55 protein-coding genes and 3 pseudogenes (1 of these 58 only partly in view) are annotated in these 55,860 nt (G+C 68.0%); 17 read left to right on the plus strand and 41 right to left on the minus strand.

The genetic code is table 11. From position 1 onward, the window contains the following. Nucleotides 1–184: 184 nt before the first annotated feature. The 8 genes from G3I77_RS38090 to G3I77_RS38125 form a co-directional block, all read right to left on the minus strand. Nucleotides 185–2,122: a hypothetical protein gene (locus tag G3I77_RS38090; RefSeq protein WP_248511453.1), complete on the minus strand. Its 1,938-nt coding sequence runs from the start codon at nucleotides 2,120–2,122 to the stop codon at nucleotides 185–187. Beyond that, nucleotides 2,119–2,700: a hypothetical protein gene (locus tag G3I77_RS38095; protein ID WP_248511455.1), complete on the minus strand. Its 582-nt coding sequence runs from the start codon at nucleotides 2,698–2,700 to the stop codon at nucleotides 2,119–2,121. The genes G3I77_RS38090 and G3I77_RS38095 overlap by 4 nt, the downstream gene beginning before the upstream one ends. After that, entirely contained in the window at nucleotides 2,690–3,775 is a 1,086-nt protein-coding gene (locus tag G3I77_RS38100; RefSeq protein WP_282574438.1) for a dsDNA nuclease domain-containing protein, read from the minus strand. Before G3I77_RS38100 ends, G3I77_RS38095 begins: the two co-directional genes overlap by 11 nt. A 755-nt stretch (nucleotides 3,776–4,530) precedes the next feature. Next, entirely contained in the window at nucleotides 4,531–5,610 is a 1,080-nt protein-coding gene (locus tag G3I77_RS38105; protein ID WP_248511463.1) for a MerR family transcriptional regulator, read from the minus strand. 179 nt (nucleotides 5,611–5,789) lie between these two features. Then, nucleotides 5,790–6,209, minus strand: a complete 420-nt coding sequence (locus G3I77_RS38110; RefSeq protein WP_248511464.1) for a hypothetical protein — start codon at nucleotides 6,207–6,209, stop codon at nucleotides 5,790–5,792. Beyond that, nucleotides 6,206–8,260, minus strand: a complete 2,055-nt coding sequence (locus tag G3I77_RS38115; protein ID WP_248511465.1) for a hypothetical protein — start codon at nucleotides 8,258–8,260, stop codon at nucleotides 6,206–6,208. Before G3I77_RS38115 ends, G3I77_RS38110 begins: the two co-directional genes overlap by 4 nt. 98 nt (nucleotides 8,261–8,358) lie before the next feature. Further along, nucleotides 8,359–10,161, minus strand: a complete 1,803-nt coding sequence (locus tag G3I77_RS38120) for a hypothetical protein (protein WP_248511467.1) — start codon at nucleotides 10,159–10,161, stop codon at nucleotides 8,359–8,361. Between the two features lie 80 nt (nucleotides 10,162–10,241). Further along, nucleotides 10,242–11,549, minus strand: coding sequence for a site-specific integrase (locus G3I77_RS38125; RefSeq protein ID WP_248511471.1), 1,308 nt, complete (start codon nucleotides 11,547–11,549; stop codon nucleotides 10,242–10,244). Between the two features lie 131 nt (nucleotides 11,550–11,680). On the opposite strand from G3I77_RS38125, the gene G3I77_RS38130 reads away from it, so the two are divergent. Continuing rightward, nucleotides 11,681–12,409: a hypothetical protein gene (locus G3I77_RS38130; RefSeq protein ID WP_282574440.1), complete on the plus strand. Its 729-nt coding sequence runs from the start codon at nucleotides 11,681–11,683 to the stop codon at nucleotides 12,407–12,409. Between the two features lie 235 nt (nucleotides 12,410–12,644). Here the strand turns inward: G3I77_RS38130 and G3I77_RS38135 are convergent, their stop codons facing one another. Further along, nucleotides 12,645–13,799, minus strand: a complete 1,155-nt coding sequence (locus tag G3I77_RS38135; protein WP_248511474.1) for a pentapeptide repeat-containing protein — start codon at nucleotides 13,797–13,799, stop codon at nucleotides 12,645–12,647. A gap of 218 nt (nucleotides 13,800–14,017) precedes the next feature. On the opposite strand from G3I77_RS38135, the gene G3I77_RS38140 reads away from it, so the two are divergent. Next, on the plus strand, nucleotides 14,018–14,149 hold the full coding sequence (locus tag G3I77_RS38140; RefSeq protein ID WP_248511476.1) for an ATP-dependent DNA ligase: 132 nt from the start codon (nucleotides 14,018–14,020) through the stop codon (nucleotides 14,147–14,149). Nucleotide 14,150: 1 nt separating this feature from the next. Here G3I77_RS38140 and G3I77_RS38145 read toward each other — a convergent pair whose 3' ends face one another. The 4 genes and pseudogenes from G3I77_RS38145 to G3I77_RS38160 all read right to left on the minus strand — a co-directional run. Beyond that, entirely contained in the window at nucleotides 14,151–14,414 is a 264-nt protein-coding gene (locus G3I77_RS38145) for a DUF6207 family protein (protein ID WP_374388404.1), read from the minus strand. A gap of 65 nt (nucleotides 14,415–14,479) precedes the next feature. Then, a complete protein-coding gene (locus tag G3I77_RS38150) occupies nucleotides 14,480–14,752 on the minus strand; it encodes a hypothetical protein (RefSeq protein WP_248511478.1) in 273 nt (90 codons plus the stop codon). A gap of 43 nt (nucleotides 14,753–14,795) precedes the next feature. Beyond that, nucleotides 14,796–15,686 carry a hypothetical protein gene (locus G3I77_RS38155; RefSeq protein WP_248511479.1) on the minus strand — a complete coding sequence of 297 codons (891 nt, stop codon included), beginning with the start codon at nucleotides 15,684–15,686 and terminating at the stop codon, nucleotides 14,796–14,798. 83 nt (nucleotides 15,687–15,769) lie between these two features. Beyond that, nucleotides 15,770–16,414, minus strand: a pseudogene (locus tag G3I77_RS38160) (replication-relaxation family protein); the annotation flags it as partial. Nucleotides 16,415–17,209: 795 nt separating this feature from the next. On the opposite strand from G3I77_RS38160, the gene G3I77_RS38165 reads away from it, so the two are divergent. After that, nucleotides 17,210–17,683, plus strand: a complete 474-nt coding sequence (locus G3I77_RS38165; protein ID WP_248511480.1) for a hypothetical protein — start codon at nucleotides 17,210–17,212, stop codon at nucleotides 17,681–17,683. Nucleotides 17,684–18,070: 387 nt separating this feature from the next. Continuing rightward, a complete protein-coding gene (locus G3I77_RS38170; RefSeq protein ID WP_248511481.1) occupies nucleotides 18,071–18,640 on the plus strand; it encodes a hypothetical protein in 570 nt (189 codons plus the stop codon). Between the two features lie 205 nt (nucleotides 18,641–18,845). Here the strand turns inward: G3I77_RS38170 and mobF are convergent, their stop codons facing one another. The 3 genes from mobF to G3I77_RS38185 form a co-directional block, all read right to left on the minus strand. Further along, complete coding sequence (gene mobF, locus G3I77_RS38175) at nucleotides 18,846–20,810, minus strand: MobF family relaxase (protein WP_248511489.1); 1,965 nt, start codon at nucleotides 20,808–20,810, stop codon at nucleotides 18,846–18,848. A gap of 333 nt (nucleotides 20,811–21,143) precedes the next feature. Beyond that, complete coding sequence (locus G3I77_RS38180) at nucleotides 21,144–21,647, minus strand: hypothetical protein (protein WP_248511491.1); 504 nt, start codon at nucleotides 21,645–21,647, stop codon at nucleotides 21,144–21,146. Nucleotides 21,648–21,681: 34 nt separating this feature from the next. Beyond that, nucleotides 21,682–23,052 (minus strand): NucA/NucB deoxyribonuclease domain-containing protein, encoded by a 1,371-nt coding sequence (locus G3I77_RS38185; protein WP_248511500.1) that lies wholly within the window; start codon nucleotides 23,050–23,052, stop codon nucleotides 21,682–21,684. A gap of 98 nt (nucleotides 23,053–23,150) precedes the next feature. Between G3I77_RS38185 and G3I77_RS38190 the strand changes: the two are divergent. From G3I77_RS38190 to G3I77_RS38205, 4 genes and pseudogenes are all read left to right on the plus strand, one after another. Next, nucleotides 23,151–23,363: pseudogene (locus tag G3I77_RS38190) on the plus strand (transposase); the annotation flags it as partial. Nucleotides 23,364–23,455: 92 nt separating this feature from the next. Further along, complete coding sequence (locus G3I77_RS38195; protein WP_248511501.1) at nucleotides 23,456–23,980, plus strand: hypothetical protein; 525 nt, start codon at nucleotides 23,456–23,458, stop codon at nucleotides 23,978–23,980. Between the two features lie 386 nt (nucleotides 23,981–24,366). After that, a complete protein-coding gene (locus G3I77_RS38200) occupies nucleotides 24,367–24,984 on the plus strand; it encodes a hypothetical protein (protein ID WP_248511502.1) in 618 nt (205 codons plus the stop codon). Between the two features lie 626 nt (nucleotides 24,985–25,610). Further along, nucleotides 25,611–26,117 carry a lamin tail domain-containing protein gene (locus G3I77_RS38205; protein WP_248511503.1) on the plus strand — a complete coding sequence of 169 codons (507 nt, stop codon included), beginning with the start codon at nucleotides 25,611–25,613 and terminating at the stop codon, nucleotides 26,115–26,117. Between the two features lie 140 nt (nucleotides 26,118–26,257). On the opposite strand, the gene G3I77_RS38210 is transcribed toward G3I77_RS38205, so the two are convergent. After that, the gene (locus G3I77_RS38210; protein WP_248511504.1) at nucleotides 26,258–26,917 is read right to left on the minus strand and encodes an HNH endonuclease family protein; all 660 of its coding nucleotides are present in this window, start codon (nucleotides 26,915–26,917) and stop codon (nucleotides 26,258–26,260) included. Nucleotides 26,918–27,140: 223 nt separating this feature from the next. Between G3I77_RS38210 and G3I77_RS38215 the strand changes: the two genes are divergently transcribed. Continuing rightward, the gene (locus G3I77_RS38215; protein WP_248511510.1) at nucleotides 27,141–28,061 is read left to right on the plus strand and encodes a Ku protein; all 921 of its coding nucleotides are present in this window, start codon (nucleotides 27,141–27,143) and stop codon (nucleotides 28,059–28,061) included. Here G3I77_RS38215 and G3I77_RS38220 read toward each other — a convergent pair. After that, nucleotides 28,058–28,393 (minus strand): DUF6233 domain-containing protein, encoded by a 336-nt coding sequence (locus G3I77_RS38220; RefSeq protein ID WP_248511512.1) that lies wholly within the window; start codon nucleotides 28,391–28,393, stop codon nucleotides 28,058–28,060. The genes G3I77_RS38215 and G3I77_RS38220 overlap by 4 nt on opposite strands. Before the next feature lie 63 nt (nucleotides 28,394–28,456). On the opposite strand from G3I77_RS38220, the gene G3I77_RS38225 reads away from it, so the two are divergent. Both G3I77_RS38225 and G3I77_RS38230 read left to right on the plus strand, forming a co-directional pair. Next, on the plus strand, nucleotides 28,457–28,789 hold the full coding sequence (locus tag G3I77_RS38225) for a hypothetical protein (protein ID WP_248511514.1): 333 nt from the start codon (nucleotides 28,457–28,459) through the stop codon (nucleotides 28,787–28,789). Between the two features lies 1 nt (nucleotide 28,790). Further along, complete coding sequence (locus tag G3I77_RS38230) at nucleotides 28,791–28,994, plus strand: hypothetical protein (RefSeq protein WP_248511516.1); 204 nt, start codon at nucleotides 28,791–28,793, stop codon at nucleotides 28,992–28,994. Between the two features lies 1 nt (nucleotide 28,995). On the opposite strand, the gene G3I77_RS38235 is transcribed toward G3I77_RS38230, so the two are convergent. The 3 genes from G3I77_RS38235 to G3I77_RS38245 all read right to left on the minus strand — a co-directional run bounded on the left by G3I77_RS38235 (nucleotide 28,996) and on the right by G3I77_RS38245 (nucleotide 32,235). Beyond that, nucleotides 28,996–29,277: a hypothetical protein gene (locus G3I77_RS38235; RefSeq protein WP_248511518.1), complete on the minus strand. Its 282-nt coding sequence runs from the start codon at nucleotides 29,275–29,277 to the stop codon at nucleotides 28,996–28,998. A gap of 616 nt (nucleotides 29,278–29,893) precedes the next feature. Then, complete coding sequence (locus G3I77_RS38240) at nucleotides 29,894–30,973, minus strand: ParB/RepB/Spo0J family partition protein (RefSeq protein WP_248511522.1); 1,080 nt, start codon at nucleotides 30,971–30,973, stop codon at nucleotides 29,894–29,896. Then, the gene (locus G3I77_RS38245; RefSeq protein WP_248511524.1) at nucleotides 30,970–32,235 is read right to left on the minus strand and encodes a ParA family protein; all 1,266 of its coding nucleotides are present in this window, start codon (nucleotides 32,233–32,235) and stop codon (nucleotides 30,970–30,972) included. The genes G3I77_RS38240 and G3I77_RS38245 overlap by 4 nt, the downstream gene beginning before the upstream one ends. A gap of 621 nt (nucleotides 32,236–32,856) precedes the next feature. Between G3I77_RS38245 and G3I77_RS38250 the strand changes: the two genes are divergently transcribed. The 3 genes from G3I77_RS38250 (at nucleotide 32,857) to G3I77_RS38260 (ending at nucleotide 35,588) form a co-directional block, all read left to right on the plus strand. Further along, complete coding sequence (locus G3I77_RS38250; protein WP_248511526.1) at nucleotides 32,857–33,435, plus strand: hypothetical protein; 579 nt, start codon at nucleotides 32,857–32,859, stop codon at nucleotides 33,433–33,435. A gap of 421 nt (nucleotides 33,436–33,856) precedes the next feature. Next, complete coding sequence (locus G3I77_RS38255) at nucleotides 33,857–35,008, plus strand: DegT/DnrJ/EryC1/StrS family aminotransferase (RefSeq protein ID WP_248511528.1); 1,152 nt, start codon at nucleotides 33,857–33,859, stop codon at nucleotides 35,006–35,008. Between the two features lie 13 nt (nucleotides 35,009–35,021). Further along, on the plus strand, nucleotides 35,022–35,588 hold the full coding sequence (locus tag G3I77_RS38260) for a hypothetical protein (RefSeq protein WP_248511530.1): 567 nt from the start codon (nucleotides 35,022–35,024) through the stop codon (nucleotides 35,586–35,588). A 981-nt stretch (nucleotides 35,589–36,569) separates the two neighbouring features. Here the strand turns inward: G3I77_RS38260 and G3I77_RS38265 are convergent. The 19 genes and pseudogenes from G3I77_RS38265 to G3I77_RS38355 all read right to left on the minus strand — a co-directional run bounded on the left by G3I77_RS38265 (nucleotide 36,570) and on the right by G3I77_RS38355 (nucleotide 52,517). Next, complete coding sequence (locus G3I77_RS38265) at nucleotides 36,570–36,980, minus strand: hypothetical protein (RefSeq protein WP_248511532.1); 411 nt, start codon at nucleotides 36,978–36,980, stop codon at nucleotides 36,570–36,572. A 57-nt stretch (nucleotides 36,981–37,037) separates the two neighbouring features. Beyond that, nucleotides 37,038–37,409 (minus strand): annotated as a pseudogene (locus G3I77_RS38270) (transposase); the annotation flags it as partial. A gap of 105 nt (nucleotides 37,410–37,514) precedes the next feature. Next, complete coding sequence (locus tag G3I77_RS38275; protein WP_248511540.1) at nucleotides 37,515–37,868, minus strand: ASCH domain-containing protein; 354 nt, start codon at nucleotides 37,866–37,868, stop codon at nucleotides 37,515–37,517. Continuing rightward, nucleotides 37,865–38,965 (minus strand): hypothetical protein, encoded by a 1,101-nt coding sequence (locus tag G3I77_RS38280; RefSeq protein WP_248511542.1) that lies wholly within the window; start codon nucleotides 38,963–38,965, stop codon nucleotides 37,865–37,867. The genes G3I77_RS38275 and G3I77_RS38280 overlap by 4 nt, the downstream gene beginning before the upstream one ends. 118 nt (nucleotides 38,966–39,083) lie before the next feature. Then, a complete protein-coding gene (locus G3I77_RS38285; protein WP_248511544.1) occupies nucleotides 39,084–39,581 on the minus strand; it encodes a Pycsar system effector family protein in 498 nt (165 codons plus the stop codon). A 21-nt stretch (nucleotides 39,582–39,602) separates the two neighbouring features. Continuing rightward, complete coding sequence (locus G3I77_RS38290) at nucleotides 39,603–39,989, minus strand: RRQRL motif-containing zinc-binding protein (RefSeq protein ID WP_248511601.1); 387 nt, start codon at nucleotides 39,987–39,989, stop codon at nucleotides 39,603–39,605. A gap of 356 nt (nucleotides 39,990–40,345) precedes the next feature. Next, entirely contained in the window at nucleotides 40,346–42,541 is a 2,196-nt protein-coding gene (locus G3I77_RS38295; RefSeq protein WP_248511546.1) for a hypothetical protein, read from the minus strand. Next, nucleotides 42,538–43,611, minus strand: a complete 1,074-nt coding sequence (locus G3I77_RS38300; RefSeq protein ID WP_248511548.1) for a hypothetical protein — start codon at nucleotides 43,609–43,611, stop codon at nucleotides 42,538–42,540. The genes G3I77_RS38295 and G3I77_RS38300 overlap by 4 nt, the downstream gene beginning before the upstream one ends. Nucleotides 43,612–43,729: 118 nt before the next feature. Further along, the gene (locus G3I77_RS38305; protein ID WP_248511550.1) at nucleotides 43,730–45,034 is read right to left on the minus strand and encodes a hypothetical protein; all 1,305 of its coding nucleotides are present in this window, start codon (nucleotides 45,032–45,034) and stop codon (nucleotides 43,730–43,732) included. A gap of 2 nt (nucleotides 45,035–45,036) precedes the next feature. Further along, complete coding sequence (locus G3I77_RS38310) at nucleotides 45,037–45,309, minus strand: hypothetical protein (RefSeq protein ID WP_248511552.1); 273 nt, start codon at nucleotides 45,307–45,309, stop codon at nucleotides 45,037–45,039. 1 nt (nucleotide 45,310) lies between these two features. After that, nucleotides 45,311–46,258, minus strand: a complete 948-nt coding sequence (locus G3I77_RS38315; protein ID WP_248511555.1) for a bifunctional lytic transglycosylase/C40 family peptidase — start codon at nucleotides 46,256–46,258, stop codon at nucleotides 45,311–45,313. Nucleotides 46,259–46,441: 183 nt separating this feature from the next. Continuing rightward, nucleotides 46,442–48,025 carry a hypothetical protein gene (locus tag G3I77_RS38320; protein WP_248511557.1) on the minus strand — a complete coding sequence of 528 codons (1,584 nt, stop codon included), beginning with the start codon at nucleotides 48,023–48,025 and terminating at the stop codon, nucleotides 46,442–46,444. 228 nt (nucleotides 48,026–48,253) lie between these two features. After that, on the minus strand, nucleotides 48,254–49,360 hold the full coding sequence (locus G3I77_RS38325; protein WP_248511559.1) for a hypothetical protein: 1,107 nt from the start codon (nucleotides 49,358–49,360) through the stop codon (nucleotides 48,254–48,256). Between the two features lie 37 nt (nucleotides 49,361–49,397). Further along, complete coding sequence (locus tag G3I77_RS38330; RefSeq protein WP_248511561.1) at nucleotides 49,398–49,976, minus strand: hypothetical protein; 579 nt, start codon at nucleotides 49,974–49,976, stop codon at nucleotides 49,398–49,400. A 150-nt stretch (nucleotides 49,977–50,126) separates the two neighbouring features. Then, the gene (locus G3I77_RS38335) at nucleotides 50,127–50,297 is read right to left on the minus strand and encodes a hypothetical protein (RefSeq protein ID WP_248511563.1); all 171 of its coding nucleotides are present in this window, start codon (nucleotides 50,295–50,297) and stop codon (nucleotides 50,127–50,129) included. Further along, nucleotides 50,290–50,490, minus strand: a complete 201-nt coding sequence (locus G3I77_RS38340) for a hypothetical protein (RefSeq protein WP_248511565.1) — start codon at nucleotides 50,488–50,490, stop codon at nucleotides 50,290–50,292. Before G3I77_RS38340 ends, G3I77_RS38335 begins: the two co-directional genes overlap by 8 nt. After that, on the minus strand, nucleotides 50,490–50,960 hold the full coding sequence (locus G3I77_RS38345) for a hypothetical protein (RefSeq protein WP_248511566.1): 471 nt from the start codon (nucleotides 50,958–50,960) through the stop codon (nucleotides 50,490–50,492). The genes G3I77_RS38340 and G3I77_RS38345 overlap by 1 nt, the downstream gene beginning before the upstream one ends. Before the next feature lie 146 nt (nucleotides 50,961–51,106). Then, nucleotides 51,107–51,403 carry a cytochrome P450 gene (locus G3I77_RS38350; RefSeq protein ID WP_248511567.1) on the minus strand — a complete coding sequence of 99 codons (297 nt, stop codon included), beginning with the start codon at nucleotides 51,401–51,403 and terminating at the stop codon, nucleotides 51,107–51,109. Nucleotides 51,404–51,728: 325 nt separating this feature from the next. Further along, nucleotides 51,729–52,517 carry a hypothetical protein gene (locus G3I77_RS38355; RefSeq protein WP_248511568.1) on the minus strand — a complete coding sequence of 263 codons (789 nt, stop codon included), beginning with the start codon at nucleotides 52,515–52,517 and terminating at the stop codon, nucleotides 51,729–51,731. A gap of 381 nt (nucleotides 52,518–52,898) precedes the next feature. Between G3I77_RS38355 and G3I77_RS38360 the strand changes: the two genes are divergently transcribed. From G3I77_RS38360 to G3I77_RS38370, 3 genes are all read left to right on the plus strand, one after another. Then, nucleotides 52,899–53,651 carry a GntR family transcriptional regulator gene (locus G3I77_RS38360; RefSeq protein WP_248511569.1) on the plus strand — a complete coding sequence of 251 codons (753 nt, stop codon included), beginning with the start codon at nucleotides 52,899–52,901 and terminating at the stop codon, nucleotides 53,649–53,651. A 182-nt stretch (nucleotides 53,652–53,833) separates the two neighbouring features. Then, entirely contained in the window at nucleotides 53,834–54,871 is a 1,038-nt protein-coding gene (locus tag G3I77_RS38365) for an AAA family ATPase (protein WP_248511570.1), read from the plus strand. Next, a complete protein-coding gene (locus tag G3I77_RS38370; protein WP_248511571.1) occupies nucleotides 54,868–55,437 on the plus strand; it encodes a chloramphenicol phosphotransferase CPT family protein in 570 nt (189 codons plus the stop codon). The genes G3I77_RS38365 and G3I77_RS38370 overlap by 4 nt, the downstream gene beginning before the upstream one ends. A 7-nt stretch (nucleotides 55,438–55,444) precedes the next feature. Here G3I77_RS38370 and G3I77_RS38375 read toward each other — a convergent pair whose 3' ends face one another. Further along, nucleotides 55,445–55,860: the final stretch of an NAD(P)-dependent oxidoreductase gene (locus tag G3I77_RS38375; protein ID WP_248511572.1), read on the minus strand. Its footprint extends 424 nt past the window's final position; the window shows 416 of its 840 coding nt (coding positions 425–840); its start codon lies off the right edge, out of view — the gene reads right to left on this strand; the stop codon is at nucleotides 55,445–55,447.

A 55,860-nucleotide genomic window follows, 5' to 3' on the forward strand; every position in this document is an offset into this window, starting at 1 on the left:
GTCGACGGCGAGGCGGAGCCGGTGACTGTGAAACTGGGTGTGTGGGTCTCGAACACCAAATCGAGGCGGGACAAGCTCGCCCAGGACCAGCTGACCGCCCTGCGGGAGCTGGGCGTGGAGTGGGCGTAAGACAGCCGGTTGTGGAGCGCCAGGCAGCCTTCCCCTCCTTGTCCAGATGTGGCCGTCAGCTCTCGGGTTCGCCGATGTAGGTGTTCGGCATAATGATCTGTTCGACGCCAGGGGTGAGAAGTGGAACCGGCACGGCCTGCGTAGAAATCACCTGTGCGCCGGTGACTTGGGCGGCATCGGCAATGTCGCGGAGAACTTCGTGAACGACGTCGCTTGCGATTCCCTGCTGGAAGGGGTTGTCGAGCATGAGGAGTCCCGGGTACGGGCAGTCGTCCCCCAGGTCCCTGGCCAGGAATAGTAGGGCCCTGCTGTAGGCAAGGAAGAACAACACTCGCGCTTCGGCTCCGAGGACTTGGTTCCAGGGGCGGGTCCCGACGTAGAAGGTCAGGTCGTCCGCGCTGATCGCCACATTCCCTGCCACCCAGACATCATCGCGGTGGCGGTTGAGGAATTCGTTCATCCGATCAGCGAACAGCGCGCAGCGGTCGATGGGCGTTCTCCCTGTGGTGGGAGTTTCATCGAGTTGCTGCTTCAGTCGGTTCAGTCTGTCTTGGGCCGCCTGGCTCGTCTGCGTGGCGGCAGTCTTGCGGGTGAGCATCTGCTCGATGGCGGGCAGCGCCATGAGTTTTTGTTCCAGGGCGGCGGTCTGGGCGGCCATCTCTTCGAGTCTGGCCATGAATGGTGCGAGGCGGGCGGCCCGGTCGACGTTCAGCTGCCTGGCGATGTCTTGATGGGTGCTCTGGGCGTGCCGGTGGTCGGTTTTTGCTTGGTCGAGATCGTGGCTGGTTCGGGCGATGACTTCCTGAAGGTCGTCGGCCTCTGCGGCCAGGGACCTCTTCTCCAGTTCTCCGCGTCGTCTGCGCTGGTCCTCGGTCACTGGCTGGGTGCAGACGTAGCAAGTGCCCTCTGGGTGTTCGCGATGGATGTCGATCTTCTGCTCGCAGGCAGGACACAGGCGCACCGGCAGGCTGTCGAAGATGTCGACGGAGGCTAGGAGGCGTTCCATGCGGGCGATCTCTGCCCGGACCGTGTTGTGAGACTGCTTGTGGGCAGTCAGGACCTGCTCGAGGCCGGCGACGGTCTCGGCGGTGCTCGTGAGGTGCTGGGTTGCCTGCTCGTACTGCTGCGACAGGGTGGCGTCGTAGCCATGGCTCACTGCCCCGGCATTGCCTTCCTGGCGTCGTCCGGCAACAAGCTGCTCCACTTCGCTGGTCAGCTGGGAACGTTGCCTGACAACCGCGTCGAGTTCGGCCCGCAAGTCGGTTCTGATGGAGTTGACCTGCTGTTCGCTCCTGGGGGTCGGCAGATGCAGGTTCTCACAGACGGCTGCGACGGCTCGGTCTGTGCTGTCATGCACCTCTCGTTCGGCCGCCTGTGCCTGTGCGAGTCGGCGTTGTGCCGCCGCAAGCTCGAAGTCGTGGTTGCTGTACCTGGTCGGGGCGAAACCCAAGAGGTAGCTGATGACGGCTCGCCTCAGGAACTCTTGTTCCTTGTCAGCGAACTGAGTCCACGAGTCCTCGTTGCGGTAGATGTGGCGCAGCACGCTGCGGAACGTCAGAGGTGTGAGCTCAGTGGCGGTCGTGGCCTGGATGCCTTTGGGAATGCTGAGGATCGGCCAGCCAAGCTTGTGCAGGATGCGGTCGGAGAACTCGCCGACAGGGAATTCGTCGCCGTCCAGTACGACCTTGTTCTGGCGCCCGTACTGGAGGCTGCGCCGGATTTCCGTTGGCGTGCCGTCCAGGGTCAGTTCGATGCTGACCTCTACGTACTCGTCGGCTACGGCTGCCTTCAGGGCCTCGGTCGGGCTGTCCCGGTTGCCGAGACAGTAGTCGATGGCCTTGAGCGTGGTGGTCTTCGAGCTGTTTCTGACGCCAGACAGAACGCTGAGTCCGACGGTGTTGAACGCGTACGTATCCATCTCGCCCGACGTGTGCACCAGCGTGACCGACTCGACTCGCAGCCCTTTGCGGAAGGGTGTCGGGGGCGTCGTCATGGCCTGATCTCCTGGTGGTAGGCGAGGTCCGCCACTTCCTCGGGGAAGAGTTGGTAGACAAGGTTCTTCAGATCGGTCCCGGACCACTCCGCCAGGTTGCCCCTCATGGCGCGGCATCGAGTGACGATGGGGTGGAACTCGTCCATGTCCGCCAGCGCTGCGGCCGCTCGCTTTCCGCCCGAGGTCAAGCGGACACGCTCTGGTCTGTGGCTGGTGGTGATGGTGATGAGACCGCGGGCCATGAGGAAGGCCAGAAACTGGCGGTAGCGGGGATCCCAGGGACCGAACCGGTACCGGATCATCGGGGCCTCTACTTCCTCGGGCATCGATGCGCGAAAAGCGGCCTGGCCGCTCAGGGTGTCGGCGAGCTCCGTGTGCGCGCGCTCGAGGAAAGCCGGGTAGCGCAGGAAGAAGTCGAGCTTCGCGAGCTTGGTGCGGCCGGCGATATGAGGGCCGGGGGCGCTGCCGCACTCGGCAACCAGGAGCAGTAACCGAGAGGCGTGAAAGTCTGGCGAGTCGTCGGGGTCCCATGGCCGGTGGGGCGGCGGGACGGCGCTCGCGCCGATGTTATGAAGCATCGGCGTACCGGTTCTGACAGCGAGCGGTGATGTCCGCAAGTACAGCGTGAGCTCGAGCGAGGGACACGGTGCCGCTACTCACCGCGGGGAGGCCTTCTACGCGGGTCAGGGTCTCGAAGTATGCCTCTGAACCAGCGGGGATGCGTCCGGCGCGTCGTTCAGCCATGACGCGTGAGCAGATGGCGTGGACTTCGTCGGCGAAGGCGTCCATCGCCTCGCGGGCTGGACCGAGGCTGGCACGCCAGGCACGACGGTACTTCAGCGCGTTGTCCAGATGCCCTGCCGCTTCGTCTGCCGGGACCCCGGCGACGGCGAGCTTGTCAGTGAGTTTCGTGAGAGGCGCAGTGCTTCCGTCCGGCCTTCGCCCGGTGGCCCGTGTGATCGCATCATGAAGCATGTCCTGGAAGTCACCGATGCCCACTTTGCGTGGCACTGGAGCAAGCGCGTCGCGTGCGATGCGAACTCCGAGCCAGACCAGGACGTCTTCGATGTCAGTCGTCAAGGGCGGCTGCCCCAAGATCTTGGTCACGATCGACCCGAGCCGACGTAGAGCCCTGTCCTCAACCTGCTCGACCGTGCGGCCCTCAACAAGGACCTCTAGACGGTCGACGCACCAGCCGATGTCCCGGCCTTCGGGAAGATCCACGCCTTTGAGCCGAACAATGATGTCATCACGAATCTTCAACGGGACAGGCCCACGCTGCTGTCCGCGATCGACGACGAACGCATGGAAGTCGACGTGCGGACTCTCGTTGACGATGAAGGTGAACCGAGTATCGGCTGGAAGAGGTTTCCCGAGGAACAGCTTTCCCAAGTAGCTCGTCTCTGGCTTCTTCGGAATGTCCGGTGCACACACGTTGGCGACACTGTGCCGCTTCCCGGCTTCTTCGATGGTCTTCACCTGGCGGTATGCGGGCGCGTGACCATTGCTACAGACGATGTCTTCCAGGTCCTCCCAAGAGACCTCAGTCCACATGCCCTCATGCATGTCGAGGCAGTCCAGAAGCGTCACCGCATCTTGGTAGGCGAAGCCGCGCCGACTTCGGCGTCCGCCGTCAGCCGGCGCTGCAGACATCGGCGCCCCGATATGTCAGGCGCCCGTAAGGCGACACAGAACTGACTAACGACCCTGTGGTTCGCACCCACACCCCCTAGATCATTCAAGGCGGCCAAGTACACCACCCAGTAACAGAGTGTGGCAATACGCATGACGGTCAGCGACAAGTCGTCCGGCGAGCGGGGTTACAACTCGGCTCGCCTGGCGATGCGCAGCCACTCGGGTGGCGGACGTGGCGGGTGGAAGGGATGGGAGGTGACCTGGACGCTGCCGGAGCCGATGCTGACCACCCCCGTGTCCGTGCCCGATCTGCGGCCCGGCTGTGCTGCGGAGCCGAAGTGGGACGGATTTCGGGCTCTCGTCTCCGTCGACCGGGGCCAGGTGATGCTGCGCTCGAGGCGCGGCACCGAGATGGGGCCGTTTCTTTCTCAACCTTGTTCTGTTGTTGCAGCTGTCACCCGCTGTGAAGACGTGCAGGTCATCAGGGAGGTGGACATGGTAGCTATGGCAACAGGCCTGAGAGGTGACCTGCGCTGCCTGAGATTGAGTGGGACAGGTGGTGGGCGGCATCCCGCTCAACCGCAGACAGCGTGACGTTCAGCCGCGGAGCCAAGACAGCAGGCGCCGGGGGGCAGGTCGCAATGTTCTGGTTGCTCTGGTCTGGGGAGCCAGCTTGACTCTCCTGGCTTGTCGGGCGAGTCGGTACTCGTCAGCTTCGCGGATGAGTTCCTGAGAGCGGTTCTGGTGCAAGTCGAAGTGCATGCCGCTCGCTCCTACTGGTGGAGCTCCATGACGTCGGCGACCACGCAGCTGACGTTATCGGGGCCGCCGGAGGCGTTGGCGAGGGTGATGAGTTCGCGGACGGCCTGCTCGGGCTCACTGATCTCGGAGAGTACTCGGCGGATCTCTTGGGTCGGCACGACAGTCGACAGGCCGTCGGAGCACAGCAGATACCGGTCTTCCCCCTGGGCGTCGTGGAGGCGCATGTCGGGATTGGTGTCGGCTCCTGGGCCCAAGGCCCGGACTAGGAGCGACCGTTGGGGGTGGGAGGCGGCTTCTTCCGGGCTGAGGCGTCCTTCGTCGACCATCGACTGGACCATGGTGTGGTCGTGGGTGATCTGGAACAGCTCTCCGCCGCGCAGTAGGTAGACGCGGGAGTCGCCGATGTGGACGAGGGCCAGCTGTGATCCGGTCCAGAGCATCGCGGTGAGTGTCGTGCCGGTGCCTTCGGATGCAGAGCCCGTCCCGGCGACGTCGTGCACGGCCTGCTTGGCCTGTTCGATGACGTCTTCGAGGACGTTGAGGAGGTTGCCGGCTGGGATGCTGTCGGTTTCGAGGTGCTTGAACGCGTCGATGGCGGCTGCGCTGGCAGGGGCTCCTTGGCTTCCGCAGCCGTCGGCGACAGCGAGGAGCCGGGATCCCGCGTACGCGGTGTCCTGGTTGCTCTCGCGGACGAGCCCCTTGTCGGAAAGAGCGGCGTAACGGATTCCGAGGGACTTGGCGGTCGGGGACATGGCGGGGTCCTTCCGTGACAGGTGGTCGATGAGGAAGGTGGCCAGGTCCCGCCGTGCGGCAGTGTCGGCCTCGACCTGGGCCCAGAACGCGCGGACCTCTTGGCCCGCCGGGCCCGCATCCAGCGCGCAGACATGCTGAATGCGGGCCAGCGGCATGCCCAAGCGCCGGAGCCAGGCGACCAGGCGGGCTTGGTCCAACTGGTCCGGTGCGTAGAGGCGGTAACCGGTCACCGGGTCGACGCGTGCAGGGACCAGCAGGCCGAGCTCGTCGTAAAGACGCAGCGCCTTCGGCGACAGCCGGGACGCCTTCGCGAACGCCCCGATGGTCAGCAGCCCCATGCTCGCTCCTCCTCATGCCGAGCGCATCACCCGGCCCCACTGATGCTGTGGCCTCCCCCAAGGTGAAGGTCAACCAAGGGTCGTGCTGAGGCCCGCCCGATCGTCTCCCATGGACGTTGACAACGCGATCGGCCACGAACTGGCCCGATGGAAAGGTTCGGTCTGCTCTGCCGGAGCGCCTATGGGAAAGCCTCTGGCCTGGGCAGGGGGACCACGGAGGCGCCGGTGCCGGAAGCAGCCAGGGCCGCGTTCTCAAGGGCCAGAAGATTGATGGCCGCCGCGTAGCCCTGGAGGCGCTCTTCCAGTTCAGCGCAGTACTCGATCAGCTTCTCGTGCTTGCGCTTGAGCTCATCGTGTTCGCTGAGACGCTTCGCGAAAGCCTGCGGAGTGGAACTTTGAGCCGCCACGCGCGCATCGAACAGTTCCTTGAGGTCCAGGTGCTGGTGGGTGAGACGCCACCGCTTGACGCCAGCCTCGATCGCCAGCTGGGAGACGCTGAGGCGCCCGCTCGCTCGCAGCGGGGTCCCGGCGAGAAGGCGGTCCATCGCGGCGAGGATCGCCTGGCGGACCGGGTCTGCGTCGTTGTGGATGGCTGTCATGGGTCGGCGTGCCGTTCATGCTGGTTGAGGATGTGGTCCAGGCGCTGTAATTCGTGCAGTTCGCGGGCATGCCGAATGGGTGGCGCGAGCGGATCGGCCATGACCTCAAGGAGGTCTTCACGCTGGACTTGGACGCGCTCGATGTCGCGGTCTGTGCGTGCGATGTTGCGGCACCGAGGGCGGCAGTCGTCGATGTCCGGCGTGACCAGCGGGTCGTCCGTGGCTCCATGGAGTTGACATGCCGCCTGGGCGGGGTCGAGGACACAGGTCATGCCATCGCCGTGAAAGATCTGCAGAAGGGGATTACCCAGGAGGTCACGCGCCTGGCGATCGCTGGTCAGGACCTTGCCTGCGAACTGGCGGCTGGCCACGGTCACACGCTGCCGGTATGCGTCGGCGGCCGGACCGCTCACATGCTCGCCGTTGCGGAGGGCTTCTTCGTCCTCGGCGAGGACTTCGATGCGATAGAGCCAGTCCTCGAACGCGTACTCATCTGGGAAGCCGGATTCATAGCTCCCTGCGTACCCTTGGAGCATTTTCGTATGGAGATGCCCATATTGAATCGCAGCCGCAACCAGCCCGCGCGGCCGGCGACGGATGAACCATGCAAGTGTGCGTCGTAACCGGGACGAGGTGGGCGAGCCGAGTCCTTCCGTGGGGATGCCGTCACAGCGGCCGCGAGTCTGACACTGCAGGTTGATCCAGTTGATGAACCTCTGAATGTCGTTGGTCAGCGTGTCATCGGTGCGGGCTTCACCGAGTCTCTTCGTGTCGCGGCAGTCCTGGCGATCTTGCTCCAGCCAGACCGGGAACAGCAGCCGGTGGGAGTGAAGGCGCTCCAGCACGGCGACGGCTTTCGCGACGACCTCGATGACCACCCAGGGATCGCGGCGAACGAGCCCTTCCGGGTTCTTGCTGCCGTTGGCATCGACCGCGTGTTTGAAGAACTTGCCCTGCAGCAGCCAGAGTCCCGTTTGTGCCTGCCGGGTCACGCATCCTCGCTCAAGGTTGAGCACCTCCCCGGGCCGGCCGCCTGACAAGTAGGCGATCACGACGAAGCAGGCTGTGCTCAGGTGCCGGGCCAGATCCCGCGCTTCTCTGAAACGGATGGGCCTGTCCCGCCAGTGCCTGCCATCGAGAAGTCCGGTGATCGGCGAGCGTAAGTAGGCGTCGTCATCGATGGGCAGGCCCTCTGCCATGGCCTCGTGCCGCTTGTGATCTGTCGTGTCGAAGGCGCCGTAGGCGTCGAGAATGCGGCCGATATGAAGCCAGTGGATGTGCCGCGCCCCGTCCGGGTCGGTCTTGCCTGGCAGGGCACCCCGGTTGGAGCGGATCTCATCGAGGTAGGCCGCCAGCTTGCGGTCCGCGGATCCCGGCCGGGGAGAGCGGCGTGGGAGCCCGTACCGGCGGCGGTAACGAGGATCGGTCATGTGCAGGTCCAGGCACTCGCCGTGGGCCGTGATGATGTCGTCGGCGAAGTCCTCGACGAACCGCAGCGACCACATCAGCAACTGCTGCATCGTGGCCTCGGGAATCCGCCTCCTGCGGTTCTCCCGTGTCGGCCGTACTTTTCCCAGCAGAACGGAGGAATCCTCCCCCTCCCATGGGGGCGCATCCGGCATACGCATGTCCGGCGGCATGGTGAGCCGATAGAACCACAATCGCCGCACTTCACTCACGAGGCGGTACTGACGGGCGACGTCGGTGCCCGCCTCCTCGTCCTGGAGTGCGTTGAGGTAGCGGTCGAGGACGGCGCCGGAGATATCCGGGAAAGCGGAGATGCCTTGCGTGTGAAGCCAGTCCATGAAGTGTCTGAAGGAGGGGAAGGCCAGGGCGACGCTCCGCACGGCGGGTCGTTCGGGGGTGGAGTGCTTCATGACCCTGGCACCGGAGAAGTTCAACAGCTGCCAGAAGTAGTGCCTAGCGGCCAGCCGCAGAGGCGCCGGGATGAGGACGAAGTTCAGGCCGCAGGTCTTGGCTGTGTCTTCGAAGACACCAGGGCTGAGGTCCCATCGGTCGTCAGCGAAGCGGGAGAGCCGCGCAAGATCCACATCCGGTCGCACTTCTCGGTTCGCCAACACGATCGTGTCGGGGCCGGGCTGGGCCTCAGTGTGGGTCCCAGCGGGTGTCGGCTCAAGGTGAGTCGCAGTCATCGCAGATCAAGCTCCCGGTTCAAGAAGCGGTCGACCAGGGATTTCTGCGCTTCGTTGGCGTTGGCCCGCGCGTCGTGGACGTCTTGCTCGTCGTGGTGACTCAGCAGATCCGAGAGCTGAGAGTGCGGCAGAGCGAAACGCTCGGCCCACCGCAGGGCGGTCATCTCCTGACGCCGGGCCGCAATCCGGTCGTGGACCAGCACCTGGACGGGCAGGTGCCGGGGCAGCGCCCGCGCGCACGGGCATCCGAGACAGAGCATGAACGAGGCCCGGCATGGCTCGCCCGGAGGCGCGTGCGGGCTGTTCGTGTGGCCCACGCAAGCATTCATCACGGTGTCGAGCTCACCGCCGATCATGCGCTTGAGAACGGTGGCATCCACCTCGTGCTTCGCAGCGAGCGCTTCGGGATCGTCCTGTGCCCGTTCGACGTCCTCGCGGGTGAGGACGGACATGATGCCGCGGACGCGGGCCTTGGCCACCTCGCTTTCGAGGGCTGCGGCGACCACCTTCTGGTACTCGACCAAGTTGCCTCGGTTGCGCAGTAGATAGGTCGTAGCCAGCGTCTTCTCGGTGTGCGCGACAGGCTTTTGGTGCAGCTCGAGGTAGGTCAGCCTGATCATGCCGAGCGTGACGCGCAGTGGCTCCGGCTTCTTGTCCGCATCCACCGGGTCGGCCATGATGCCGTGGCCAGCCGCCCAGGCTCGCACCCACCCGTCGGCGCCCTTGGGCCGCAGGCCCCGGCCGGCACCACGTCCGCCGGCCTCGCTCCAGCCCAGCAGCAGCCGGTCGGAGCCGGTAGTAGCCCGCGACTGGGCAGTCAGCTCGTGCAGCAGGGCATAGACCCCGAACGGGGTGTGGAGCTCGTCTCTGGCGGAGAGCGTCTCGGGATCCGCAGGAACGGTGATCCAGTCAGGGACGTCGCTGAGGACCAGATTCATGAAGGCGCGGCTGCGACGACGGGGCTTGCGACTGCCCAAGATCGCCGTTCGGATGGCTCCGGTGTAACCGTCGGCACGGTGGTGGCTCGCCCGGATCTCCTGGATCACCCCGGGGTTCTCGCCGGTGAGGGCAGCCAGCAAGACCGCGCCGGCCGTGGCCTCCCGCCCGGAGAGGTGAACCGAGGTGACGATCTCGTTAACCTTCCCGAAGGAGAACACCCAGGGCTCTGGGACCTGCAGACTCCCGTGGACCCGACTGTTATGCGTCGTGCGTGGGACGTCGCCGAAGCGATCCACCCAGTCCATCAACTCGATGCGACGGCCGAGCTCACCGAGCGCTTCACCGTCGCGAAAACGCTGCAGCAGTTCACGGTTCGCCCGGATTCGCTCGGCAGCCGACCGCAGGTCGCAACGGGCGGCGTCGACGATCCGCCGGAACTCCTCCCGGCTGTAGCTCGCCTTCCGGCTGGGCAGCCGCGTGCGCCGCGGCGGCGCCTCGTTGAGCTTGGCCACCATGTCCGCGGCAAGGCCCTCCGCATGCGCCAGGACGTGTCTGACCTCGCCCACTTCCTCGACAGCGCCGAGCACCTTGTCCTGTCGGCTCGCCAGCATTCCGTCGAGGTGCTCCGGGCGAAGGTCTGCGATCTGTTGCGGGGGCCAGGCCAGGGTTGCCAGGTGGCGGCAGAAGATGCCGACACAGCGGTAGATCCTCTCTACCGTATGCAGGGAGGTGACGCCTGCCCCAGGTGCCGTGCGCCGGGCGAATGCCTCGGCCAGAGCGCCCCGAAGGGCTTCAGTACCGGGGAATGCGCCGAAACGGCAGTCGTAGTAGCGTCCGCCGTCTTCCGCGTAGACCCTCACCACCAGGTCCGTGCCCGGCAAGAGACCGCGAGCGGTAGCAAGTCCGGCGCCGGGCAACGCCGCCCGCCGGCCGCGCGGACTCACCGGACTGCGGCCAGGGGATCGGTGCGGACACCGGCATGCGTAGCGAAGGAATCCGCCATGAACTGGGCGATCGGGAAGCCCTCGGCGTGCGCCAGCAGCAACTCGACGTCCAGGGACCGAAACGGCTCCAGGTAGACGTCCTTGGTCGTCTCGACCCGGCGATGACCAAGCAGAGTCTGCACCAGGTGCCAGACATCGCCGAACTGGTCACGGAAGTCGCGTGCCTCATCCTCGCTGAGGCTGGCCAGCCGGCCCGCGCTCACGAGCTTGCCGACCGAGAACCACTTCAGCGCGAACGAGTGCCGCAACATGTGCGCAGTGCAGGTGAACCCCTCCAGCCCCAGTTGCCCGATCCGCTCGTTGCCCTCCCGGAACACGTGCTGCCAAGCATGGCCGGCGCGCGGCAAGCCGTCCTCGTTCAACCACAGCGAAAGCGGCTCCATCCCCTGCTCAGTCTCCCAGTAGAGGCGACGTCGCAAGGCAGGCGAGAGCATCCGCCACGGACGGTCAACGCTCCCGCCGCCGACGCTTGCGAACCGCACCTTCTCCCGGTTGGCAGACGCCACGACACGAGTGCCGTGCTCCGCCGCGTAGCGACCGGCCCGCTGGGCCTGTCTCACTGCGCGCGCTCGCGGGCCTTCGACGTATGCACACACGCCAGCCAGGACTGCCCGAGGCATCCAGTACGGATAGCCGTAGCCACCCTTTGCGCACTCGTCAGCCAGCGTGCACGTGAAGTAGGCCCGGCCCGCGACGGACGAGGGAAGCTCCGGCAGCACCACGCTGCCCCAAGAAGCGACTCGCAGGCCCGTGCCGTACAGGCCATTGACGAAAGCCACGTTCCGCTGCTCGTTGCGCCCCCGCCAGGACCTGTCGCGCCGACCGCTCAGTGTCCTTCCTCCCAGTGCGAGGTCCCGCCAGCGAGCCACCGCCGCTGGATCCAGCCAGCGCACGTCGCTGCGCCGCTTCGCCTCTGGCGCCCCGAACTCCTCGAACGGGTCCGCCACCCGGTACTTCTTCCGGACCCACCGGTAGAACTTCTTGCAAGCAGCCACATCCTTCGAGAAGGCCGACCCCCCAACAGCCTCCTCGTTCTCCGGATCCGTCATCCGCCAGAACTGAAACTCCGCCACGTCATCCTCGGTCGCTTCCCACCACCGAACCCCGCGCCCCAACAAGAAGTTCAGCCACAGGCCCAGGGAGTAGGCGTAGTCGCGGTTCGTCGTCTCCGCGAGAACCCGCATCTTCGGCGAAGCCAGGAAGGCATTTACCCGCAGGTCGGGATAGCCACCGAGGCCGATCATGAACCGCTGCCCGTGACGCACACCAAGATCGGCAGCCCAAGCCGCCAGATCCGTCCGGCAGCCTCTCGGCAGTCCCGTCAAGGACCGGCCGGAGTTCTCCAAGTCGTACCGATGAACCTGCCAGCGCGCTGCTGGCTGTACGGGCGTCGTCACCCCCTACTCAACGGCTCAAGCAACAACAAGTCACCCGATACAGAAGGCCGTCGTTCCCCGAGATCCGGGAGGCGGCCCTGGCACAGCTGCCGGCGGACACCGGGCTCGACGGCGAGCTGGTGGTGTGGGAGCGGGACCGGCTGGCGTTCGAGCGGCTGCAGCAGCGGCTCGCCCGGCGCGGGGCAGCTGCCGCTCAGGCGGCACAGGAGTGGCCGGCGCACTTCGTGGCCTTCGACCTGGTCCACCGAGGCGACGATCTGACGGGCTGGCCGTACGCGCGGCGCCGTGCGGCGTGGGAGGCGTTGTTCGCGGAGCGCGGCTTGGCGGCGCCGTTCACGTTGTGCCCGTCGACGACCGACCCGGCCCTGGCGCGGGAGTGGCTGTCGTGGACGGCGGCCGGGGTGGAGGGGCTGTGCTTCAAGCGGCTGGAGGAGTCCTATCGCGGGGGCGTGCGGTCGTGGCGGAAGTACAAGGTGCGGGTCACCACCGAGGCCGTGATCGGCGCGGTCACCGGGTCACTTGCCACGCCCCGCACGCTGCTGCTGGGCCGCTACGACCCGGCGGGCCGCCTGCAGTACGTCGGCCGCAGCACCACTCTGTCCCGGGCCGCCGGCCGCGCTGTGGCCGACCAGCTGGCCCCGCCGCACGGCGCGCATCCGTGGACGGGCTGGACGTTCTTCGGCTTCCCTGTTGGGTCGACGTGTTGAAGCGGATGGAGCAGGAGTGGATGCCTGCCGGATTGGCGTACTTTCTCTGGGTCCCGAGGCACCGCGAGGCAACGGGGGATCGAGTACCTATCCCCTAGCCGGGTGGAAGGACCTGGCTGAGGACCCACCCAGCGGTCGGGGCGCCACTAACTAAATGATCCAGAGACGATGGTCGGTCGGTGTATGAGTCGCCTCACTAGGTAGACTCGAAGACAGCCTTGAAATCGTAGGCCGCCTACTTACCCGAGCCGGGTAGGTATTTGAAATCAGCGATCCTGGCCTTGACTAGCGGATCTTTTGCTAGGGATTCCGGAAGGCGTGTCGTTTTGTCTGGATGGGCCCCCACCACCTGTTTGACGGTCAGTTCTGCTGCCCCCTCTAGGTCCGCCCCATCCATGGAGGCGCCTTCCAGAATGGCGTCGCGCACATTAGCTCCCTGTAGATTGGCCCCACCTAGATCCGTTTTCTGTAGCTGAGCCCCTCGCAGAAAGGCATTTTCCAGATGGGCGCCGTTCAGGTCAGCCCCCTCCAAGTGGGTGCCCATCAAGTGAGCACCCACCAAGTAAGCTCCACCCAAGTAGGCCCCCATCAGGAAGGCATCTGTCAGATCAGCAGCGTACAAGCGGGCGTCTTCCAACTCTGCCCCCTCCAGGCGGGCGTCAGTCAGATCTGCATACTCCAGATGGGCCCCCCACAGGAGAGCCTTCTCCAGGTGAGCGCGGGCCAAGTTGGCCCCGCGCAAGTAGGTTTTAGACAAGTCAATGTGGAACGGTTCATCCCGGCCCCGAGGTCGTCGGCCAAGTACCGTCAGCGCTGCCTGCACCGGCTCGCTCGGCCGGTCGATATGGCTTCGTCTAACTTGTACTTTTGATCCCCCCGTCCCTAAATGGGCTAAAAGCATCCGCAAGCTACGGCGGACGAGTCGCTCTTCGCCCTCCGTGACGGAATCGGTTGGCGCTGGAGCGTGCTCACGGACGAATGCGGCCAATACCTCCACAATCGTAGCGTGATCTTTCTCCGAATCCCGCATGATCCGCTCTAGAGCGTAGATGCCACCGAGCTGTTCAACTGGCCTTTCAGATGCGATCTGACCAATGGCTTTGGTGTATCGATCAGTGACCTGACCCTCGCGTGTCTGATGCAGGGTGCGGTGAGTGTAGGTGATTCCGATCGCCGCCAGACCGCCGGCACCAACCGCCAGCAGGGCGGTACGGATCCCCGTGACGGTCGTTGCAACCGGTTGCGTCAATCCGGGGCCGTCGATGTAGTGCGCATCAATCCACCAAGGGACTCGCCACAGGGCTACACCCGCCACAACGATCCCGCCGAGGGCAGCCAAAGTAGTCCACACCAACATCCACGGCCTCTGGCGCCACCACTTCGTGTTCATGCCCTGGAGCAGAGCCCCTGGCTGCGCCACAGACGGCGCGACTCGGCGCGGCACACATCAAGAACACTCGAAGAGAGGGCACAGCCGCCGCGCCGGGGTCCGCGTTACCGCCCGTGATCAACGGCTGGGAGACTCGACATGCTGAACGTGCTAGAGAAAGCGCAGGGTGGGGAACGCAGCGCACTCTCGATGCCGTCCGGGTGCAGCCGGATGTCGTGATGGAAGTCGACGTGGACGTCGCCCGCGACAGCGCCGGTCGGTGGCGGCACCCGGCCTGCCCTCACCGCATCCGCGCGGACATCGACGTCCAGGAGGTGCCGCTGTTCGGAGAAGGCGGCACCTTGTCGTGAGTCAGGGCCGGACCGTGGTCGGCTCTGTGGTCGGGCCGACCACGGCGGCCGCGGTGAGCGGCTGGCGCAGGTCCAGGTAGCAGCGCAGCCGTACGCCGGGCTGACCGGCGTCCCGCGTCGTCTGCTCCGCTGTGGCCGTCGCCCACCGTTCGGCGAGCAGTTGCTGGAAGGCGAGGGCGGTGGCGTCGTCGGCGGCCGCGACGTCGACGACGAGCAGGCCCGGCTCGCTCACGTGCGTCTCGTTGATCGGGTCCATGTACGGCATTACGCCCGGGCTCCCGGGGAGGGTTCCGCTGCGGCGGTGTCTTCACCCGCCTGAGTGGTGGGCCGTCAGGGGCTGTCGCCGCCCCAGTCCCAGTGGGACGGGTCGCCGGGGCGCGGGTCGTACAGGGCGCGGCCGCCGGCGCCGAACTGCCCGAGCTCGGTCATCAGCGCGACGCCGGTCTGGATCTCATCCGCTGTCCAGCCGGTGATGTCGAGCAGCAGCCCATCGAGCGGGCCGCCGACCAGTTCGGCGTAGTCGCGGTGCGGCAGCGGGCCTGGATGGTCGTGGTCGGTGCCGTAGACCCGGCGGCGCAGCAGCTGCTCGTCATCACGGTCCATCCGTTCAGCCTTGCAGCCGCCACTGACAGCCGGGTCCGGCGCGTCACCTGCGGAAGCGGGAGAGCCAGGTTCCGCCAGCCTTCTGCTCGGGCACGGCCTGGCCCTGCTGCTCCTGGTGCCGACGCGCGCCCGGCCAGGCTTGCTGAACGTCGGTGTCGTACCGCCGGTCGCAGTCCCCGCACAGAGACGGGCGGGGCTCTTGGGGAACGCCCCAGCCGGCGCGCTCGATCGCCTTCCACCGTTCGTCGGTGAACTCGACACCGCATTCGGTGCAGACAGGGCGGCGGGCCTCACGCTGGAAAGTCGGCTGCTCTGCCCCACGGTGCACCGGCTCCTGGTGCTCTTGCTTGCCAGCCACTCGGCGTTCGGCGGCGACGGCCCTGTGCTTGCAGTCGTCGCACAGGTGCGGGTGGGTGTCCTTCGGGGCTCCCCAGTCCGTCACCTGGGCGACCTCCCACCGTTCGTCGGTGAACTTCGTCCCGCAGCCGGTGCAGACAGGACGACGGGCCTCACGCTCGGCTGCCTTCTTTGCCGCCTGCTCTTGGGCTGCCCGCCGCATCTGCGCCTGGTACTCGTCCTGGCGGGCCTTGGTCTCTTCCCGGGCACGGGCATCGGCCGCCTCGCGGCGGGGGTTGCCGATCGCTTCCCGCAGGGGCTCCATGTGGTCGCGGCCGAAGCGGAGGAACACCGGTCCGGCCGGGCCGTGCTCGCTCAGGTTCTTCAGCCCGGTCGCGATGATCGGGATTCTCCCGTCGTAGTGGTGGTGGCCGCCCTTCTGCCGCTGTCCCTGCCACAAGTGGGAGGTGAGCTCCATCAGCCGCGGGACGGTGCGGTTGGGGTTGCGCTCGCCGATGCGGTTGAACACCAGCAGGACGGGCGGGTACGCCGCGTCGCCGGACCAGGTGTCCGGAGCGCTCCAGCGGGTGCGCCACATCGGGCGCTCTTGCCGTCGGTGTCCTTCACCTTCCGCCGGAAGAACCGGGCGTACTTCTGAAGCTTGTCGGCGAGTTCCTCAGCACTCTCGTGGCAGTTGTCGACCTCGATGAACAACAGCGGCACACCGTCCTGCGGGGCGGTCAGGACGATGTCGGCCTGGGCGCCGCCCTTGCCGGGCGCGTTCCACGTGCCGGTGGCGGGCAGCGACACCTCGGTCCAGTACGAGGCGATCGTGCCGATGCCGTCCGGTGCGTCGACGGCGGCCTGGACGTGCGGCGGGTCGACGTTGAGCCTGGCCATGTTCGGCTTCGGGCGTAGCATCGCGATCACCGTCTCGTTGACGGCCATCGGGTGGGAGGCCCCGCTGGAGCCCGCGCCGCGCGCGGTGGAGCCCATCTCCGTCACCGGGCGCGGCAGCTCGTAGGAGGCGGATTGCAGGCCCTTGGGGGTCAGGTTCCGTAGGGAGTCCCCCGTCTCGGTGGAGCCGCCGTTCTCGGACAGGCCGTGCTTGCGCATGTCGGAGAGTGCGGCGGTGTGCGAGGCGGTGCGGGCCTGCTTCTGCTTCGACGGGGTCGGCTTGTCGGCGTGCCGGAAGGTCAGGTGCGGGGCGCCGATCCGCTGGATCTGATCAGCCGTGGCCACCTTCAGTGCCCCGAGCACGCGCAGCACGTCACCGCGGTAGTTGTTCGTCGACCCCGCCGGGTTGTTCTTCCGCTTCCCCGCCATCAGCTCTGCTCCCTTCCCCACGTTGCTCGCGCACGGCCACCGGCCGGGCGCCGGCCACGCCCGGCCGCAGAGGGCATCCGGCCCCCGGACCCGATGATCTCCTCCTCCACGGACATCACACAGAAGTTCAGGAGGAGAGAAGAGGGTTGTGACGGCGCAGTTTTCGCGCCGATTGCGGCCCTGACAAGGGGTTTTCCTCCGGCCTGGGGTGCCGGGCACCAAAGGGGGTTCCCAAGGGGCCTTCGAAGTGGGCACCCAGGGAGCCCCCTTGGGCTTGCCCGCCAGGGGCCGGCCTTCCGGTGTGATCGGCCCGAGCGGTGCCGCTGCCCGGCCCTCGGGTGGGTGGTCGTCATCGTCTCGTCTCCTTCGCTGCCCCGGCCGGGGCGGTCGTTGCGAAGGAGCAGCGTGCAGGGGACCCCCCTTGTCCGCGGTCTGACCGTGGCCGGTAGCAGGCGTGGTCAAGGAGAAACGCGGCGGTGGTCGGGCGGTAGCAGAGGTGGACAAGGGGTCATGGTCGGCCTCGTGGTCGAACCGACCACGCTGGACAAGGGGCCCGGTTTGGCCCTTGCGGCCCCAATTCTGTGAGGAGGACCGATAGATGGCCCGACGTCCGGTCGGTCCTCACAGGCAGCCGTACTTCGTGGATCCGTAGTTGGCCCACACGAGGATCGCTAGTTGGCCCCGTCGTGTCCCTGGAACGGATCCGTCCGGGCAGAAATACGCAGGTGTGGCTCCTCAGTTGGCAGCTGCGTCGTACGCCGTCCGGGTCAGGGTTGTGGGTGGCAGGCTCGCTTCATGGCAGATGACGTCGTAGGAAGTCAGGTAGCCGACCTACAGGCTGAGTGCGCTGAACAAGCACGGAAGAGCCGTTCCCGTCGGCAGTTCTGGCGATTGGCCCATGCCGCGCTCGGACTGCCTGCTGCTGTGCTGGCTGGGATCTCGGGGGCAGCGGGGCTATCTTCAGCAGATGCCCGCATCCCAGCGGCGGTGCTGGCGCTTGTCAGTGCAGGCCTCAGCGCCGCGATCGCATTTCTGAAGCCGGAAGTGCACCAGCAAGCGGCACACGCACGCCGAAGGGCCTACCTTGCGTTGGAAGTCGAAGCGCGCTTCGCGCTGACAGAGGCAGCGTCTAGTGGTGAGCCCGTCCCGTTGCCCATCTACAGGGACCTGCTGGAACGCCGAAGGATGATCATCGCAGGCCAGCTCGACGACCTCGTGCAGCGGGTCGCCGTGGGGGGGGCGCCTTTCGAGGCCGGAGGAGGCGGATGAGAAGTGCGCTGGGGCGCCGCACATCCCAATGTGACTGAGCGCCAACTCAAGCGCTCACTCGCCAACTGAATCGACCCCGACCACAGCAGGTCAGGGATCGCGTACCGATCCGGGGCCACGTATCGCTCTGAGGGGCCATCTATCGGTCCTCGTCACAGATTCGTCGGTTTCGGCTCGAGAGGGAGAGTCCTCTGTCCTCTGTCCACAGGCTGGCGGGCCGACCCTGCTGGGACGTCACCGTGATCGGCACAGCGACCGTACGTCAGGAGCTGTCCATGTCCCCGATCGTTCCCCCGCTGCCCCCGCACCTGATCCAGCTCGGCTTTGACTACGTCGTGGCGGTGGAGACCGGAGCGACGTCCAGGCCGCGCGCCCGAGGTGGAGCAATTGCCGGGACTGCTGCCGGGCATCGCGGAGCTGATCGTCTTCCCCGTGACCGCGCTGTCCGGCGACACCGAGCCCTGCGCCGACTCCTTCGTCCTGGACGAGGTCGGCGTCATCTACCTGATGACGATCCGCGAGTGGGCCACGCACGCCCCTGCGGCTGCCGCGCCTGGGATCGCCCGCACCATCGCGCACTTCGTCGGCCAGGTCCTCGCCGACGCATCGACCGACATCGCCCGGACTCTGCAGGGGCTGCGCGATGAACAGGTGACGCGGGCCCGTGCGGTGCTGGAGAGCGTGGTGTCTCTGCATCCCTTACCGCACCACCGCACGGGGTGGGAGCGCACCGGTGCGGTGGTGCGCACCCACTCGGTGCGCACTGGTGCGGTGGTGCGCCCATCCAGTAGCGCACCGCGTCCATCCATGGTGCGCGCCACCGTCCATCCGGTGCGCCTCCACTCGGTGGGAGGTGTGCGCACCGGTGCGGTCGGCGCGCGGGCGTGGTGCGCAACGGGTGGACGGTTGTGCGGTGGAGTGGGCCGGGTGGAGGCGGTGCGTTTCTCCTTGACCTGAGCTGTGGTCAAGGAGAAACGCACCGGGTGGATGCGCGGCCCCACCCCCGTTGATGTCGTCCGCTCCACCCGGTGGACCCCACTCGGTGGAGTGGAGCCGGGCACGGTGGCGTCCACTCCCGCCGGGTCGACTCCACCCGGTGGAGTGGATGCGGGACATCATTGGTGTGCACCACCGCACAGGGTGCGCGCGCCACCGGGTCCACTCAGTGGCCGGCTTCCCGGCCCCGGTGCGGTCCGGGCTCCTGTGGGCGGTGCGCCTGCTGGTCATCCTCGCGCACCGGGTGCGGCGTCTCGGCGTCGTCGCGGCGCGCGTAGCGGTTCATCGTGGTGTGGGCCCGGTCGGCCGCCTCGGTGAACGCGTCCTGGAGGTGGCGCAGGCGTTCGGCGGTGAGATCGAGGGCTTCCACGTCCGTGCGGGATTCCCGCAGGGCCCGCAGTGCCGTCAGGTCCATCGCCTCGCGGCGGCCGGGCTCCTGCTGGTCGTCGTGCTCGGGGTCAGCCGGCTCGGGCGGGAGTAGCTGCTCGGACATCGCTGCCTGCTGGTGGGCGACGACGTCGTACGCCCAGCCCCGCACGGCGGTGGCGGTGGTGGTGCGCAGCTTCTCGCGCACCACCGCGCCGGCGAGGACGGCGCGCTCGTACTGGGGCGGGAGGCGGGGTATCTCCCACTCCCCCGCGTCCTGGCCTGGGGGCCGGGGTTCGGCCGGCTCGCCGGGGTCGGCCGGTGGCTGCCGGTCCGGGTCGGGCGCGGGAGTGGGTGGGCGGCGGGCGGGGAGGTCGGACAGGGCCCACCGGGCGGTGTAGAGGCGGTAGCCGGACTCCAGGCCGCGTATGGTCTTCGGCTCGCTGATGTCCAGGCAGTGGGTGGAGATGGCGGCGGCCACGATCTGGTCGTCCAGGCCGGGGTCGCGGCGGCGGCCGCGCAGGACGAGGGCGAGGTGGCGGCGGGCTTCGGCGAGCAGGTGCCGGCGGTGGAAGCGGCCGCCGTCGTTCATCACGAACACGGTCGCGGTGACGTCGACGGCCGCCAGGGCGACGTCGACCACGGTGGCGACCCGGGCTCGGATCGCCGCGGCTGCGGCGCGGGCGTGCTCGAGGAGGGAGGTGATGATGTCGGCGGCGACCCCGGAGGTGAGGATCGCGCTCGCCTTCCACCACGCGCGCAGTTGCGCGCGCGGTCGGGCCGACTGCTTGGGCGGGCGGGTCTTGCGGGCGGCGATCTGGTTCAGCTTGGCGCGGGCCCGCTCGGAGACCACGGGCAGGAACCGCGGCTCGCCGTCGTCGTCGACGGCGGTGACGTACTCGTGCTCCAGCTCGGTCAGGCAGGCGGCGATCTGGTCGCTGCGCCGGGAGGTCCAGCGGATCAGCTCGTGCGGCACCCCAGCAATCTCCATCACCGGCCGGCGCCCCGGGGTGACGGTGCGCGGCTCGGTCGCCAGCCCCAGCTCCTCGCAGACCTCAGCGGCCACCAGCTCGTTGTAGAGCGCGGATGCGGCCACGGTGTTCTCGTGCAAGGCCAGGGTGTGGATCGAGCCCCACTTCCCGTCCAGGCGCTGCCCCTTCACGGAGAGAAGCAGATGGTCATGGAGCAAGGGCATCCCCGACCGTGCCTCGTAGTGGCGGAAGCGCGCGGCGACCAGACCGCCGGGCGGCCGCACCCGGTAGATGCCGTCCTTGCCGTACCGGATCACCGCCACCTCGTCCTCGATCCACTCCAGCACCCGCTCGATCGCCCGCTCGTGCGCGGCCTCGATCACCCGCCGGGTCTCCTCATCCCCCAGCGCCCACAGGAGGTAGATCGTCGGCTGCGGCCGGAAGACGAAGTCGACACCGGTCACCATCACTCGGCGTCCGAGGGCGCCGGCCTTAAACGCCTTCTTCGGGGAGTCGCCCTGGGCGAGCCGGTCGGCCTCGATCCGGTCCGAGTACGGGTGGCGTCCCCGCTCGCCGAACAGGTTCCGCAGCTGCGCCTCGGTGACCTCCTCACCCGGCGCCAATCCGAGCACGGCCAGGCCGCGCCCCATCCATCGCCCGGCCGGGACACCGGCTTGCTCCTGGGCCTCGCGCAGCGGCGTGTGGGCCGGGCGGCGGCCATCGCCGACAACGGTCTCGCGCAGGTAGTAGCGGTACATCTGACCGGCTCGGACGATCTTGATATCCACTGTCATGCAGACCACGCCACACGGCTGTGACCTGCAAGAAAAGACCGATCAGCGGCACGTCCCGCCAGGCGGGAGCAGCGGCCGAACTTTCTTCTCAGGTGCCCGCCGGGCGGGAAGCGGCCCCGGCCCGGAAGTAAATGTCATTGCTCTCCGGCAGCGAAGGACGAGGCCATGTTCAGCCAAGAACAAGGCCGTACCGTCTGGCTGCTGTGTGCCATTGCTGATGCCTAGTGCCTGCAGCGCGGAGCGGACGCGCCGGGCGCTGCCAGCGGTGCGGTGAAAGCGTGTCTGCTCGCCCACCGGAAGGCGATGGGCGAGCAGACAGTCATGGAGCTGTGGTCAGCGCGCGCGGTGTGACGCTCCGTATGAGTCGCGCTGGCGCAACACGGCCACGTCTTGCTGGGATGCAGGCCAGGCCTGAACGAGGTACCACTCGGTGACCTCTTCCGGCGTCAGGTCGACAGCAGTGTCGCGACCGCGGGCGTGGACGCGCAGCCGATAGTCGCCAGGGCCGTTGAAGGACAGGACGGGAAGTTCTTCGTCCAGGTCGTCCATCATGGCGCGGACCATGAGCTCGCCCGAAGCAGAGTGCGCGGAGATCTCGACGATCTCCTGCCAGTCTTCGTCATTGGGGACGGGCTCCGTCTCGTGGAGGGTGACCGTGACGTCGACATCGCCGTTACTGACACCGGTAAGCACCACGATTTCGCCGTCGGTGACCTCGATGAGGCCGTTGTGGACAGCGGGCAGGTCCGCGGCGGCCGGTCCGTCCTCGTCACTGATGAGGAATTGGTGATAGGCGACCGGCACGAGACCGCTGCCGTATGCGACCTGACGGCTCATCTGCTGGCTTCCTTTCAGCGGTACGGCCGGGACCCTACTTGATCCACACCAGGAACCGGTCCTTTTCAAGGATGCGGTTGAACAAGTAGAAGTTTTTCAGGGTCCCGCCGCCCAGCCGGTTCTGATCCTTGTCGATCATCCGCCGGCTGAAGTCCCCGCTTCCGGTCGCTGCGCCCTGCCAGGTCGATTGGAAAGGGTACTCGTCGCACTGCTTGCCCGGCGGGCGCTCCAGGCTCGGCGGGCACGCCTTCCGGTTGTTCGCCTTCTTCTTCTCCTTGTCCGTCAGCCGGGTCAGGTAGCGGGTGGTGCCGTGCTTGCCGGGAAGATTCTTGGTGTCCTGCGCGTACTCGATGTGCCGGGCGAGCTCCGGGTAGGGTCCGTTCTTCGCGTAGACCAACTCCGGAATGTACGGCATCACGCAGCCCGCCTTCGACGTTCCCGGGACCGCGTTGTCACATCGCACCGGAGGCGTCGGCAGCGAGAGCTCGTTGGTAGGGCCGGCCCATAGAGGGTTGGTGAACCGCCACACCGCCTTCGCCTGCCCCTCCCCCTTCTGCCCCTTCGGTGAGGTCTTGATCGTGGTCTCCTGGAAGAACTGTCCGACCGGCTCCTTACTCTGGCTGATCAGCTGGGAAGGAAAGGTGCTCTCGATCACCTTGCACTTGCCCGCACACTTCGCAGCGCCATTGGCACTGCTACCCCGGGCCGAACCGGAACTGGTGACCTCCATCAGCTCCACCTGGTACGCCCACTTCTTCTGATCCCGCACGCTGTAGGCGTAGGCACGGACGAGGTAGTGCATGCGGCCGGTCACCGCGCCGGTACGCGGGTTCGTGATCGTCAGATCACCGGGGAAGATCCCGCACGCCTTGAACCGGTTGACATACCACTTGCCTCTCGCGCCATCGTCACACCAGTTCGGTGTGGGCCAGGCATCCACAGCGGCACGCAGTTCGGACGCCGACATGTCGGTGCTCCACGACATGCATGCCACCGGGTCATCGCCCCCAGCTGCCTGCGCGGCCGCCAGCCGCGTACGGCACGCCGCCTGGTCATCCGCCGCCCCTGCCAACGGATCCGGTACCAGGACTCCCGGCTCGGACTCCCCAGCGTCCGAGGGCTCCGACGTTGGTCCAGGGTCCTCAGCTACGAGGCCCTCTGGGGCCGGCTGGGAGATCAGGTCGTCCAAGTCCTGCGAGTCGTCCTCCAAGTCCTCGGACATCGGGTCCTCGCTACCCGGAGCCGCATCCCCGGATACCTGCACGGCAACGCCCGAGCCGGGCACAGCAGCCTCCAAAGCCTGCGCACTGCTGAGGCAACTGCCGAGCAGTCCCAGCGTCACAGCGCTTGCAGCCAGCAGTAATCTCGCTCTCAAGTTGTACCCCCTGTTGTTGGTCAGCAGCACGGACACACCCGGGTCATTTGACGTGTCCGCGCCGGGTCAGTGAGATCAAAGCACAGAGGACTGACAATCGGTCCTCGGATATCGCTCGCGCGGGCAATCCGCCGAACAGGCTCACGCCCGCCCGGGTCCGCAGGGGGTTCAGGAACCTGTGCACGAAGACCGGATCCCCGGCCAGTGCACAGAAACCGTCTCGTCCGGGGCCTGGCCGGCCGCCGGGTTCGAAGAACCGCCGCCCAGCAACCCGTCATGACGTGGGCAGAGTCCTGGCCACCGGCGAGGCATACAGGCGCCCCCGCCCACCACAAGAAGGGCACCAAACGCCGGCGCACCGAGGAGCGGCAGACTTGACGGCCTGGGCCATGTGCAGCGGGCACGAGGCCGAAGAATTTCACGGGGTACGTCGGTGGATCTCAGCTCAGTGATCATCGCTGTCGCAGGCGTCGCGGGAACCCTGGGAGGGGCGCTACTCACCCAGCGCGGCTCCGAACGAGCGAAGCGCCTGGAGATAGAGCTCGTTCGAGACCACGAGGAGGTCCGCGAGGCCCGTTCGCTGCGACGCACCTGCTATGTGGAACTCAACCGGGATGCCCGGCAGTTCACCACCGCACTCAACCGCCACCTGCACGTCATGAGGGAACGCGGCGTGGAGGAGGCCGACAGCGACGCACTCGAGGAAGCGAAGAACACGCACCGCGATCGATACTCCGAAGCACAGATGATCGCCCCCGAAGAAGTACTCAGGCGAGCGAGTGTCGTCAACCAAGCCCTGAACAAGGTCTACGGCCAGGTCAAGCGCCTCGAACGCGGTGCCCCCGAACCAGGCGAAACGATGGAGACCGCGGCCCAGGCCCAGTACGAGGTCTGGGAGATGCTCCGCACTATGAGAACCGCTATGCGCCACGACCTCGGTGTGTCGCATGAAGATTGAGAGCTGGCACCGGCGGAACCGTCAGCTTTAGCGACGCGACTTCTCCGGCACCACGTTCTCGTGGGGCCCGCTCCCGTTCCCCCCGAGTGCCTAAGCCGAGCCGTCAGCCTCGGCGTCGGGCGCGCTTCTCCGCGCGGGCCCTGGCCGGGGCCGCCCGATACGTCGCCTCCTCCCTCGACTGGGTGAGGGGCATATCGAGACGGCACCGTTCTTCCATCCGCTCCTCATGCAGCTGCTCGGGATCGCGGGCCGCCCACCTGCAAGGCTGTCCCCTGTGCGGACCTGCCGGCACTCTCCCTGCAGGGCCGCCGGGAGGGGGCACGAGACTGGCGGCGCTCCTCGAGACGCCTCCAAGCCGGTGGCCAGCCGGTTCGTATGCTGACCGCATGGGCGTATGCATGGAGGTCCTGATCGTCGACTGGGCCCATCTGAAGTCGGTGCCGGCCAAGCAGCGGGAGGACCTGGTCCAGGAGGCCGCGTTCGACCCGGAAGATGCGTACGACTACAACCTCCCGCCGGGGTGGACATGGCCCGACCCCACGCAGGCACGGTGGTGGGCGCGCTACGAGTTCCTCGACACCATGACCTCGTACAAAGCGCACTTCTGGGCCGGCGAACGCTGGGACGATCTGCGCGCCTTCGTCGACGCGCCGCTGCGGGACGCTCTTGACCAGTTCAGTGCCCCGCTGTTCTGGGACGGCTCCACCTACGCCTCCGAGACGTCAGACTTCTCACCGACGGTGGAGCCGGGCACCTGTGACTGGACCTCCCGGCTCGACGTCATGCTCTGGCTGCTGCCGGAAGAGGTAGCGGCGCTGCATCACTTCTGGGGGCAGGTCGAGCCGCACCTCGGCTCACTGCGCGAGCCCTTCGACCGTCACCTCACCGAACCCATCGGCTGGATCAAGGACTTCCCCTCGTTCTCCCGGCTCGTCACCGAATGGGGTGACGTCGTCAGCCAGGCCGCCCGCCGCGACTGGGCCCTCATCGGCCTGCGGAGCTAAGCACTTACCGTCGGCAGCCGGCTCGACACCACTGCACCGAACCAAGCGCGCAACCGCGCAGCGGCCGGAGTGTCACCGTCGACCGGGCGCGGCAGACCGGCGTGCGTCGGCCCGCCGAGCCGACGACATCGGCCCGCTCTGGTCGCGAGGCGCGGTCGACGACGGGCCGGCGGCCGGCGTCGCGCCTCGCGTGCGCGTCCGAGCTCCGCTCGGCGACATCGACGGCACCGACGAGTTCCCCCGTCGTGAGCGGCGCTCGGCCCCCTCCAAGTAGGGGTGTGCCGACGGTGGCGGCGTTGAGCGGCTCTGTTACTCACTTTCGGGTGACGTCCCGAGCCGCTGGGGGGTGCAACCTGGCGAACAGACCACGCACCCCAATCCTGCAAGGGGTGTGGATCTGTCGGCGCGTCAACTTTGCACCCACGGCTTATAGATGGATGTTACATGTGAGAGTCATAGAAAGTTGGACAACAGGTAACAGGGGTCATGTTTTCCCCTCAATTTCTCCACGGCGTGGACAGAGTGCGTGTGCGGCCAGCCGGTCGCAACCGCACACCGCACCAACGTCCCCGGCTTTGGCCCCTAAGGGCTTGTCCGGGGAGGGTGTCCGCACGTGAGGGGACCTGATGTCCGCTTCCGCTTCTGTCACCGCCCGCCGTCTCGCCGCCGCCGCACTCACCGCCGGCGCCCTGGTATCGGTGGTCACGCTGCCGGCATCCGCCGCCGACCACGCCCGCCCCGAGCGGTCGAAGGTGCAGATCTCGGCTGTCCAGTACGACTCCCCCGGACGTGACGACCGCTCCAACCGCTCCCTGAACCGCGAGTGGGTGGAGGTCACCAACACCGCCCGCCGCGCGGTCAACCTCGACGGCTGGACCCTCGAAGACGAGGACGGCCGCACCTACACCTTCGACCACTACCGCCTGGAAGGCCGTTCCACGGTCCGCATCCACACCGGCCACGGCCGCGACACCGACACCGACCTCTACCAGGACCGCCGCCACTACGTCTGGGACAACCACTCCGACACCGCCACCCTCCGCAACGACCACGGACGCTTCATCGACGACGAATCCTGGGGCCACCACCGCCACGGCGGCGGCCACCACCACGGCGGTCGCCACCACCGCTGACCCACCCTGCGGGCGAGGGCTGCAGGCCTCACCCACGCCTCGAGAGAACATGGACGCGCCCGGCCTCCCCGGCCGGGCGCGTCTCGTCTACTCGAACCACCCTGGCGCTTGGCAGGTGAACCGTGCGGCGCGCGGCGCTCCTATACGGCCGGCTCGTACGTCACGGTCTGCTCTGGGCAGCCGGCCGCCACCTCGCGCAGGGCCGCCACCTCGGCTTCATCGGCCGCAAGACTCCAGCGGAGCTTGGTTGCGACCCACTCGGCGACGTACCGGCAGTGCACCTCGGCGGCAGGCGGCAGCCATTGGGCGGGATCCTGATCTGCCTTGGACCGGTTCGAGCGGGCGGTGACCGCGACCAGGCTGGTGGCCGCACCCTGGTCGTTGGCGTACGCCTCACGGCGTTGCGCCGTCCACGCCGACGCACCGCTGTCCCAGCTTTCTGCCAGGGGCACCATGTGGTCGATGTCCAGGCCGGAGGCTGACGTCACCCACACCTGGTCGTAGTACGACCACCAGCTCCCACCCGTCAGACGGCAGTTGGCTCCAACCGCCGGTGCTTCGACGGCCTCGGAGATCAGCACTTCGGCGCGCGTGTTGCAGCCGTCGGTGGGGTTGGCGCCGGCGTTCCAGTGGCGGAAGGCGTCCCGGTCGTAGCCGTCCCGGGACTCCGTCCCCAGGGGCAGGGCGGCGACGGCTTCGGTCAGGGGAAGGGTCTCTGCCGCGTGGGCGGGCGCTGAGACGGTGAGGGGCAGGACAGTGAGGGAGGCGGCGGCCAGGCCGCGCAGCACGGCTTTGAGCATGAGCTGTTGATAGCGAGGCGCGACGGGGCGCTATCAGCGGTTTGCCCAGTGCGCCCCCTGTGTGGGTGCAATGGTCATACCGGGCCGGTGCGCAAGCGCCACGTCGGGAGCGAGGCGGGCGCCCGACAGGACGGAAGAGCCGCGGGCTGCGCGCCCGTGCACGTGCGCGACTGAGGTTGCGCTCATAGCCTGGTGTTGCTCGGGGTAGCCACGGAGGTCTGTCATGCCCCGAAACATCTGGAGCGGCGCGATCAGCTTCGGTTTGGTCACCGTGCCGATTTCCGTGGCCAGCGCAACCGAAGAACACTCGATCAGGTTTCACCAGTACCACCTGGAGGACATGGGCCGGGTGCGGGTGCGCAAGTACTGCGAGATCGAGGACCGCGAGGTCGACCAAGGCGAGATCGGCAAGGGCTACCAGCTGACCAAGGAGCAGGTCATCCCGATCAGCGACGAGGAGCTGCGGGACCTGCCGCTGCCGACGGTGAAGGCCATCGAGATCGTCGCGTTCGTGCCCCTGGACTCCGTCGACCCCTTGAAGATCGGCGAGGGCTACTACCTGGCGCCGAGCGGGCAGGTCGCGGCTAAGCCGTACAAGCTGCTGCGCATGGCCCTCGCCCGATCCAGCAAGGTGGCCGTCGCGAAGTACGCCTGGTCCGGCCGCGAGCGCCTCGGCCTGCTCAGGGTCCGCGAAGACGCCATCGTGCTCCATGCGATGCGCTGGCCCGACGAGGTCAGGTCGCCGGAGGAGCTGCTGCCGCCGCCCGTCGAGCTCAGCGACGACGAGGTCGACGGCGCCCTCGCGCTCATGGACAGCATGACCCGCGAGGACCTTGAAGGTGAGGAGTTCCAGGACACCTACACCGAGGCCCTCGAGCAGATCATCGAGGCCAAGCGGGAGCACCGTGAGCCGCCGAAGCTTGCCGAGCCGGAGTCGAAGCCGGGACAGGTCGTCGACCTGATGGCCGCCCTGACCGAGTCCGTGGAGAAGGCGCGGGCTTCGCGCGGCGAGGACGCCGACGTGCACGAGCTGCCGAAGAAGAAGACCGCGAAGAAGCAGCCGGTCAAGAAGACCGCCGCGAAGAAGACCACGAAGAAGGCCGCGGCGAAGAAGACGTCCGGGCGCCGGCCGCGCAGCGCCTAGTCCACGATGCCGAGCGCCGTGTCCGGCCTGCACTTCGAGCATGCCGGCACCTGATGGCGCAGTGCCTCGATCGCCTGCGCCCTGGTCGCCGGTTTCGCCCGCTTGCCCGGGTCCCAGCACTCGCCCGTGTGTAGGGCGACGGTGTTCTTGCGGTCCAGGCCGCGCTCGATCAACCACTCGGGTGCCGGCGGGCGCCGCGCCTCGCCGACGCGCCGCTCCGCCTCGCGGCGTTCCTCATCGGCGATCCACCTGCGGGTGCGGACCAGGTCGCGCTCCTGCACACGCTCCAGGAAGCGCAGCAGCGCGAGTCGCGACGCCCCTGTATCGTTCATGCGTTCGATTCTATGATCGGGGCGCCACACAGCCCACCCTCACCCCCAAGGGCAGGAGCAGGCATGAATGGCGAGGAGGCCGCCCGCAAGCTGGGCGTCGACCCGGCCTCCCTCTCCCCTGCGCCACCCGCGCCTCGCCGCGCCCAGACCTGGGCGCGGATGCAGCAGGAGCCGCCCTGCCCCGCCTGCGGCCAGCCGTCCCGCACCAGCGGCGTGATCCATGATCCGGACCATGGGCCCCGCTGGTTCGACCGATGCCGGGAGTGCTTCCTCGCGACACCGCCGACACTGCCTGTGCCGCCGACGCGGTTCCTCGAGGAGCTGCGAGAAGCTGCGGCCGACGCGCGGCTGAGGCTGCACACCTACACCGACGAGAGCGGGTGGGAAGGTGAGTGACGTGGACGACGAGCGGTTCCACCTCATCCTGAGTGCGGGCGGGAAGCCGGTGATGCACGGCTGGTGGGGCAAGCAGCCCACGGCCGAGCACCAGTACCTGTCGTGGATCGGCTCGTGGGGCAGCATCGACGGTGCCCGGATCGTTCTGACCGAGCGCTCCGACGATGGCGAGCGGGTGCTCGCGAGCTGGCCGGAGGGCTCGTAGGTCAGCCAGCCACGAGGTCGGGGTGGCGTGCTGCCTTCTTCACGTCGGCCTCCACTTGGTGGCGCGCGGCGCCCTGCTCCTTCGCATGAGCCGTGACCGCGGCCTGAACATCGTCGGCGAGGCCGCGCCAGACCCGCCAGGCGGTCTCCCACGAGGTCTGCTGCTCGTCGGTCCAGGCGGTCTGGGTGGGTGGACCGTACTGGTCCTGGAGCTGTCCGACGGCGGTGTGCGCCTCATCGGCGGCGCTCTGCATCAGCACGAGTTCTTCGAAAGTGTGTGCCACGAGCAGGGATCTTAAGGTGCGCACGAGGCCCGGCGGCCTCATCCCCGAGGGCGTGCAGGCTTCCGGCGGCTCGGTCGGCTGCCGGGGTAGTGCCGCGAGCAGTGACGGCGCTGCGCCGGACCGGGGCCTACTCGGTTGGGTGAACACGCCAGGGCGAGGGAACCTCATCGACGCTCTCAGCCGAACAGGAAGCCGCCGCAAGAAGACGAGCGCTGCCTGACTCGCGACCATGCCGTGGATCAAGTGTCTGGAGAACCGTCCCATTTCGCCTCCGCGGCCCAGCCGGGCCTCAGGTCGGGCTGGAGGACAGGGGTGCTGAGCATGGGCTCGGGCAGGTTCGACCGGCCGGGCAAGTCCTGCTCGGTGGCCCGCTCGTACAGCTCTGCCTGCTGCCGCAAGTCTGTCAGAGGGCAAGGCCTCGCTGTCGAAGCCCCATGAGACACATCGAATGCTGGAGAAGGACGGCCTGGTCCCCGCCGATGCCGGGGCTCACGTCAGTGCCCTGCCGAGTCGCGCCGGAGCCGAGAATCAGCCCCCTGCACACCGCTCTCGGCATGAGGGCCGGCCCCCCAGATGGGGGGGGCCGGCCCTCATGCCGAGAAGGCGGGGGTCGGGGTCAACCGGCCGAGATGGCCTGGCCCTCCCTGTGCTTAATGAGCCGGTCCAGCATCTTGTCGAACTCGTCCGGCGGCATCTTGTGGATCAGATGCTGCGCCGCGGACACACCATCCTCGTAGGGGAATCGCTTGGGCCGCTGCTCCCCTCCCCCAGCGGAGTCAGCAGCGGTGGAGGACTGTGCAGGAAGATTTGGCGCTCTCTCCCCTGCGGATGCCTGACCATCAGCGGCCTCGCGCTCCATAGAGGAGGACAGTCCGTCGGCACTGCCGTCCTCTATTACGTCGTAATAGCCGTCGGGTGTTCCGTCAGCCCGAGCATCTGGAGCATCGCCCCTGGTCTGCGTCTTGCGCTTCCGCTCCCGCTTCTCCGTCTCCTTGCGGGCTCGTTCCTGCTTGAGCACCGCGAGTGCCGGCTCTTGCTGCTCAGGGGGCTTGCTTCCCACGGCACGCAGCAGATCGATGGGCTCTTCACCGATACGGGCCTGTAGCTCAGGAGTGAGGCCAAGTAGAGCGAGGCGTTGTGACACCCACCCCTGGGAGCGGTGGAGCCTCTTCGCCAGGGCGGTCTGGCTGCCGTGAATGGCGAGGAGTCGTTGCAGAGCTCGGGCTTCGTCCAGCTCTGACAGGTCCTGGCGGTGGATGTTGGCGACGAGGGCGCTTTCGAGGAGCTCTTCCGAGTTGGCGCCCTGGTCGTCGCTGACCATCACCTTGATGGTGGCCAGGCCGGCGTCGCGTGCAGCAGCGAGCCGGCTGCTGCCGTCGATGACGACGTGGGTGGTGTCCGCTTCGAGGTCGGCTTCACGCTCCGGGTTGGCCTGGATGTAGGCGTCGCGGTTCATGACCGTGATCGCTTGCTTCTGCCCGTGGGTCTGGAGGCTGCCTGCGAGGTCGGTGAGGTCTCCGAGGCTCGAGCGGGGGTTGTCCGGGTTGAGGCTGATCCGCTGTGGGGGGAGTTCCGTGGGAGGTGCAACGCCGTCGGTGGGCACACCGGTCGCCGCTGCGACGGCCTGTCGGCGGGCGCTGACAGGCCGCGCTCCCCCGCCGAAGCGGCCGGCTCCCAGCTGGCTGGCCTTGCTCACGACACCTCCCGCGCCAGGGCACGCATCCCGATCGCCTGCTGCGACTTCGGCGCGTATGACAACAGGGGCTTCTTCACTCGTACTGCTTCCTTCTGTTCCTTGAGGTCACCGATGAGGCCGACGACTCGCGGGTCCTTTATGTCGACCCAGCCTTGGAGGGAGGAGGTGGCGATGTAGCCGCGGCGGGAGTCGTAAAGGTTGACGACGATGCCGAGGTAGTCGATGTCGACTTGGAGGTCGGCGCGCAGGTCGTCGATCTGCGTGGTCAGCAGGTCGTAGGCGTCGGCAGAGCTGTCTTCGGCCTGAACGACGATCAGGGCACCGGATTGGCCGGGGGCCTCGCCCTCGCGGCGGCGCCCGTAGTAGGCAGCGGCGTCCATGCTGAGGCCGAGGCTAGGTGGGCAGTCGACGACGATGACGTCGTAGTCGTCTTCGAGGGGGGCGAGGGCGCGCTCCAGGGCAGCTTCGCGGGCACGCACTGCGGACAGGCGCACATCGAGGAGGAAGGCGTCGTTGCAGGCGGGCAGAAGGTGGAGCCGTCCTCCGAAGGCCTCGTCATCGACGGAGACGATGAGGTCGCGCAGGTCACCCTTGGCGTCGCCTGCCATGTGGTTGGTGAGGCTGTCGCCGTTCATCGGCAGGGGAGTGGCGCCCAGTTGGTTGGTGAGGTGGCACTGAGGGTCGAAGTCGACCAACAGCACGCGCTGTCCCAGCCCGGGCAGGTTCTCCACGTCGAGAGGATCAGTCTCCTGCCCGTCGTGCTCCTCGTGCACCTCACTGGCGCGTAGGGCTTTGGCGAGGGCCTTGGCGACGCGTACGGCGTAGAGCGCGTTGGGGTCTTCGGCGAGGGCCTCGCCGAGGCCGGCGGTGATGGCGGTCTTGCCGACACCGCCCTTTTGGTTGCAGACGATGATGCGCCGGGTGATGGAGGGCCGTTCGACGTCAGGTGCTGGGTTGGTGTCGAGCCACAGCTGAACGGACTGGGCGAGGCCTTGGACGAGGGAGACACGGCGGTCGGCTGCGGTGCGTGTGAACTCTTCCCATTGGCCTTGGGGGAGGAAGGTGGAGAAGGAACTTGCGCCGGCGGTGTCGACCTGGGCGGAGGAGGAGGCCAGATTGCACCAGTCGGTGATGCCCTGTTCGACGGCGGCCTGGATCTCGATGCCGTGCTGGGCGGCTCTGATTTTGAGGTTCTGCCGGAGCCATCCCGGCAGTTTGGAGACGACCTTCTCGCGGTCGCTGGAGGTGGCTGGCGAACTCATGGAGGACACCATACTAACGTTCATGATCCTTTGCTGCCATTGACACGTTAGTTTAGCTACCTGTTGGCCCGTCAGGGAGGCTCACGCCCGCCGGGGAGCTATTACGGCGTAATAGCTCCCCGTACGGCTGCGGGGACGGTTTCGAACGGGCTGCGCGCGAACACCGCTACCCGCGGAGCCACTGCTCCGTCTGCCTTCACCGACCGGGGGCTACGGTGGCTCTTTCGTTGAGGCGGTCACGCTCAGGCCAGACTGAGCATCTCTCCGCGCGGACGGACGTCGAGACGAGTAGGTCATGCCGCTTGCTTCGTCGATGAAGGCAGGCGTACCGCGCGGCCCGGCACGTCTGGATGCAGGCAGCCCGCTTCTATTACGGCGTAATAGCCAGAGCCTGGGGGACCGCTTCCGCCAGCGGCTGGGGGCCACTCACGGCAGAGGTTTGGTCGAACGAGCCCTCGAGTTGGCCCTCAACCCGAGGAGATCTTGCCTGCGGAGTACCACTGCCACACGGACACAGAGGCAGCCACAGCGGCTGCATGGCGCTGGGCAAGGACGGATAGGAATGGGTCCGACTGCAGAAGTCGCCCGGGGGAGCGGCCCCTCTCAGGAGAAGAGGTACGCGTGGGAGCCGACGATTGGTCAGCCCTGGCGGGGGTCTCCTCGACGGTGCTGGCGTTAGCCGCCGTGGTCGTCGCCCTTGTCGCTTTCCGGTCTGAGCATCAACGGGCACGCTTCGAAGCTGCTCGAGCTTTGCACCATGATCTGACCACCGGTGAAGTGGCTGCAGCCCGCAAGGTCATCGGGAGCCTTCACTACGGCGGCTTCGGCGCTGCAGCGGCCCCTGTGGACTGGAACGAGGCCCTGACCTCCTACTTCACGTTGCTGTGGTGTTTTGAACGGATCGAAGCCGGCCGCACGGCCTTAGTACGAGGCGTTGTCCGCTCTGGTGATCCGCGGAACGAAGCGGCCGACTACCTCGATGCACTCGTTGCGTGGCACGTAGCCGAGTACGCCTGCGGCTTCGCCATCGCGCGTCGCAAGTTTGCCGAGTCTTCTGCCCAAGAGGTGTCCGATGGGGACTCGACCTCTGGCTTCAGCAAGCTGCTGCTTGCCCTACAGGAACGAGGGTTGGTCGACCGTGCCTATAGCGCGGGAATCTGTGGAGGGGCCGGGTGTCCCTGCCCGTGTCATCAGCAGTAGTGGACCCACTTTCGCGACTTGGCAGTCCTCGGTGGCCCGGCCGGGCGGTAGAAGCCGAAGTCCCGCTGTCTGCCACGACACTCCGTTGGGCAGAACACCTCGTCGGGCCGCGCTCTCGGCCTCCCGCCGACTACAGGAAGAAGACAAAGCCTACGGCCCCGGATCGGCAGGTGGTGGGCCGATGTCTGCGCCACCACTCGCCTCCGTCCGGCAGGTCGGCGGGTGGAGAAGCGAGTCGATGCAGGTGTGGAAGACGGAGTTGTGGATCCGCCTGGAGTTCTCCTTGGGTGCGGGCCGGGTGTCGGTGTTCTGCACCTGGCACGACGGGCCGACGCGGGTGGAGATCAGGACACGTTGGCGGCGACGGACTTCCGACCGCTCATTGTGCTGATCTTGGGCCGAAACGGGCATGCTGGTGGGTGTGAAGCTGGGGGAGGCGGTACACGGGCCGCGCGGGGACGAGGAGTTGCCGGTCTGGCGGACGTATGTGCCGCGGAAGGACCGTTGGCGTTCCACCAGGGCCATGCGGACCGCGCTACGGCGTGGGGAGATGGTGGGCGGCGAGGCGACGCGGGAATTGGAGAGGCGGTTCCGGGAGTCGTTCGACCGGCACGCGGTCGCCGTCTCCTCTGGCATGGACGGGCTCGAACTCCTGCTGGAGCACTACGGCGTCGGACAGGGCCGGACGGTCGTCGTCCCGGCCAACTGCTTTCCGTCCATTCCCGCGCTCGCCCGGCGGCTGGGCGCCCGACTGGTCGCAGCGCAGATCGACGACATCCATCTGTGTCTGGCTCTTGAGGCATGTCGGCGGGAGGTCCAGGACGAGGCGCCGATCGTGGTGTGGGTTCACCACGCGGGCATGGTCGGCCGTGCGGCGATGCAGTCCATCACGCGGCTGCGTAAGGCCGGTTGCACGGTGGTTGAGGACTGTGCGTACCTGCTTCCGGACGCAGCTCCGGCCGGTGGCCCGGGTACCTGGGGCGACGGTGCCGTCTTCTCCTTCCATCCCATCAAGCCAATGGGCGCGGCCGGCGGAGGGGTGGTGCTCACACGCGAAGGCCGTATCGCCGACCGGCTGGCCATGCGTCGCTCGCACAGCGGTCAGGAGAGCCGCTGGCAGGAGGGCGATGTCCTGTGTCGTGGCCGGGAGTTGAGCGAGTTCGCCGCCGCTGCCGCCGTGGCACGGTTCGTCCACCGGGACCAGATCCGTGACCGGCTGCGGTCGCTGGCCGAGGAGTACGCGTCGTCTCTGGCCCGTTGGCTTCCGCCCGGCCGCGTACCCCAGGACACGTGGGGACGCTTCACGATCCGCACCCGTTCAGCGGGCGAGGCGGCTCTGCTGCGCAAGAACCTGAACTCGCGGCGCATCCGCACCAACGTGATGTTCGCCTTCCCGTGGACCTCTCATCCCGCGTTCTCGGATGTGCCCCGGCCCGACGGCCCGGAACTGACACGGCTGCTGCGCAGCAACGTATGCGTTCCTTACCACCCGGGCATGCGCCGCCGGGACGCTCGCCGAGTAGCGGCCGCGGTGACGGAGCACTCCGACTGGCCCCCAAGCACGGGGCCTTGAAAGGAGCGATGTCTTGTCCTCACCTTCCGGCCGGGACCCGGGCGAAGAGCGATGGGCGGTCCCGAAGCGGATCGGCTACATCGCGGCATCGGAATCCATCCATTTCGTCGCGGCTCCCCTGCTGGCCGCCGCCGCGATCACCGCGATCGGCGTCATCCTCGCTGACGGCGACAAACTGCGGTGGCCGGACGCAGCGGTCTTGGCATTGACCATCTGCGTCACGCTGTTCGTGTTCTCGATCCAACGCAGCTTCAACGCGCGGGCGCATCTGTTCAGCGCCGCCGACATCGACGACTGGTTCGGGACCGCGGACCGTCCGCCCGACACGGTCCTGAAACAGCATCAGCACGCCGGGCTCAAGAAGTGGCGCGCGACCGTCCGGGGTGCGACCAACGCCTACAACCTGGGCGTCGTCACCCTGGGTCTGGGCGCCTGCCTGGCCCTCGCACCCCCCGAGGATGCCACTTTCTGGCAAGCGTTCCTCCGCTGGACAGCGTCCGGTGTCGCCGCGGTCTCCGCCGCCACGGAAGGGATCTCAACGGCCCGGATCTGGCACAGCCAAAGGTCCGGATCCCCCTAGCCACACCACAGGCAGCCCGTCCGCCAAGACGAGGAACGGATGTGACGACATGAGCGGCGCCGATCCAGGCTTTGGGTGCGGAGGAGACTGTGAGACGCCCTCGCAGAACTACTACACCTACTGTCCCCTCTGCGACGGCATCTTCCACGAGGAGAGCACCCAGGGACTGCTCCGCAGGAAGTCCCCCGCCCACTTCGCCCACAGGGACGGGTGCGAGGCCGCGATCCTTCCCACAGAGGAACTGCTTAGCATCCACAACTCGCCGTCCCGGGTCCGGGAAGCGATCCGACAGCGGCGCGACTCCGGGGAACCGTCCTAGGGTGTCCGCAACGTCGCGTTGTCCGCCCGAAGGGCGAGTCCTACTGCGTCTGGTGCGTGCCATCAGCACGCCGGGCGGACGCCCGCGTACTGGTTGCACTCGGTGTTCACCCGCGGCAAGGGGCTGCGGGCTTCGCGGGCAGGATGGACTGGGCGGACATCCCCTATGGCTCGGGCCTGCCACACACCACCCGCTCGCCCCTGCCGGCCTTCTTCGCCAAGAAGGAGTTAGAAAGGGGTTCAGAGAATGCTCTCAAGATCAGGGCCCGCCCGTTCTCGGGTAACGGTGGCCGCCACGGTGGTGTCCGCGATGACCTCGTAGCCGAAGGCGCTGAGACGCAACTGTTCGTCGTCGGCGTCCAGCAGGTCGGCCGGGGAGAAGCGGGTGTGGGTCGTCCACCACGTGACTCACCCGGTGACCGCTTCCAGCTCCGGAAAGGTTGCCGCCGGCGCCTGGGGCGCTGTTCGGCCTTAACAGCCCCTTTGGCATGACGAACGACTGGTCATCCCCGTGATCCTATGGCGGCCCCTTCCGGGAGCGCCCTGGCATCGGCTTTCCGGGGCCGGTGGGCAGCCGTTCCTACCGCCACGATGGCTGATCCCATCAGATGGCAGACACCTCACGTTGCTACGCCGTCAAGTCAGGCCGCCTGAGCGGTGAGGTCAGGCGCCTTCGTCGTCGAACATAGTCTCTCCGATTTCGACGAGCTCGTCGTGGGTCAGGTGCGGCGGGCTCCAGTTCCGGCTTCGGGCGTGCTGGATGAACCGCTTGTCCAGGGTGACGTGGTAGCGCTCGACGTAGTGGGCGAGGTCCGAGTACCAGAACCACTGGCCGTCGGTGAGCAAGGACAGTCCGCCGATCAGCTCATGCCCAGGGCTGAGGATGTCGTGAACGCTGGAACCGGTGGCAGCAAGGACCGCCCCTTCGCGCAGATACCGCGCGAGAGACTGATCGTCCTGATCTCCCTCGTCACGTACGGCAGCACGCAGCGAGGGCCCGTCAGGGCGGCCATGCGCAAGTTCCCGGAACTCGCCGATGAAGCATTCCGACACAGGAGGCTGGTTACTGCTCATGCCTTGGGAGGCTAGTCACGAGAGCCGTAGGTCCTCCTCACCTTTCCGGGGCCGAGACTATGCAACCTGTGCTGCGTCCTTGATCCCCACAGGGAAGGCTGCTGACTCGTCGAAGCGCTCTCGGTGCTGGAGGCAGTGGTAGAGCTGGCCGATCATCCGATTGAAGAGGTGGCGCTGAGCGGCCGCCTGCCAGTCGCCCTGTTCGCGGCTGCGCCGGTAGTGGGCGTTGGCACCGGCAGACCCCTGTAATGAGGCGAAGGCCCAGAGGTAGCCGGCGTGGTTGAGCCGGTCGTTCTTCACCCACCGTCTGGTGATGGCGGACTTCTTGCCCGAGACTCGGGTGGTGGGTGAAGAGCCGGCGTAGGCCTTCAGGCCGCGGGCGTCGGCGAAGCGAGCGCGGTCGTCCCCGATCTCGGCCAGGATCCGCGCGGCGTCCTCGTGCGCTTCGGCGCATCAGGTCGTCGACGGGTCCGGAACGCGGAAAGGCCCCCGGCTGCCCCTCAAGCGAGGGGCAGCCGAGGGCCTCGTGTGGGGTTAATCAACCAGCTCGATACCAATGGCCAGGCACCCCAGCCGTTCCTTGTCCGGCGGGTAGATGCGCCGGATGTTGGCCAGTTGCTCCTCACGGGTCGCTTCGGGGTTCACCTGGGAGGGCCCTTCGGTGTCCAGGAGTTCCTCGAACGAGGCGTACTCGGCAACGCGTGTCACCTGCGTCATGCATGACCGATCGGTGCCCTTCACGGCGAACCGGATCAGGTCACCGACCGCCAGGCCGTCGAACTTCGGGTACTTCACCCGCACTTCCCGGGTCTTGCGGCCGGTGGCCACGAGGTCGAAGTACTGGGGGTACAGGTTCAGCTCGATGACGCGGGCTGAGGTGGTGCTCATGTAGCCGGGCTCCCTGCGGGTAAGGACATCAGCCGCGACAGCTCCGCAGCTGAGTACGAGCGGAAGAAGTGCCGGGGGTGGGACAGCAGCAGTTCCGCCAGGTTCAGCAGGCGGTCCGCGAACTCTCCCACGGTGCCGGGCCACTTCCGGGTGTCGAGCATCCACGGTTCGGCACCTGCGGGCAACGCCGCCTCCCCTGAGCGGATGAGGCTCTTGGAGAGCTTGGCGCCCGTCTCGGCGACGATCATCGGGCAGAACAGCCGAGCGGGCAGTTGGCCCCGGGTCAGACCCACGGCCTGGAGGGCGCCGTCGACGAGGAGGCTTCCGGGCATCCAGTCGGTGCCCTTGACCATGACCTGGAGGACGTCGGCCTCCGCGAGCGCGGCGAGTTCCTTGACCATGTTGCGGTAGAGCGTGGCGAGGTCGAGGTAGCCGCCGCCAGTGGGTGTGACGGTGGCCGCGTAGGGGCCGTGGTGCAGGCAGACCGCCGACACACGGGCGAAGCCGCGGCCGACGCGTTCCACACGGGTGCGCTGTGCGTACTTCTCCGCCCATCCGCAGGAGTGCGGGCAGGGCACCCGCAGGTGCGGCACCCCCGTGGAGGGAGCCAGCCAGAGACTTGCGGCGTCCAGGCGCGGCAGCACCCGCAGCCACGTTTCCCGGAACGGGCCGGTCGCCTGCTGCTGCGAGTAGGTCTCCACGCCGTACGGCACAGCCAGCCTCTCGGAGAGGGCGTCGAAGAGGGGTTGGTAGAGGGTGCCGACCAGGCGGGCGATGCCGTCCGTACCGAGGGCCTGGGCGTAGGCCCGCTGGTAGCGGTTCCCCGATACGGGGTCGGTGACCAGCTCGTGCGGCGCGTTGTCCAGTGCCGAGAAGCGGACCTCCACGGGCAGGCCGTGGCGGTCGTGGAGTCGGGCGGCCGTGGCGAACGCCATCGAATGCACCAGCGAGGTGCCGGCGTGCGGTGCACCGTTGATCTGGGTGCCCACCACCAGGGCGATCCGCTGCGGCCTGCTGGCGCGGATGCGCGGGGCGAGGACGTCCTCCACGTTCGTCAGGGCGTTCGCAAGGACGGTGTTCGGGCTGATGAGCGTCATGCGGGTGCCTCGTCTCATGTCAGTGAGCTGCTGTGACTGCGTGGGCCGGTCCCGGGGGACAGCCGGGCCGGGGGAGTGGGGTCACAGGAGGCGGAACCGGCCGCGTCGGCCGGGCGCTTCAGGGGCCGACGATCGTGAGGATCGCGGCGACCAGGAGGAGGGCGAGAGCGGCGAGGATGATGTCGACCGCGCGGGCCAGGCGCTCGAACTTGGCGACGGCGATGATGGACAGCGCTTTGACCCGGGTGGCGCGGGTGTCCTGCCGCATCGCATGCAACAGGTCGTCCTCACTCAGCTGCGCCCAGCAGGGAAAGCCCTCGCGGACGACACGGCCGCGGCCGCCGAGGTTGGGGCGCACGACCAGGAGCAGCAGCACAGCCGAGGCGGCGAGGGCGAGGACGGCGGCGCCGCCGGCGAGCTGGGCGGGCAGCGGTAAGTCCTTGTCGGCGGCGCTGGCGAGTCCGGCGAGAACCGCGCCGTTGAAGGCCAGCAACAGCGAGGCCTTCGAGTCGCAGCGACCGATCTTCGCTTCGACGTCGTGACAGGCGTCGTCCAGGGCCTTGTCCACGGTCGGGGTGCTCGGTCCGGTGGCGGTCGATGTGGTCGGTGTCGGCATGGGCCGAAGTCCTCTCGTGGGTCAGGCCGCCAGGCTGTGGCCGGGTGGGGTGATGTAGGTGGCAGGGTCGGCCGGGGTGCCGTCGTGGCACTCCAGGCAGGAGCCGAGGGTGCGCAAGGGCAGGACGTGGTGATAGCGGCGCCGGCACCTCGGACACGTCGTCCGGGCCGCCATGGCCTTGTCGAGCGCGGCTTCCTTGGCGAGCGTCATCGGGCGGACCGGCAGAGCCAGGTCGACCCGGTACAGGTAGGCGGGTCGGGTGCACACGCGCTGCGGCCGGGTGGCGCAGGCCTTGCAGCGCAGGACCGCGGCCGGTTCCTGCCCGCCGGGGCGAAGCCCTCTGGCGCGCAGCTGGCGGCGCGTGGCCAGACCTTCCGGGGCGGTGCGCCAGTCGTACTCCGGTACCAGGCCGCGCCTGCGCGGTCACCTCGCGCCCCAGGCGCTGGGGAGGTGGCCTGGGCGGTGGGGGTAGCGGGGGCCGGGGCGGTGCGGGCGCGGCCGGCCGATGCGGCGGCGTGGGCGTGGGGTGAGCATCGTCGGTACCTCCGGATGTCTGGGCGCAGCAGTGCGCCCCGTCGGTCAGACCGACGGGGCGGTGAGGTGCTGCCGGGAGATGGGCTGTGCTCGTCAGGACCGGGCGGCCTGCACCGTCCTCTCACCCTGCGGCGCGGCCCGGGGTGAGAGGACGAGACGGAGCGTCCGGAAGAACGCCGATGCCCCGCACGGTCATGTGCGGGGCATCCGGTGTGGAGATTGATCGTCCGTCAGAGGTGCGAGTAGTACTGCTTGAGTGACTTGCCGGTTTCCGCGTCGATGGCGGTCCGATCGGGACGGAACTCGATGGTCCGTCCCGGGGCTCGAGTGCTCTTCTTCCAGTCCTTCCCACCCACAGCGACAGTCATCTGGACGGCCTGGTAGCGGTCCTGAACCGGCACCTTGACTTCAAGACGGGTCGGCATGGCGAACTGGCCCTCCTTAAGAGGCGCCAACACTTCCTGCGCCTTACGCTCGCCAGAATCGACCCGGACGAACTTGGGCTCTTCATCCGGGTCGACCACGACTGACAGGACGACGGAGGTACCGTCCTTGTTCCACTTGGCCGCAGCTTCGGTCTCAACTCCGTCGATGTCGACATGTACCGCTGAGACGCCCTTGTAGGCGGCTGCCTTTCTGGCACGCTCACGCTGCTCTTTGTCATCCGCAGCGTTCTGCAGCACAATCCCCACGGCGAGAGCCAGGGTGGCGATGGTGGCGACGTAGGGCCACGTGCGCCGCTGCTTCTTCACCGGCTCCAGGTAGCCGGTGGGCGCCTCAGGGACGGCCGGTTCGGGCCCGCGGTGCCACTGAGGCTCCGTGCGTGCGCCCTCGGTCTGCTCGAACCATTCGACGTCTTTCCCCATGCGTGCGACGGTAGCGCGCAGCTGGATCGCCTGGTCCAAGTTCCCGCACAGTTCCGCCACCTTGGCCCGGGTGGCGAGCCAGGAGACGGCCTGGTCGGAGTTGATGCCGTGAGCGGCGATGTCGTGCCGTTCTCCGAGGGCGGCCAAGTCGGCCGCCTCGCCACAGCGGCCCTCCCGCGCGGCCTGCAAAGCGTCCCGGTGCCGGCTGTCGATGACGTTGGGAGGCATCTCCCAATCCCAGCCCTCCGCCTCGACGGCAACGCTCTCGCCCAGCACCGGCTCCAGCAGCTCGTGCAGGTGCTCCGAGTGCTGGTCGTCATGCTCGGTGCCGTACTGGCCCTCCGTCTCCTGCGGTTCCGGCTCCACGATGGTGTCGTGGTCGACGGCCAGGGCCTGCTGCGCCTTGCGGCGCCGCATGGAAGTGTCGGTGAGCCGGGCCTCTTCTTCGGTGAGGACGGTCTGGATGATGTCGACGTAGTCGGGGCCGACCTTCCACACCGCCTGCCCCGGGCCCAGGCCGGGGATGCGCTCGACGGCCCAGGCGGGCAGCCCGAGCAGCGCGCCGACGCCGGCGGCCTCCTCTGGGCCGAGACGGCCGACGTGGGCGATCTCGCACAGCTTGGCAAGGTCTTGGGCCTTGCCCTCGCCGAGGTCGGACAGCGTGTGCATCACCACGTCCAGCGACAGCGACGCCTTACGGCTGTTCTTCAGCAGCCGTTGGATCAGTTCGGCCGTCGCGGGGGACAGCAGGATCTGCCATGCCTCCTCGAGGACCAGGTGCCGGTGCACGGCCATGGACTGGGGCAGCCACACCTGCTCCGCCCAGCACGACACCGCGGCCATCAGCGACGGAATCGCCGGGCTGTTGCGGTCCAGGCGGGAGAAGTCGAAGCTCAGGATGGGCAGGTCCACCTCCGGGAGGCTGGCGTCCTGGCCGTCGAATAGGCCGCTGAGCGAGCCTTCGGTGTAGCGGGACAGGGCGATGGCCACGCCCTCACCCCACTCGGTCAGCTTCGCGGCCGGCCACCGGCCGTCCTCAGGCGTCACCAGCGCGTCCATCACCCCGTTCAGCGACGTGGCCTTGGGGTGGGTGAGCGCGTGCTGCAGGGCGTGGGTGGACTGCGGGGTAAGCGCGGCGGGCTCCACAGCGGCAATCAGGGAGCGCACCAGCTGCTCGCGGACCTCGCGCGGGAATAGCGAGGAACAGGGGTTGAGCGTGAAGGCTCCGGCCTCGATGACACGGCCACCCAGCGAGCGGGTCAGGGCCGACCACTCGCCGGACTGATCCTCGCCGAAACTGTCGATGACTACGGCCTGGTGGCCGTGCTCGATGATCTCGCGGCGGATCCGCGTCTTCGCGGTTGTGCTCTTGCCCGAGCCGAGCCCGCCCAGCGCGATGCTGTTGGTCGACGGCAGCAGGCGGTGGTCTGTCTGGACGGGGGAGAGGTGAAAGCGCCGGCCGTCGAGCAGGGACCGGCCGATCGGGATGCCGGGGAAGCGGACGCTGGAGGCGACGAGCGGCGCGGTGATCGCGGCGTGGGTGGAGGGCAGGCGGATCACAGGATCGCCCCTTTCTGCGTGGCTGCCCCGTGCGGGGTGGTCATGGCGTGCGCGCGGTGCTGCTGGCCGGGCAGCCAGTCCAGCCGGATCCGGTGGCGGTCGCCGGTCAGGACGGCCTGCCAGCGGGCATCAGTGACGGCCTCCGGGCTGTCGCCCCACACCGTCAGGTAGGCGTCCAGGTCGACGAGCGTGGCGCCCTGGACCAGGGCGCCGTGCGTGGCTCCGCTGGCCAGGCTCTGCGCCTCTGCCTTGATCTTGTCGGTCGTGAAGGCCTCCGAAGCGGCGGACTGCCACTTGGCCGACCGGCGCGACTGCGCGGCCGGCAGCGGCCGGTACAGCACCGCCAAGGACCGGTCCGAGCCCTGCCCGAGCAGCAGCCGCGGCATCAAGTCGCCGTCGGTCTCGTCCGGCCAGGCAGTGATCCGGGCCGTCGATGCGTAGCGGCCATCGTCCAGAGCCACCCATCCCGGGCCGCGCTCGATCACCTCGGGCAGGGGGGCCGGGTCGAGCGGGGTGAGGGATCCGAGCCTGGCGAACTCGCCCGCCAGGGTGTCGAGCAGGCGAGTGGGCTGCCCCGTCAGCCCCTTGGGCACGTGCACCGAGATGGTCTGGGTGTGGGTGGTGTAGTCGTCGACGGTGGCGTGGTGGGTGACGTGCACCTGCACCCCAGCGTTCCGGGCCTGGCCACCCGCGAAGGTCAGCGCCCGGGAGAAGGCGGTACGCCAGGCCTCGCGCTGTGCCGCGTCCTGCATCACGCCGTGACCCGGGTACAGCGCCCATGTCGCAGTCGCTCCCGGCCGGGTGAACGTTCCGGGCGGCGCAGTGCGCTCCCGCAGGTGCCGGTAACCGACCGCCGCCCAGCGGGCGATCGAGCGCGGCCCGGGCGCCACGTTCAGCAGGGCAGCAGCCGCGCCGACCGCGCCGAACGTCCACACGGGTGGCGGGGTGATCATTGCCGACATCAGGATGGCGCTCCCGAGCCCGGCATTGGCCTTCGTGAGCATCGTTTCGGCGGGGCTGAGTCCGCGCTGCAGGGCGGGCACGCGGTAACCGGGCGTCAGGGAGTACACGATCGGACCTCCTTAGATTCATGGCCAGGCCGGCCGGGGTGGGGAGACCGGCTGGCCCCGGCGCACCGACATCCGCATGGGGGCGGAGCGGGTGTGCCGGGGCCAGGCGATCGGGCCTCTACGGGTTGTTCGGCCGGGTTGGTCCCGACGGCCGGGGCGCCGGGGCGGTGCCCGGCCCGGCAGGCGGTGCCGGCGGCTGCGGGGCCGGGCGGTTGGGTGCAGGGGCCGGCGTCGGTCCCCCGGTAGCCCGCGGGTTGGAGACCTGCTGTGATGCGGCGGCCCATGCCTCGCGGCGGGCCTGAGCGGCCTGGGCCCTGCGGGGCGCCTCGTGGTGGGCCTTCGCGACCATCGACGCGGCGGTCAGATGCCCCGGCCGCTGCTGCTGCTTGAGGCCGTACGCGGCGAGGAGCACCCCACCGTCCTGCGAGACGGCCCGGCCCGGTGTGTCCACCGTGCGCGGACCGCGCGGGAGGTTCTCCTGCTCGTAGACGGTCGGTGCCCCGGCCCGCACGACAGCCCGCGCCAGCGGATGATCCGTGCGGCTCTCCACCAGGGCCCGCGCTGCACCGGCCACCCTCGGGCCGATGTAGGGCACACCGTGGAAGATCATGCGAAGCATGAGCGCATCCGCCGCGACCAGGAGCACCGCGTCGACCACCAGCGAGCCCTGAGCGAACTTCACGAACGGAGCGACGAGCAGCAGGGCGAAGGGCGCGAACATCAGCCCCAGCAACCTCCCCGCCCACGCCCGCACAGCAGACGTATCGCCGCCGCGTGCCAGCGATGCCAGCACCAACGGCGCCATGCACACGAACACCAGGATTCCGAGCTGACGCGTCATGAACACCAGCGCCGAGAAGGCGAGGGCGACCACCAGCGCAGCAATGATGATCAAAATCCCGAGCGGATTGTTCGCGTCCGCGCCGTGCTCCATATCGTCGGAGATGGTCTTGAACAGGGTGGCTTCGTCACTGTTGAACGCACTCGTGAATGCCGCGCTCACAGCCTTGTTCAGCAACATCACGGCTCCAGGGATCGAAGCCATGCCGGCGACTGCCGCAAGGGCCCAACCTGTTGAGGCGCCCATCTGTCGCAGCCGTGGTGCGCCCTGCCAAGCGGTCAGGGCGCATACGACGACGACACAGATGAAGAGGGCCACAGTCAGGTGCTGGCCGAGCCACAATAACTCGGCATAGATCCCGCTGTCGGCCTTCTCCGGCGCCCACGTCTTGCCCGGCGCCAACTGCGCCGTGATGTGCTTGATCAAGCTGTCGGCGAGTTCCTTGACGCTGGTGACGGCTCCGTCGGTGATGCCACCACCGCCGCCGCCCCCTCCGCCTCCTCCGCCGTCTCCGCCTGTGTCGCCTTCACAGACGGACCGTGCTGGCTCGTCCAGCAGGCTGCAGTTGTCCTTGTCTGCCACGGTCAGCCCTTGGCTTCGGTGACGGTGGAGAAGAGCGTGTCTCCGTACAGGGCCAGCACGACGGCGACGAACAGCGTGCCGATGGCCATACCGCCCTTGCGCAGCGCGCCCTTGGGGTCGCTGGACAGCTGCAGCAGCATCCGCACGGCGATCACGGCGATGACGGCGGCGATGCCCTTGGTGACCAGGCCGCCGCCGGTCAGGCCGATGGTGTCGAAGAAGTCCTTGAAACCCTCGGACATGTCGACGGGCTTGGCGAGGATGATGCGACGCATTTCAGATCTCCTTCTGGGTGGATGAAACGGGACGTGCGAACGCGTAGAGGTCGCTCATGGAATCCAACGGAGAGAAGCGGACCTTGGTGTCGGGCCGGGGGGCGTCGATCATGTAGCCGCCGCCGACATAGATTCCGACGTGATGTATTGCGGTGGCGCTGGAGCCGTAGAAGACGAGATCGCCGGGCTTTGCCTGCTCTCGCTTCACCGGCTTTGATGCAGCGTATTGCTGAGCCGCGGTGCGGGGCAGACTGATACCGGCTTTCGCGTAGGCGTACAGCGTGAGTCCGGAGCAATCGAATCCGGTGATGCTCTTTCCGGAACGCCCCTTGGGTGAGCAGCAGGTGCCCGTACTGGGCCCGTTCGCGTTCCCGCCGCCCCACGAATACGGCTTGCCCAGCATTCCCTGCGCCGCATTCACGGCGGTGACAGCCTGGTTCGCCGATGCCGTTCCGCCGCCGCCCGTGTTCTTGCGGGAAAGGGCGGTGATCGAGCGGACGTAGTTTTGGGTTTCCTTGTACGGCGGGATACCGCCGTATTTGCGGACAGCGCCGCTGCCCGCGTTGTACGCGGCCAGCATGTTGTTCTGCTTGTCGCCGGGGACGTCTTTCACTTCCTCGGCGATCGTGCAGAGGTACTTGGCCGACGACGGGATCGCGTCTCCGGGATCGAAAACGTTGCGCTTCCCGTCCCCGTTGCCGTCGATTCCGTGCTTTTCCCACGTGGACGGCATGAACTGCGCGATTCCCTGCGCGCCGACCGGTGACGTGGCTTTCGGGTTGAATCCCGATTCCTGCGTCAGCAGTGCGGCGAGCAGGTTGGGGCTGACTTCGGGGCAGGTGGTTCCCGCGTCCTCGATCAGGTCCTGGTACTCGGCCGGCACGGCCAGGCTGAGCGCCGTTCCTATCGGGTTGTCGCCGGCGCCCTGCATGAGCGCGGCCACGATCACGGCCGCGGTGGCTCCTATGCCCACGACAGCCGCTGTGGAGGCTCTCAAGAGCGTCATCCCTCCCTTCGAGGGGTTGTGGGTGTTTTCGCTGGTCAGTGCTCGCACAGGGGCTCGCTCAGGGGCTCGCACACGGTCCGCACACCGACGCTGTGTGAGCGAGTGGTGTGCGAGCGCTGGGCGAGGTCATGTGCGAGCGAGCAGGGCGAGCAGATCGGCCTTGCGGCGGCCTTTGCGGCGGGCACTGGAAGGGCCGCCCTGCACCACGTCCGGCGCCGCCCCGAACCCTTTGACGATCACGTCGCGGACGGCTACGCCCATCGGCTGCGCTCCGTCCGGGATTTCGTATCCGCAGCCGCGCAACGCTTGCGCGAGTTCTTCCGTGGTCAGAAATTCCGCATTTCCGTAGGCGGCCAGCACGGCCTTGGCGTGCTCGTTCGGTTCCGTCGCGTCCAGGCGGGCTTTGACCGCCTGCTGGATCATGTCGTCGGTGATGAACAGGCCCCGCATTTCGCGGACTCCACGGGAGTCTTTGATGATGAATGTCCCCCGCGCCGACGCCGGAAGAAGTTCCGCGTTCACGCCTTCCGGGACGGTACCCAGGATCATCTTCGATGCCGCCTGCGACATGACTTTGAATGCGACCTGCACGGTCAGGTTGTTCTTGATGACAGTGGAAATGACATCGTCACGCGGATGCTGCGTCGCACACGCCACGAGAATGCGCGCCGAACGCACCTGGGACGCTGTCAATTTTAGGGCGCTTTCAAATTCTCGCCCCTCCGCAGGATCCTCCTTGAACGTGAGGATTTCATCGATGATGACGAGCATCGGTTCCGGACGGCTGCCGTCTCGTTTCGACCGGCCGCGCCGTTCCGCAACTTCCCGCACATAGCCCAAAGCGCCCATGACGCCTTTGTGTGTCAGGGAGTTGTCGTAGTAGTCGCAGGCCTGCTGGAAGTCGGCGTAGTCGCCGTCGGGTTTGCCGTCGACGATGACCAGGCGACCCCCCGCCATCAGAAACAGGTAGGCCAGGAACTTCAGGAACGAGGTTTTGCCGCCCTCGGTCTCCCCTGCGACCAGGAAATGCTTGCCGATGGGGGACGGCATCGTGAGGATATTGCCCCACAGGTCGTAGCCGAGAGGAATGTCCGCGTCCAGGTCCAGGCCAGTCAGGTCGGGCAGCTCCGGGATATGGGTGTACGGGGTGCCGATCAGTACCCGCACGTTCCGGATAGACCCTTCGACCCGCGCGAAGTTGACCTCTTCCTGAGTGATGTCCAGCTCTGAGGCGATCTCCTCTCGGACCCGGGTGACGGCTGCGGTGGTGTGCGGTGCAGCGACGCGGACCATATGCCCCTCACCGGTGGGGTGCGGGACGCTTTCCACGGACTCCACGGGTACCTGGAGCCGTTGGAGGAGCCGGCCCATGGCCGTGGGAAGCACCAAGGTCTCTGCGCCTTCCTGGGCGCCTTGCGCGGGCGCCGCCAGGCCCTGCTGCTTGAGGGCTGCGGCGGGCTGTTGGCGTCCCGCCATCAGGCGTTGCAGGCCGGTTCTGGCTTTCCAGACGCCGTACCCGAGGGCGACGAGTGCCCCGGCTGTGAGGGCGAGGGTGGCAGGCCAGGACAGGCCGAGCTTGTCCTTGATGGCTGCCAGGACGCCGGCCGCGATGGCGAGCGTGCCGATGGCGCCGGCCGCCTGCGCGTACAGCTCCTCTTCCTGCTGGTTCTTCTGTTTGGCCACCCCTTCTCCTTCGGGTGTCTTGATCACGGGCGCGGACCATAGCTCGCACGCCTTTTCGATTCACGGGTCTTCCTCGCGTGGCGTGTCGGGTCTGCTCTCTCGGGTCTGCGAACTGCTCGTTCGCTCGCCGAGTCACTCGCCGAATGCGCCTGTTTCGACTGCGTGTTGGGCTTCCGGCAGTCGCAGCAAGGGCCAGTCCGCGGTTGCGGGCTGGCCCTCACTGGTGGTGCCGGGAAACGGGGCGGTCGCCCTCTGTCAGGCGTCCGCCTCCTCGTCCTCGTCGTCCTTCTCGCTCTCCTCCGTCGGGGCTCCCTCCTTGGTCATCAGCGCGGACCAGGCGTGGCGTACGCGCTTCTCGCTGCCGACGAACTCCGCGCGGCGGAAGGCGGCGACAGCCTGGCGGTAGGACATGGGCGGGTCGTCGCGGTAGCGCAGGTGCCGCAGGACCACGTCCAGTTGTTCGTCGGTGAGCGGCTCGCCCGGCTCGGGCGTGGGCACGCCCGTCACGGCGGCGAGGTCGGCGAGGGCGACGGCGTCACGCTCGGCGTCACGCCCACCGTGACGCTCGCTGTGACGGCCGGACGGGGCAGTGTCCTGACCTGCGTGACTGCCCGTGACGCCCGGCTCCAGGGCGGCACGGGTCGTGGGCAGGGCGGGCGCGGTGGGCGTCCAGGTGTCGAAGTCCGGCAGCGCAATGGCCGCCACGGCGGCCGGCAGGATCTTCTCCGTGATGGCCTTCTGTGTGGCTTCGGCCTGCTCATGCAGGTCGCGGGTCATGGACTCCTGCGCGGCCAGCACCGACAGGCGGTACTCGGTCTCAGCCTTGGCTACGCGCTGCTCCAACGCGGTGGCCATCTCCAGCAGCTCGATGCGGTGGGCGGCGTCGGCCTCCATCGTCTCCAGCTTGTCGGCGACCTCCTGACGCCGCTCGGCGATGGCCTGCTGGGTCTGGTCGGAGATCTTCCGCCCGAGCGCGGGCAGGGTGAGCCACCATGCGCCCTTGGTCGCGACGATCGCGATGGGGGTGAGGACCATGGCCAGGTCGAAGGTGTCCGGGTCGGACACGATCAGATCAGCGGTCGGGATGGCCGCGTTGATGAGGGTGAGGGCCAGCCCGGCGTACATCACGCGCTGGGCGCGCAGCCGGTTGTTGCGGGCCAGGATCTCCGTTGCCTGGAAGACCACCCACAGCGCGTCCAGAGCGCCGACGGTCGGCACCGCCCACGCCCCGAAGCGGGGTTCGAGGATGTGGTAGCTGACGCCGACCGACAGCACGGCCACGCCCAGGGTGATGACGCCCAGGACGGCGAGCACCATCCCGCGCGCGGAGGCCTTCGCCCCCAGGTTCTTGATGCTGTTCACGTCTGTCCCTTCTGTTGTGAGTGGTCGTGCCGGGTTGTCAGCAGTTCGGGGCAGCGGGGCCGTAGGTGCGGGCGAAGCGGGCGCCGGCGGCCAGCAGGGCGTTGATGTCGGCGTGGGTGCGGTGCAGCCGTTCCGACCACGGCACCGCGCGGGCGTCGCTGGATCCGGTGTGGGCCTTGATCAGCAGGTCCAGGACTTCGCAGGCGACGGTGTCGGTGTCCGTGTCGCCGTGTGGGCTGCCCTCTCCCACGTGGCGCAGGGCGGTGCGCAGCGTGCGGCGCGGGTCGGTGCCGACACTGTCGCGGGCCATGCGCAGCAGCGACTTGAGCATGTCCTTGACCGTCATCGAGTCCTCGTCGGCGGCGTCCGTGCCCTTCGTCCAGTCGCTGCTGTAGTCGTAGGTACGGATCCATCCGCCCTTGTCGAGCAGCTCGGCGGTGGCCTCCAAGTGGCGGGCCACGGCCTCGCCGGAGGATTCCTCGCCGGACGGGCCCGTCCACACCGGCCGGTAGGCGTCGGCGACGAGAGCAGCGGTCTTGCGCAGCGTCTCGTCGGCGAACACCACAGACGCGGTCGAGGTGGAGGCGGGGGCGAGGGTGGTGGTGTTGGCGTGCATGGGCATGTCTCCTGTCGGATCAGGTGGTCCGGGCTGTCCGGCTCCCCTGGACCGCGCCCGGCCCCTTGCTCGGCGTGAGGGGCACGCGAGCCAGGGGCCGGGCGGGTCAGGCAGCCGCCAGAGGTGGCGATGACGGCTGAGTGGGATGGCTCAGCGGGGGCGCTTGCGCTGGAGGTAGGCGTCCTGCAGCCGCTCGAATGACTCCCACAGCCGCGCCCCGGTGGGACAGCGGTCGTGGTCGGTACACGACGTGCAGGTCTTGGCGTGCGTTTGGTGGGCGCGGTGTGCGGCTTGGTAGCGCTGGTACAGGTCGTCAGGCACGGGGTGCTCTTTCGTGGTGCCGGCGGGGCGGGTGAAGGTCGGTGACGCGGTGGCCTGCCTCCCACGCCGCTGCGGCTGCCATCGCGGCGGCCGCGAGCAGCAGGCAGGCCAGGGGGTGGTGGGAGCCGACCGCGGCGGCGGCCCGGGCGGCGCGCTGCTGCGCTGCCCGGGCCGCCTGTATGAGGTGCGCCATCACAGCCCAAGAGCGCTGCAGGCGTCGCACGTCCAAGCGGTCGCCGGGGCGGGCCGCTCGGCCGTGACACCGAACCATCCGCCACACTTGGAACACTGGTTGCCGCTGCCCGCCGGGGCCAGTGCGGGGGTAGGAGCGGTCGAGGAGGGCGGGCAGTCGCTGCCGTTGCACGACCACCGGCCGCACAGCGGGCACGCGTCATCCGCCATCACCGGCCGGTGCAGGGTCAGCACCGGCTGGCGCTCGTAGCCGGGCGCCATCTCCTGCAGCGTGCGCCGCGCCCGCCGTTCCGTGGGGATGCGCGCGTCGGACTCGCGCACCATTCGTGCCAGGAGCACACCGAGCTGGCGGTGCGCGCTGGCGGAGCAGGGCCCGGTGTGCCAGTTGCCGCACCGGTCGCACGCGTACTCCGGGTTGACTGCGGCCACTGTCACGCCGGCCGCGGCACGTGTCATGATCGCTGTGGTCAAAGGGACCTCCGTTGTCCGTTGACCAGACAGCCCCGGAGCTCTCACCTTCCGGGGCTGTCACCTCCTGGCTGGTCGGACGGCCAGCCACGGCCCCTCTCCCACCCCTTGACGCTCTGGTGGGGTGGGGGAGGGACCGTGGCGGGTCGTCAGGCAGCAGGCGCGAATGCAGCCGACGGCGCGGCTTCCTTGGCAGAGCGGATGAGGTAGTCCGACGTCGTCCACACCGAGCCGACCGCGAAGGGCTGACCGTCGGGGCGCAGGGTGTCGCGGACGATGACCGCCCACCGCGCGCTGTCCCGGCGCAGCAGCTTGGCGGCCTCGCCCGGGTGGGTGATGAGCGCCAGGACCTCGAAGCGGCCGTCGGTGTTCTGGTAGATGGCGCCGGGGCGGCGAGGGCCGATCTCCTGGTCGGTGCTGGGCAGGGCGATGGTGGTGGGCATCATGCTGCAACTCCGATCAGGCGAGCGTCGGTCGTCGTGCCGTGCGCGTGCTGGGGGTGCGGCCGACCGCCGCCAGTCTGAGGCTGGCGTCCGTCCCGCTCATGCGGCTGGGGACGTTTGGGCAGCGGCGGCCTGCTGTCCCCCCGAACGGGGGCTGTCATGCTGGGCATTGGTGGGTCGTCCTCTCGCGAAGGGTGACCTGCGACAAGAACCCCCAGGGGGGCAATCCCTGGGGGTTCGTCGCGTGAGTGCGTCCTGCGCACTCCGCCGACCACCGGCTCGCGGTGAAGCGAGTCGATCGACGGCGGGCAGCGCAGCCTGCGGTAGTTCAGGACGCGATGTGAACCGGCTGCGTCGGCACCTGCGGGCCGCGGTAGTCGGAGACCGTGCCGGGCAAACGGTGCCGGCAGCTGTTGTTCGCCTCCTCAACCGCCGTCCCGCCCCGCTTGGCCGTCGCCTTCGGACTGGCCGTGGCCTCGCTCTGCTTGGCCCATGCCGTGGTCGACCGACGGCGGGCGAGCAGCGCGTCGACCCAGGCCTCGTGCTCGCGCAGCGGTTGGGTGCGGGTCAACTCCGCATAGTGCGCGGCGAGCCGGGCTCCCTCGGCGCAGCGACGAGTGCCGCCACAGCGGCCGGCCATGCTGCTGGCCCGGCACTTCCTCAGGTGATCGCGGTAAGCGGTCAGCGCGTCGGACACGCTCATAGCCGCCGGGGACATCTGAGTGACCGGCTTGGCCGGAGCCGGAATCGGCTTGTAGTGCTGACGCGCGGAGCGACGGCCAGCGGCCTCCGCACCGCCGTCCTCCAGGCGCCTCTGCCACACCTCGAACGCCACATCGACGCTGACCAGGCGGTTGCTGCCCGGGCAGCGAACCGCAGCGTCCTTCCCGGCAGTGCCGGTGTCATGCGGTACGAGCTTCTGCACTCTTGCCTGAACGCCGGTGATCGGCACCCACGTCTTGCAGTCGGGGCAGATCAGCGACGCACAGGCGGGACGCAGGTCGTACTGATGGGGTTTGAGTGTGGAGATGACGAGCGCCGGGCGAGGGCTGACGGTGCGGGAGCGGGTCCGGCTCCTTCGGGGACGGGCAGTGCGCTCAATAGTCGGTGTGGGCATCTGAACTCCTCACGAACGGAGAGGCAGGCAGGGAGCGCGTCGCGATGCTCTCTCCGCCCTCCAGGCCGCCCAGCAACCCGGGCGTCCCGCAGGACAGACAGCGCACAGCGCTGCGACGTGCGCGCAGCTGTCGTGCTGTCAGGCCCGGGGGAGTTTGATGGTGCTCTCAACCCCGGCCGCCCGAGGGCGGACGACGTTCTGCGATGACTCTTGGCACCTCGTTAACGAGGTGCCACAATCAGTAGACGGTACCTCGCTAACGATGTCAAGTGACCTCGCTAACGAGATACTCTAAGAAGAGTCCTAGAGCGGATCAGGCGATGCCCCTCCGACGGCTTGGTACTCAGCGGCCCTAGGATCGCTAACGAGGTAGGGAGAGGCATGACGAGTGACACGAGCCCTAAGAGGCCGAAGTACCAGCGGATCGCTGACGATCTGAAGTCGGCAATCGAGTCTGGCCGCTACGCTCCCGGCGATCGACTGCCGGGGGAGAGCGCGCTCGCCGCCCAATATGAAGTCGCCGTGCTCACAGCTCGACAGGCACTCAAGATCTTGCGAATCGAAGGCCTGGTCGAGACCAAGAAGGGCGCCGGCGCCCGTGTCATCGAGTTCCGTCCAATCCGACGGCACGGCATTCAGCGACTTGCTCGCGAGCAGTGGGGCGCAGGCAAGTCCATTTGGTCGGCCGATGAGGAACGCCCGGTCACGATCGATGTCAGCGTCGACACCGTGGCGGCTCCGGCGCACATCGCACGGATGTTGGACCTCGAAGAAAACGATCTTGTCTGTGCTCGTTCCCGACGCTACGTGCTGGACAACCGACCGGTCATGCTCGCAACTTCGTACCTGCCTCTTGAGCTGGCCGAAGGCACAGCGATCATGCGCGTCGACACTGGGGAAGGTGGAACGTATGCCCGGCTCGCAGAGATCGGTCACGCTCCCGCGCACTTCCGCGAGGAACTTCGCTGTCGGCTTCCTGTGGCAGCAGAGGCCGAAGGGTTGGCCATGCCATTGGAACGCCCGGTGATCAAGGTATGCCGCACAGCCTTCAGCGCTGACCTTCAGGCTGTCGAAGTGAACGAGATGACCATGGACAGCGCGGCCTACGTGCTGGACTACGCCTTTGATGCCTGAGCGTCTCAGCTCTCCCATCTCGAGCCCCCTCATGCCTGGTCCCTGTGTGGGAGCCATCACACCCGCGAGCGCCGAAACTCAACATCACAACGCCTTGTCGAAGCTGGTACACAACGTCGTTCACGGGTTTTCAACATCCGCGTACACATGGGATTTGGAGCCCGAGCCCTAGGCTCGCGGCCATGACGATGACGGAGGGCCACGGGGTGGGGAAGCAGCGCGCAGGGTGGCGGCCGGACCGGCTGCGCGAGCAGCGGGAGGCTCATGGCCTGACCCTGGAAAAGGCCGGCGAGCGGCTGCGGGAGGTCGCTGAGCAAGCCAAGCTGAAGGGCATCCCCGCCGCGAATCCTCAGACTCTGTGGCAGCACGAGCAAGGCGAGGTCTACCCCGGTCCGCACTACCGGCGTGCCTATTGCCTTCTCTACCGGGCCACCGAGCCGGACCTCGGCTTCCGAACCGCTCTGCCCGGCGAAGAGACGTCCTTCAAGCTCACCCCGATGGAAGACCGCCTCAACGGCGCGCACGTCCTGGCCGTGGAGCGGGCCATCCACCGCATCTCGCCCGGCAGCGAAGACGCCGGGCACTTCGCTCTCCAGCAGCGCATCATCGACGCCTGGAAGCGCAGGCATACCGGAGGCGACCCGCACCGCCCCGTACTGATCCTGGTCGGCGGATACGCCGGGAGCGGCAAGACGGAGCTGGCGAGGTTCTTCGTCCAGCTCACCGGCTGGCCGCTGCTCGACAAAGACCCGCTCACCCGGCCGCTGGTGGAACGGCTCCTGGTCGCATTGGGCGGCGACCCGAACGACCGGCACACCGAGCTCTACCGGGATCGTGTCCGGTCGATGGAGTACGACTGCCTCATGCAGTCAGCCATGGCCAACATCAAATGCGGGATCAGCACCGTGCTTTCCGCTCCTTTCATCGCGGAGATGACCAACGCGGCCTGGATGCAGCGCCTGTCCAATCGGGCCGCGTCCATGGGTGTCGACGTCTTCCCGGTTTGGGTCAGCTGCGATGAGGAGTCGATGCGGGAGTACATCACCTTCCGCTCCGCTGCCCGGGACGCGTGGAAGCTCCAGCGCTGGGACGAGTACATGGCCACGATCGACCTGGATCTGCGCCCGGCAGTCCCGCATCTGGTCGTCGACAACCGGCTGGGGACCGCAGTCAGCCTCGCGGACCAGGCCCGACAGGCGATGGGAGCGATGTACGCGTGAACCCGAAGCAGGGCGTGATCCTGTACGGCCCGCCGGCGTCGGGCAAGGACACCGTCACCACCGCGCTCACCGAGCTGGACTCGAAGTACGCGCAGTTCGCGCGACTCAAGGTCGGGACCGGCAAGTCCGCCGGATACCGGATGGGCACAGCGGAGCAGCTGCACAGGCTGGAGGCCGCGGGCGACGTGGTCTACGCGAACGCGAGGTACGGCAACACGTACGTGATCGACCGGCCCGGCGTCGACGCGGCCTTCGCGGCCGGGGTGCCTGTGGTGCACCTCGGACAGGTCGAAGGCATCCGCGCTCTACTCGAGGGCTACCCAGCCGACTGGTCGGTGGTGCTGCTGTGGTGCCCGCGTGAGGTGACCGCCCAGCGGTCCACGGGGCGCGGCGACGCCGACACCACCGCGCGCCTGGCGGCATGGGACGCGACCCGCGAGGACCTGGACGCACACCCGGACCTGGCCTGGGACCTCACCGTGGATACCACGGCAGCGAATCCGCAGGACGCAGCGCGGCTCATCGACCAGCTGCTGGCGCGGCGGGTGGGAGCAGCGACGACATGAGCGGGGGCTACGGCTGGGCGAGTCTGTCCAGGGCATCGGTGAGCATGAGCTCGCTGTCGTCTTTGACGTCGTTCCACCGTGCCAGCGTGGACGCGGCCGCGCGCAGCATCTCCGGCGGGAGGCCGGCGGCCGCGAGCGCGTCGGCGGCCTCCTCCAACTCCGGGCCCCAGCGCCAAGCGCGCGCCGCCGTCTTGGCGACGTACTGCGGCTCGGAGAGGTACGAGTCGGTGCGCCGCGAGGCGACCTCGATGAGCTCTTGGTCGACGCCGTGCTCGCGCGCCATGCCGACCGCAAGCGCCACCAGGACCCGCGACGTCTTCTGGAAGCTGGCGTACGACAGCTTCAGCGCAGACGCCTTCCCAACCTCCGTACCCAGCGTCCTCGTCTCCACGGCGGTGCCCGCGAAGAGCCCCTCGATTCGCT

The organism is Streptomyces sp. D2-8 (genome assembly GCF_023184515.1).
Lineage (GTDB): Bacteria > Actinomycetota > Actinomycetes > Streptomycetales > Streptomycetaceae > Streptomyces.

What these genes read in the sequence shown, in the direction of transcription:
- G3I77_RS38090 (WP_248511453.1), bottom strand. Translation starts at nt 2,122, where the DNA reads ATGACGACGCCCCCGACACCCTTCCGCAAAGGGCTGCGAGTCGAGTCG.
- G3I77_RS38095 (WP_248511455.1), bottom strand. Translation starts at nt 2,700, where the DNA reads ATGCTTCATAACATCGGCGCGAGCGCCGTCCCGCCGCCCCACCGGCCA.
- G3I77_RS38100 (WP_282574438.1), bottom strand. Translation starts at nt 3,775, where the DNA reads ATGTCTGCAGCGCCGGCTGACGGCGGACGCCGAAGTCGGCGCGGCTTC.
- G3I77_RS38105 (WP_248511463.1), bottom strand. Translation starts at nt 5,610, where the DNA reads ATGGGGCTGCTGACCATCGGGGCGTTCGCGAAGGCGTCCCGGCTGTCG.
- G3I77_RS38110 (WP_248511464.1), bottom strand. Translation starts at nt 6,209, where the DNA reads ATGACAGCCATCCACAACGACGCAGACCCGGTCCGCCAGGCGATCCTC.
- G3I77_RS38125 (WP_248511471.1), bottom strand. Translation starts at nt 11,549, where the DNA reads ATGATCGGCCTCGGTGGCTATCCCGACCTGCGGGTAAATGCCTTCCTG.
- G3I77_RS38135 (WP_248511474.1), bottom strand. Translation starts at nt 13,799, where the DNA reads ATGAACACGAAGTGGTGGCGCCAGAGGCCGTGGATGTTGGTGTGGACT.
- G3I77_RS38140 (WP_248511476.1), top strand. Translation starts at nt 14,018, where the DNA reads ATGGAAGTCGACGTGGACGTCGCCCGCGACAGCGCCGGTCGGTGGCGG.
- G3I77_RS38145 (WP_374388404.1), bottom strand. Translation starts at nt 14,414, where the DNA reads ATGCCGTACATGGACCCGATCAACGAGACGCACGTGAGCGAGCCGGGC.
- G3I77_RS38150 (WP_248511478.1), bottom strand. Translation starts at nt 14,752, where the DNA reads ATGGACCGTGATGACGAGCAGCTGCTGCGCCGCCGGGTCTACGGCACC.
- G3I77_RS38155 (WP_248511479.1), bottom strand. Translation starts at nt 15,686, where the DNA reads ATGTGGCGCACCCGCTGGAGCGCTCCGGACACCTGGTCCGGCGACGCG.
- G3I77_RS38165 (WP_248511480.1), top strand. Translation starts at nt 17,210, where the DNA reads ATGGCAGATGACGTCGTAGGAAGTCAGGTAGCCGACCTACAGGCTGAG.
- mobF (WP_248511489.1), bottom strand. Translation starts at nt 20,810, where the DNA reads ATGACAGTGGATATCAAGATCGTCCGAGCCGGTCAGATGTACCGCTAC.
- G3I77_RS38180 (WP_248511491.1), bottom strand. Translation starts at nt 21,647, where the DNA reads ATGAGCCGTCAGGTCGCATACGGCAGCGGTCTCGTGCCGGTCGCCTAT.
- G3I77_RS38200 (WP_248511502.1), top strand. Translation starts at nt 24,367, where the DNA reads ATGGGCGTATGCATGGAGGTCCTGATCGTCGACTGGGCCCATCTGAAG.
- G3I77_RS38205 (WP_248511503.1), top strand. Translation starts at nt 25,611, where the DNA reads ATGTCCGCTTCCGCTTCTGTCACCGCCCGCCGTCTCGCCGCCGCCGCA.
- G3I77_RS38210 (WP_248511504.1), bottom strand. Translation starts at nt 26,917, where the DNA reads ATGCTCAAAGCCGTGCTGCGCGGCCTGGCCGCCGCCTCCCTCACTGTC.
- G3I77_RS38215 (WP_248511510.1), top strand. Translation starts at nt 27,141, where the DNA reads ATGCCCCGAAACATCTGGAGCGGCGCGATCAGCTTCGGTTTGGTCACC.
- G3I77_RS38220 (WP_248511512.1), bottom strand. Translation starts at nt 28,393, where the DNA reads ATGAACGATACAGGGGCGTCGCGACTCGCGCTGCTGCGCTTCCTGGAG.
- G3I77_RS38225 (WP_248511514.1), top strand. Translation starts at nt 28,457, where the DNA reads ATGAATGGCGAGGAGGCCGCCCGCAAGCTGGGCGTCGACCCGGCCTCC.
- G3I77_RS38245 (WP_248511524.1), bottom strand. Translation starts at nt 32,235, where the DNA reads ATGAGTTCGCCAGCCACCTCCAGCGACCGCGAGAAGGTCGTCTCCAAA.
- G3I77_RS38265 (WP_248511532.1), bottom strand. Translation starts at nt 36,980, where the DNA reads ATGAGCAGTAACCAGCCTCCTGTGTCGGAATGCTTCATCGGCGAGTTC.
- G3I77_RS38275 (WP_248511540.1), bottom strand. Translation starts at nt 37,868, where the DNA reads ATGAGCACCACCTCAGCCCGCGTCATCGAGCTGAACCTGTACCCCCAG.
- G3I77_RS38280 (WP_248511542.1), bottom strand. Translation starts at nt 38,965, where the DNA reads ATGACGCTCATCAGCCCGAACACCGTCCTTGCGAACGCCCTGACGAAC.
- G3I77_RS38285 (WP_248511544.1), bottom strand. Translation starts at nt 39,581, where the DNA reads ATGCCGACACCGACCACATCGACCGCCACCGGACCGAGCACCCCGACC.
- G3I77_RS38310 (WP_248511552.1), bottom strand. Translation starts at nt 45,309, where the DNA reads ATGCGTCGCATCATCCTCGCCAAGCCCGTCGACATGTCCGAGGGTTTC.
- G3I77_RS38330 (WP_248511561.1), bottom strand. Translation starts at nt 49,976, where the DNA reads ATGCACGCCAACACCACCACCCTCGCCCCCGCCTCCACCTCGACCGCG.
- G3I77_RS38340 (WP_248511565.1), bottom strand. Translation starts at nt 50,490, where the DNA reads ATGGCGCACCTCATACAGGCGGCCCGGGCAGCGCAGCAGCGCGCCGCC.
- G3I77_RS38350 (WP_248511567.1), bottom strand. Translation starts at nt 51,403, where the DNA reads ATGATGCCCACCACCATCGCCCTGCCCAGCACCGACCAGGAGATCGGC.
- G3I77_RS38355 (WP_248511568.1), bottom strand. Translation starts at nt 52,517, where the DNA reads ATGCCCACACCGACTATTGAGCGCACTGCCCGTCCCCGAAGGAGCCGG.
- G3I77_RS38360 (WP_248511569.1), top strand. Translation starts at nt 52,899, where the DNA reads ATGACGAGTGACACGAGCCCTAAGAGGCCGAAGTACCAGCGGATCGCT.
- G3I77_RS38365 (WP_248511570.1), top strand. Translation starts at nt 53,834, where the DNA reads ATGACGATGACGGAGGGCCACGGGGTGGGGAAGCAGCGCGCAGGGTGG.